This window comes from Arthrobacter sp. ov407, from assembly GCF_900102895.1.
Classification (GTDB): Bacteria; Actinomycetota; Actinomycetes; order Actinomycetales; family Micrococcaceae; genus Arthrobacter.
In genome coordinates this window covers 59,970-116,336 of record NZ_FNGD01000006.1, presented here as the reverse complement: position 1 = coordinate 116,336, position 56,367 = coordinate 59,970, and the positions used below count along the sequence as shown (strand labels likewise).

The window sequence follows — 56,367 nt, the reverse complement described above, 5'->3', positions numbered from 1 at the left end:
TCGCGGTCTGCACCGGAAATATCTGCCGGTCTCCGATGGCCGAACTCATGCTGGCGGAGGCATTCCGCGCCGAGGGCCTCACCGGGGCCGTGGTCGATTCCGCCGGCACCACCGCGTATGAGTCCGGCCGGCCGATCGATCCCCGGGCCGCGCGGAAGCTCACAGCCCACAACATCGCATCGAACCGCCACGTGGCGCGCGAATGGCGGCCGGAATGGTTCGCCAGCCGGGATCTGATCCTGGCCCTCGACGTCGACCACTACGGCTGGCTCCGGCAGGCGGCACCGGACCGGGAATCCCTGGCCAAGATCCGCATGCTCCGCAGCTTCGACCCCGCGGTGGCGGACAAGGACCCGCTGGAGCAGGGCATCGAGGACCCGTGGTACGGCGGCCACACCGATTTCGACACCACCTGGAACCTCATCCGGGCCTCAGTTCCGGGGATTGTGCAGCACGTGCGCACGGAGCTTCTGCGGCAGGACGGACAACGTCACGGCAGCGAAGGTCAGCGGGTACGCTCTATTTCATGAGCCCCGCACCCGTCATCATCGCAATCGACGGACGGTCCGGCTCCGGCAAGACCACCCTGGCCATCGAACTGGCGGCGCGGCTCAGGGAGCACCACAAAGTCTCTCTCTTCCACCTCGAGGACATCTATCCCGGCTGGAACGGGCTTGCGGCCGGAATTGAACGCTACGTCACCACAGTGCTTTCGCCCTTGCGGCGCGGGGAGAACGCGGAGTGGGTCAGCTGGGACTGGGAGCGGCACTACGACGGCGACGCCCGCACCACACGCCCTGCCGAAATCGTCCTGGTGGAGGGCGTCGGCGCCGCCGCAGCGGCAGCATTCCCCCTGTTGGACGCCGTGATCTGGGCCGACTCCTCCGACGCCGATCGTCGGGCCAGGGCGCTGGCCCGGGACGGTGGCACCTACGAACCGTTTTGGGACCAGTGGGCCGCCCAGGAAGCGGAGTGGCTGGCGGCCGACGACGTCCCGGCCCGCGCGGATGTGCATGTGCTCAACCGTGCGGACGGCACCGCCCCCGACGACGTCCTGCAGGCCCTTCAGTACGTCCCAGCCGTCGCCCCCGCCCTGGTGCCCGAACTCGCCGCCCGGCGCGGCCTGCAGTTGCTGGCAGAACGGATCGACGCCCAACCCGAGGCCGAGCAGCTGTTTGCGGCGCTCTTCGGCGGTTCAACCAACGCGGTGTGGCTCGACTCCTCGCTGGACCCGGCAGGCCTCTCCCCGGAGGCCGCGGAGCGCTGCCGCTTCAGCATCCTGGCCGATGACGGCGGCCGCTTCGGCCAGGCCGTCCAGCACAGTTCCGGACGGACCCTTGTCAGTACGGGCCGGGCCACGGTGACCACCGACGGCCCGTTCTTCCGCTGGCTCGACGGCGTTTGGGGGCGCCGGGCGCTCCGTGCGCCCGAGGCCTACCCGTGCGAATTCACCCTGGGCTGGCTCGGGTACCTCGGCTATGAGCTCAAACGCGAAACCGGCGGCAACGACGTGGCCGCAGCCACCCCGGACGCCTGCCTGATCTTCGCCGGCCGCGCTGTAGTCCTTGACCATGCCGAGGGCACAGTCTGGCTGCTGACGCTGGACGCGCCCGACGCCGGGGCCTGGCTCGAGGCGGCCCGCGCCGCCGTCGCCACGGCCACCTCGGCGCCCGGGTCCGCGCCGCGGGCCTTCACTGCCCGGCAACCGGCCGCCCCGCATTTCACCGCAAAGGACACGGAAGCCGGCTACAAGGCAAAGGTCACGGAGGCCCAGCGTGAGATTGCGGAAGGCAACACGTACGAGGTCTGCCTGACCACGGCGCTGACCGCCGCCTCGCCTGCGGGCCCTCGGGGCATGGATCCGTGGCCGACGTACGTGGACCTGCGGCGCCGCAACCCGGCTCCCTTCGCCAGCTATCTGCGCTTCGGCGAGCTCGCCGTGGCGAGCACGTCGCCGGAACGCTTCCTGCAGATTGCCGCGGACGGCAGGATGCGGGCCGAACCGATCAAGGGCACGCGCCGACGGGATACGGAACCGGGCGCGGACGCCGCCCTGCGGGAGGAACTGGCGTCTTCGGCCAAGGACCGCGCGGAAAACATCATGATCGTGGACCTGCTGCGCAATGACCTCAGCCATTTCGCCGTCCCGGGCTCGCTGGCTGTCAGCCGGCTGTGTGCGATCGAGAGCTACGCCACCGTGCACCAAATGGTGAGCACCATCGACGCCCGGCTGCGGCCCGGACTTCCGCGGGCCGAGGCGGTCGCCGCCTGCTTCCCCGCCGGCTCGATGACCGGGGCCCCGAAGGTCAGCACCATGGCCATCCTGGACCGGCTGGAGGCCGCGCCGCGTGGCGTGTACTCCGGGGCGATCGGCTACTTCTCCCTGAACGGGGCTGCCGACCTTTCCGTGGCGATCCGGACCCTCGTGATCAGCCTGGACGACGGCACCGCGAACCTCAGTCTCGGCGTCGGCGGTGCCGTCACCGCCGATTCGTCTCCGCAGGAGGAGTACGAGGAAGTCCGGGCCAAAGCGTTCGGCGTCCTCTCGGCGCTCGGCGCTGAGTTTCCCAAAGGCTGACGTTCCCGACGATTGTCCCGCCGGCGGCCGGGCTACTCCGGGGCTACTGCAGGACTGCCGTCAGCCTCGCGACATTGTCCACGTACTTGACCTTCATGGGCCGTTTCATCCAGTCCTCCAGCAGGAGTTCGTGCGAAATGTCGCGGTAGGTGTCCTCCACGGCACGGATCCGCTGCACGATGTCCTCGCCGAGGAGCATCACGGACACCTCGAGGTTCAGGGAGAAGGAGCGCATGTCCATGTTGCTGGAGCCCAGCACGGCAACCTCGTTGTCGATCGTGAAGTGCTTGGCGTGCAGCACGAACGGCGCCTTGTAAAGGTAGATCCGCACGCCGGCCTCGAGCAGCGCCTTGTAGTACGACTGCTGTGCGTGGTGGACGAGGAACTGGTCGCCCTTTTCCGAGACGAAGAGCTCCACTTCGACGCCGCGCTGCGCCGCCGTGGTCACCGCATAGAGCAGCGAGTCGTCCGGGACGAAGTAGGGGCTGCAGAGGGAGATCCTGTGCTGCGCCGAGTAAATGAGGGTGTTGAACAGCCGCAGGTTGTTCTCGGTGACAAAACCCGGGCCGCTGGGTACCACCTGGGCGGTGACATTGCCGGGGTGGGGCTCGGGCCGATGTTCAAGCTGCCGTTCAAGGGATTCGTCGGTTTCGCTGAGCCAGTCGGTCGCGAAGGCAACGTTCAGAGTGGTGACAATCGGCCCGCGCATGCAGGCCATGAGCTCCACCCATTCGCGGCCCACTTTGCGGTGCCTGGGGTTGTTGTAGGACGGCTCGATCAGGTTCTGGGATCCCGTGAAGGCGATCTCGCCGTCGATCACCATGATCTTGCGGTGGTTGCGCAGATCCGGCCGCCGCCACTGCCCGTGCAACGGGTTCAGCGGCAGCATGGGGCGCCAGCGGATCTTGCTGGCGTTGAGCCGGGCCTTGAGGTTCTTGTAACCCTTGATGCGTAGGCTGCCGAGGTGGTCGAACAGGACGCGGACCTCGACGCCGCGCTCGGCCGCCTCCTCCATGGCGGTCAACAGATCGTCCGTGACGTGGTCCGTACTCATGATGTAGAACTCGGCATTGACGAAGGATTTGGCGCCGCGGACGGCCTCGGCCATCGCCTTAATAGAGTCGGGGTAGCCGGGCAGCAACTCCACGCTGTTGCCGTCCACCATCGGCAGCGACCCCAGCGTTTTGTTCAGTTCAGCGGCGGACGCCACCCATTCGGGTCCGTCGTAACGGCTTTCCATCTCTTCCAGCTCCGACGTCCCGGCCCGGATCCGGGTGTTGACGGCGTCCTGCTGGGCACGGCGTCGGCGGGAGAGCCGGAAGTTGCCGAACAGCACGAACAAGAGCAGGCCCAGGGTGGGCACAATGAAGATGCACAGCAGCCAGGCCATCGCGGTGGTGGGCCGCCTATTCCCGGGGATGATGCCCAGTGCCAGCACGCGGATGGCGAAGTCGAGCAGGGTCAGGATCAGAATCGCCCAGGACGGTAACGTCTCCGCCAGCGGAAATGGCCAAAGCACAGGCGAACCCCTCAAAGTACAAGCCCGCGGAACAGTTCCGGAACGGGCAGTGTGCAAATCCTATCCCGGGACCCCCGAGACTAAGCTGTAACCATGACCCCTCCTGCCTCTGTTCCTGCGCCCGCAACCGTGCTGGTCTTCCTCGACCCGGCGTTCGACGGTGGCCGCGTTGCCGACGCGTCGCAGCCGCAACTGATGGCCACCGACCTTGGCGCCACCCGCGGTGACGACGTTTTCGAATCGCTGCTCGCCGTCGGCGGCCGGCCCCGCAAGATCCAGGCGCACCTGACCCGGCTGGCCGGGTCGGCCCGGCTGCTGGAGCTGGACATTCCGGCCGAGGACGCCTGGCGGCGGGCGGTGGAAACCGCCATCGGCGAGTACAGGCACCAGGATCCCGCCGTGACGGCAGCCGGCGGCACGGCAGAGGACGAGGTTGTGGTGAAGCTGCTCGTCACCCGCGGGCCGGAGGGCGCCTCGGCCCCCACCTGCTGGGTCCAGGCCTCGGGCCCGGCGGCGGCGGGTCGGCGGCAGCGCGAGACCGGAATCGACGTCATCCTGCTGGACCGCGGCTACGACAGCGAAGTCGGCGAGCGCGCCCCTTGGCTGCTGCTCGGCGCCAAGACCCTCTCCTATGCCGTGAACATGGCAGCGCTGCGGTACGCCCACCGGCACGGCGCGGACGACGTCATCTTCACGTCCGCGGACGGCCGGGTCCTGGAGGGCCCGACGTCGACCGTTCTGCTGGCCCACCTGGAAACTTCGGACGACGGCGCCGGCGGCGTACGCACCATCCGACGGCTCATTACGCCCCAGCTGGACAGCGGCATCCTGCCGGGCACTTCACAGGGCGCCCTGTTCACCGCCGCCAAGGCCGCCGGCTGGGAGTTGGGCTACGGCCCGCTGGAGCCGAAGGACCTGCTGGACGCCGACGCCGTCTGGCTGATCTCCAGCATCCGGCTCCTGGCCCCGGTGAACCACATCGACGGGCAGGAAATCGGTACCCCGGAACTGCGACGCCAGCTCACAGCCGAACTCAACGCCCTGTTCGCCACCATCGAATAGTTATGCCGGGCGAATAGTTATGCCGGGCGAATGGTTGTGCGGGCCGGCACCTCACCCCAGGGCGTCCGCGGGAACCGCCGGGCACCGCCGGAAGGAAGCCGGGTTGAACGCCGGGAGCATGAAGGTGGCCAGCACGGCGTCGAGGATTTCCGGGGCCCACGTGCTGTTCTCGCCCAGGGTCGCACAGACGCCCAGCACCACGGGGGTTCCGTCCGCGCGGCGGCGGATCTGGACCTGGACCGGCCCGGTCAGCCCGAGCGTGCGGACGGCGGCCAGGCCCAGCTTCCGCACGTCCCCGGCCTGGCTCGCTGGCACCCGGCGGCTGACTTCGTCGCTGCCGGCGCGTCCATACGGAGTCCTGGTCTTCTCGAGGACCACCGCCACTGGCGCCATCGCGTTGCGTGCCGGGGTGCCAAACACCAAGCACACATAGTCGGCGCCCGGGATAAACTCCTGGACAAGTTGCCCCGCCGGCATGTTCTTCCAGCTAACGGAGTCGGTTCCGGCCAGCACGTGGACACCATGGGAGCCTTTGAAGACCCGCGGCTTGACTACCACGGGGCCGCTGAGGCCGGCGAGGGATGCCGGCGCGGCGGCGAGATCGCCCGGAACCGCGAACCGGGGCACCGGAATTCCGGCTGCATGCAACGCCCAGGTGGTGAACAGGTGATCGTTGGCGACGGCCACTGCGGCAGGGTCACCCACGATGATCCGCACGTCCTGGGCGAATCCGGCACGGGCCGCGGCCAGGACCGGAAGTTCCACAGTCAGGGTCGGAATGATGACGTTGATGGCTTCACGATCCACCAGCCGGCGAAGGTCCAGGATCATGTCCGGGTCCGTCACCGGCAGGAGCGTGACCGCGGCCGCGGCGGGAGCGTCCTGCGCCTGACGGGTGTCGGCGCGGGCGTCGGAGCCGAGATACGGGAGGCCGCGGGCTCCGAGTTGGGCCGCGACAGTCCGGCCGGCGGCGCTTGCAATCCCGGTAACCAGTATGCGCGGACCCACAATTGCTCCATTCCGCCGTCACCGGCCGGGCCGCGGCTGCGGCTCCGACGGTTCCGGCCATCGATTCACAGATAACTTGTTGATGGACAGGCGACTCGATCTACGGACTGCTCGATTCACAAACTGCTCTAATCAGGGACTGCTTGAATCAGCTGCAACTCCGGCCGAGACGTAGGACCTCTCCCCCAGTAGACGGCGAAACGCCCGCGCACACACGAGTGGGCAGTACCTGAAAGTGGAGCCCGCTACTACTTGTCTGAGATGCCCACTTAAGATCCACCAGCCCGCACCGGCCGCTGCGCGTGGCCCCGTTACGGAACATGACGACGGCGGCGGTGCGGGCCGGCGTCGTAGGTGTTACGTTTTTGGGGAGTAATGAGAACCGGTGCCAAGCCCTGACTGGCCGGTCGGCAACCCTCCCTTTTCGCGGCGGGGTGCCTCAGGTGAATACTCGGCAATCGAAAATTCGAGCTGCAAGCGTGAAAGAGGAGATCCGTCGTGCCCCACACGTCAACACCCGCGATACCCGAAAAACTCAGCACCACAGCACCCCTCAGTGCGGCGACCAGTACACCACCCGTCGGCGAGGAAAAGCTGGCCTACCGCCTGTTCACAGGCGCGGATGACCGCGCCTTTTGTGAGCGCGTGTCCGCCGCCCTGGCCGAAGGCTATGTCCTGCACGGAAGCCCCGCCGCCAGCTTCAACGGCAGCACCGTGATCGTGGCGCAGGCGCTGGTCCTGCCGGCCGCGATTGCGAGCGCGGACGCCGCCGTGGCCAATGCCGTTGATGAGCTCGACGCCGACGAGTTTGGCGCTGACGGGGCATTCGAGGGCCACGCATGAGCTACGCCGGAGACCTCAGCCCCAATGAGGCGTGGGCCAAGCTGGAGGCGGGAGCCATTCTGGTGGATGTCCGCACCGAGGGCGAATGGGCCCACATCGGCATCCCGGACACGACGTCCGCGGGCGAACGGCGAAACGATCCGCTCTTCATCCAATGGAACCTCGCCGGCGGCGCGCCGAACCCGCACTTCGTGGAACAGCTAACGCGGCAGGCCCCGGAGGACACAGCCGTCGAACTGGTGTTCCTTTGCCGCTCCGGTGCCCGGTCGATCGCCGCCGCGACCGCCGCGACGCAGGCCGGCTACACCTCGTACAACGTTCTTGAGGGCTTCGAAGGCGAGACCGACCGCTTTGGCGGACGCACCGTCAACGGCTGGAAGAACCGCGGCCTGCCCACCAACCTCGGAAAGATCTAAGTGACTTTCAATCCCGACGCCGCCGGCTGGAGCCCGGACACCCAGGCCGTCCGTGGCGGACTGGACCGCACGGGCTTCCAGGAAACCACCGAGCCGATCTTCCTCAACTCAGGATTCGTCTACGAGTCCGCGGCCGCCGCAGAGCGCGCCTTCACCGGGGAGGACGAGCGCTTCGTCTACTCCCGCTACGGCAACCCCTCCGTCGCGACCTTCCAGGAGCGGCTCCGGCTGCTCGAGGGAACCGAGGCGTGTTTTGCGACGGCGTCCGGCATGTCCGCCGTCTTCACCGCCCTTGGCGCGCTGTTGGCTGCCGGCGACCGCGTGGTCGCGGCCCGCTCGCTGTTCGGCTCGTGCTTTGTGATCCTCAACGAGATCCTGCCGCGCTGGGGTGTCGAGACGGTCTTCGTGGACGGCCCGGATCTGGAGCAGTGGCGGTCTGCGCTCTCGGAACCCACGACGGCGGTCTTCTTCGAGTCGCCGTCGAACCCCATGCAGGAAATCGTGGACATCGCCGCCGTGAGCGAACTGGCGCATGCGGCCGGCGCCACGGTGGTGGTCGACAACGTCTTTGCCACCCCGCTGCTGCAGCGCTGCGGAGACCTCGGCGCCGACGTGATCGTCTACTCCGGCACCAAGCACATCGACGGCCAGGGCCGGGTCCTGGGCGGGGCCATCCTGGGCACCAAGGAATTCATTGACGGGCCCGTCAAGCAACTCATGCGCCACACCGGCCCGGCGCTCTCGGCGTTCAACGCGTGGGTGCTCACCAAGGGCCTGGAGACCATGGCCCTGCGCGTCAACCATTCCTCGGCCTCCGCCCTGCGGCTGGCCGAATGGCTCGAGGCGCAGCCCGCGGTCAGCACGGTTTTGTACCCGCTGCTGCCGTCCCACCCGCAGTACCCACTCGCGGCAAAGCAGATGAAGGCCGGCGGGACTGTACTCACGCTGGAGCTTTCGCCCTCGCCGGGACGCACTGCGAAGCAGGCCGCCTTCGCGCTCCTGGACGCGCTGCGAATCATCGACATCTCCAACAACCTTGGCGATGCCAAGACGCTCATCACGCACCCGGCCACCACCACGCACCGCGCGATGGGCCCGGAAGGCCGCGCGGCGATCGGGCTCAGCGACGGCGTGGTCCGGCTTTCGGTGGGCCTGGAGGACGTCGAGGACCTGATCCGCGACCTCGGCCAAGCGCTCAAGCAGGTCTAGCGCCCAAGCTGGGGCTGCCGGCTCCCAGTCAGGCCCCGCGCACCCTGCCCAGGGGCGAACCGTCGTCGGCCCGTCCCTCGGTGACGGACCCATGAGTCGTCAGTTCGACGGCCCGTTCGACGACGGCGGGCAGCCCGCCCGCCCGGAACGGCCCGCGCTGCAGTTGCGAACCAGTGCCCTCGGCCAGGATCCGTTCGACGCCCTCGCGCACCAGCTCCAGCTCGCCCTGCTCCTCAAGCACCGGGGCCACGAAACCCACCAGCGCCCTGACCACGTCCGCGGCCGGGGCAGGGGTAAAGGTTCCAAAGTCCAGGAGCTCCCCGCGCAGCCCGCAGTTGCTGGCCTGCCAGGCGGCCATCCGCAGCAGCAGCGTGGGCACCGGGGCGGGGTCGACGCCGTCGTTCCACTCCCGCGCCGCCGACTCCACGAGGGCGCGCACCAGCACGGCAATCAGGGCAGAATCCTCGGCCCGCAGGCAGACATCGGCGACCCGGATCTCCACGGTGGGATGCAGCCGGCTCAGCCGCGCGTCGAAATAGACCATCCCCTCATCCATCAGGACGCTGCTTTCCACCAGTCGGGTCACCACCCGGCGGTAGATTGGCAGGCTCCCGAAGATCATCGTGGGACCTGACCCCGGCCAGCGGTTCCACGCCTGGGTGCGGTAGCTTTCGAATCCGGTCTCGGCCCCGTTCCAGTACGGGGAATTCGCGCTGAGGGCTATCAGCACGGCAAGCTTGTCGCGGATCCGGTCCATCACGGCCACGCCCTCCTCCGGGGACTCCACAAAGGTGTGGACGTGGAGGCCGCAGGTCAGTTGGTTCCGGACGGTGAGCCCGAAGCGTTGCTGCATGGTCATATAGCGCGGATTCGGCGTCAGGTGTGTGGCGGAGCCTTGGGGCGACGTGGCCAGGGCTGCGACGCGGCCGCCGTGGGCCCGGGCGGCCTGGTCCGCGCGGCCCCGGCCATGCCTGAGCTGCCGGAGCAGTTCCGTGTACTCAAGGCACGGATGCGTCTGGGTCTCGATCTGTTCGAGCTTGAGCTCGTAGCTGAAGTCGGCGCCCTCGTGGACCGGTTTCCCTGCCGCGGGAACCCTGGTGGCGTCCTGCTGCTTCGGCGGAACCAGGCTGGGCAGCATCAGGTCGGCTAGGGCAAGCAGCATCCCCGATTCGGGGTCCACTATCAGCAGTTCTTCCTCCACGCCGAACGTGCGCATGAATCTATTGTGCGTCAGGATCCGCAGAAACGCCCCTACACCAACGCGGGGTCACTCCGCGCCCACGTCACCCCTTCGGGTGGGCGCGGTCTGCCCCGCGTTGCTTGGGATTAGTCTTGGAAATACTCGATCTTCGCGCCGATGGTGTTGAGCCTTTCGGCCAGATCCTCATAGCCGCGCTCAATGACATAGATGTTCCGCAGCTCCGAGACGCCACGGGCCGCCAGCATGGCCAGCAGCAGGCAGGCGGCGGGACGGAGGGCCGGCGGGCAGCCCACCTCGGCGGCACGCCACTTGGTGGGCCCGTTGACGTAAATACGGTGGGGATCGAGCAGCTGCACCTGGGCGCCCAGTTTGTTGAGCTCGGTCAGGTAGATGGCCCGGTTCTCGTAGACCCAGTCATGGATCATGGTCTGGCCGTGAGCGTTGGCGGCGATCACCGCGAAGAAGGGCAGGTTGTCGATGTTCAGGCCGGGGAAGGGCATGGGGTGGATCTTGTCCTCCGGCGCCCGCAGCTCCGAAGGCTTGGTGGTGACGTCCACCAGGCGGGTGCGGCCGTTGCGGGCAAAGTATTCCCCGGAGACCTCAAGCCGCTGGCCCATCTGCTCGAGCGTCGCGAGTTCGATTTCCATGAACTCGATCGGGACGCGGCGGATGGTGACTTCCGAGTTCGTCACGATGCCGGCGGTGATGAGGCTCATCGCCTCGATCGGGTCCTCGGACGGGAAGTATTCGACGTCGGCGTCGATCGACGGGCGGCCGGTGATCTTCAGCGTGGTGGTGCCAACCCCAGCGATTTCCACGCCGAGCATCTGCAGGTAGAAGCAGAGATCCTGCACCATGTAGTTGGGGCTGGCGTTGCGGATGATGGTGGTGCCACGGCGGTGGGCTGCGGCCATGATGGCGTTCTCGGTGACGGTGTCGCCGCGTTCGCTCAGAACGAAGGAGCGGTCATGACCGTCCGACGGCGGCGCCTGCACCGCGTAGAACCCGGATTTCGCCTCCACACTCAGGCCGAACTGGTGCAGTGCCTGCATGTGCGGCTGCACCGTGCGGGTGCCGAGGTCGCAGCCGCCGGCGTAGGGCAGCCGGTAGGTTTCCGCCTCGTCCAGCAGCGGTCCCAGTAGCATGATCACGCTGCGGGTGCGGCGGGCCGCCTCCACATCCATGGACGCCAGGTCCAGAACCGCGGGGCGGCGGATCTGGAGGTCGTTCGCGTTGAGCCAGGTGCACTCGACGCCGATGCTGGTCAGCACCTCCACGATTCGGTTGACTTCCTCGATCCTGGCCAGCCGGCGCAGGATGGTGGTGCCGCGGTTGATGAGGCTGGCGCACAACAGCGCGACGCCGGCATTCTTGCTGCTGTTGACGTCCACCGCGCCGGCGAGCGTGCGTCCGCCTTCGACACGGAGGTGGGTCATCTGGGGCCGGCCTACCTTGACGATGCTGTGCCCGACGATCGTCTCGAGGCGCTGGATCATCTTCAGGCTCAGGTTCTGCTTGCCCTGTTCCATCCGGGCGATGGCGCTCTGGCTGGTGCCAAGCTCGGCGGCGAGTTGCCCCTGGGTCCAACCCTTCCCCCCGCGGGCTTCGCGGAGCAGGAGGCCTACGTGTTCAGCAGTCGGTTGAGTCATGTCCCGAAAATATCACGGATGATTTATTAACCCCCGGCATTCCGGCCGGAATGCCGTTAATCTCACAGGGATACCCGCACCATGCGATAAATACCGGCCAGCGGCGCGCTGGGGCGCCGTCTACTGGCGCGTGAGGAAGACGAGGTTCCAGGTGCCCGCGCCGAGGGCCGCGGCGACGGCGGCTGCCGCGATGCCGAGTCCGCCCAGCAGCACCCAGGCGTCGATTCCGCTGAACGTGGACGGCCGGGCCCAGGTCCGCGCCGCGCCGCCGAACCCGCGGGCCTCCATGGTCACCGCAAGCCGCGACGCGCTCCGGATCGCCTGCACCAGCAGGCCGAAACTCTGGCCCAGTGTGGCGCGGAACCGCTGATAGGGGTTGCCGCTTGAGCCCACTCCGCGGGCCCGCCGGGCCATGCCAATTGTCTGCCATTGCTCGGCCATGATCCCGACCAGCCGCATAGCGGCCAGGGTGCCCAGGACGAACCGGTGCGGCAGTTTTGCGTTCTGGGCCAGGGCGTCGGCCAGGTCTGTGGGGTCAGTGCAGCTCATCAGCAGCACCGCAGGCAGTGCGATCGCGAGCCCGCGGAGCATGAAGCCGATCCCCAACTGCAGGGAGCCGGCGCTGATGGACCAGATCCCGGCGTCGAGCAGGACGGGGCCGGCGTCGGGGGCCAGGATGGCGGTGCTCCAGCCGCCCAGCGCCGCCGCGAGGATCAGCGGCCAGCCGCGCTGCCACAGCAAGGCCAGGGTCAGGCCGGCCAGCGGCAGGAGCAGCAGTTCGAGGGCCAGCGCCACCGACGCCGAGACCCAGTCAATCGACAGCGCCAGGACCAGCGTGATCAGGGTGACCGCCGTGAACTTGGCGAGCGGGTTGGCGCGGGTCAGCAGCGCATGGTTGCCGCGCAGGCTCAGTGCGTCCCTCATGGTGAGGCCCCCTCCGGCAGTTCAAGGTCCGGGCCGGGAGCATCCGCGGCAGCCGTTTCCAGTGGCCGGAGGCGGAGTTCGGTGCCGCCGAGGACGGCGCTGAATTCGGCGTCGTGCGTCACGGAGACGACGGCGGTGCCGGCGTCGAGGAGTTCGGACAGGAACGACGCGAGTTCTGCCCAGGTATTGGCATCCTGGCCGAAGGTTGGCTCGTCCAGGACCAGCACCTGCGGGTGCGCCGCCAGCACGGTGGCTACCGAAAGGCGGCGCTTCTCGCCGCCGGAGAGCGTGTAGGGGTTGGCGTCCACGAGCTCCGTCAGCCGCAGCCGCTCCAGCAGCTCGTCCACGCGGTCCTCGCCATAGCCGAGGTGGCGGGGGCCGAACATGAGCTCGTCCAGGACCCTGCCGGTGACGAACTGGTGCTCGGGTTCCTGGAACACGGTGCCTATCCGGGCGATCAGCTGCTGGGCCTTCCACCGGTACGGATCGGTTCCGGCGTCCCCGCTTCCGTGTCCTATGGCGCCACCACTGGCGCCACCGCTGAGCGCCGGCGCGGCCGAGACCGTTCCGGCAACGGGCCGCAGGAGACCGGCCAGCGTCAGCGCCAGGGCGGACTTCCCCGCTCCGTTCGGTCCGGTGATGGTCAGGGCCTCGCCTGCGCGGACCTGGACCGAAACCCCGGACTGGACCGGACGCGGCGCGATCGTGCGGAAGCCGTCGCGCAGCCCGGCCCGCCGCGGCCGCTCGCGGGACACCGCGAGGCCGTCGGCCGCGAGCAGGAGCTGCCCTGCGTCCCGTGCCGGCAGCCGCGTCCGGGTCGCCGGGACGTAGCCCGGCACCCAGACTCCCGCGCCGATGAGCATGTCCCGCGCCTCGGCCAGGACCCGGTCCGGCGGCCCGTCGATCAGTACCGCAGAGTTCAATACGGCGGAGTCCGTGGCGGATCCGGGCTGCAGCACCACGATCCTGTCCACCAGGTCTTTCCAGACCCCCACCCGGTGCTCCACGACCACCAGGGTTGCGCCGGTCTTGTCCAGGCAGCGGCCCACGGCGTCACGGACCTCCAGGACGCCCGCGGGGTCGAGGTTGGCGGTCGGCTCGTCGAGCAGCAGCAGCCCGGGCCGCATCGCGAGGATCCCTGCGAGCGCCAGACGCTGCTTTTGTCCGCCGGAGAGGGCCGACGTGGGGTGGTCCAGCGGCAGCCGGCCCAGCCCGACGTCGTCGAGCGCCTCGCGCACGCGCGGCCAGATCTCCGCCGCCGGTACCGCCAGGTTCTCCGCTCCGAAGGCGACGTCGTCGCCGAGGCGGGAAAGCACCACCTGGGTTTCCGGGTCCTGCTGCACAAGCCCGGCGCGGCCGCGCTGCGCCCGTGGCGGGGCACCGTCGATCAGCAGGCTTCCGGTCTCGTCAGTATCTTCCGTGTCGCCGGCGTCGCCGGCTGGCCCCGAGGCGCCGGCCGCGCCGTCGCCCAGCACGCCGGCCAAGGCGTGGAGCAGCGTCGATTTGCCGGCGCCGGAGGGGCCCAGCAGGAGCACGCGCTCCCCCGGCTGGATGTCCAGGTCCAGGCCACTGAGCGCGGGCCGGGGCCTTCCGGCGTGCCGCCAGCCCCAGCCGCGGGCCGTGACGGCGGCCGGCCGGACGCCTGTTGAAGATCTCATGGGTTCTCTGCGGGATTCAGGATAAGAAGGTTCAGGAGAAGACGGGCTCCGTCGCGGCCTTGCGGGAGGCAAAGGAACCCAGCACTCCGGTCTTGGCCAGGCCGCGGGTGGCGAGCCAGGCCAGTCCGCCGGCAATCACCGCGCCGGAGATCGTGGTGAAGACGATGTAGGCGAGCTTGTCGCCGGCTGCGTAGGCGATGTTCCAGCCCCACGGCAGGAAGGAATCGTTGAGGCCGCAGAAGAGGCCCGCGCCGGCTCCGGCCAGCAGGGACACCGGCAGGTTGAACTTCTTGTAGAGGAAGGCCGCGAAGACGAGTTCCGCGCCGAGGCCCTGCAGGACACCGGAGATCAGCACCGTGGTGCCGTACTGCGACCCCATGATGAGCTCGCCCGTGGCCGCGACGGTTTCGCAGAAGAGCGCCGCGCCCGGCTTGCGGATGATGAGCATGCCCAGCACCGCCGGGATCATCCAGCCGCCGGCGTAGAGTCCGGTCAGCGGCGGGTAGAGCGCGTTCAGCGGGACGTAAACAAGGTTCGCGCCCTGGGACCAGGCCCAGAAAATGACGCCGCCGGCAACGGCGATCAACGCGGCCACCACAATGTCCACCACACGCCAGTTGTAGTTGCGCCGGGCCGATGATCGGCTGGCGGAACCATGCTGTGCTGAAATATCTGTCATGTCGTCCTCCTGAGGAACAGGAGGGGAGGGTGCTCCGGCCGGGCTCGGCTTCCGCCGCCCTCCGCGCACCCTGAGAACTCGACTCCCTTGCGCCGGTACTAACCGGATCAGGTTCGAGGGTCTGCGGCTGTCCGCACTCTCAGCGCCCACCAAAGGTGTCCCCGGATTTTCCGGCGATGCCCGACGGCGGCGCTCCCCTGTCGTAAATTGTTTCGCCCTTGTGGGCTGGCTCAGTTTACACCCGGGCGGCCGGGTTTTCAGTGGTGGGCCGTCACAATCCGGGACCGGGCAGAGACGGCCACCGCGGCCGGGAACAGCCCCTTGGTAGAGTCGACGTGTCGGACACCTGGACCCGCCAGCCGGCGGCCTCGTCACCCACCGGAAAGCTGGATTATTTTGACGCACACACCGGCTACACAGGATCCCTCCGGGGAGTACGACCCCGACTCGAGCGAGCCGCAGCCGCAGGGATCCCTGGCGGCGCTCATCGGCCGCGTGCTGGCCGAGATGGATGCGCTCCAGTTCGCGTCGTTCAGCAAGGACGACGCCCTGGACCTCGGACTGCTCCTTGTCGAGCTGGGCAGGCAACGCTCGCTGCCCATTGCCGTCGATATAACCAAAGGCGAGCAGGTGCTCTTCCACGCCGCTCTCGACGGCGCCACACCGGACAACGAGCGCTGGATCAACGCCAAGAAGCGCACCGCCGTGCGGTACGAGGTCCCGTCCCTGCTGGTGGGTCTCCGGGCCCGGGCAGCCGGCGGAAGGGTCGAGGACAACGCTTGGTGGGATCAGATGGAGTTCGCCGCCCACGGCGGGGCGTTCCCCATTTACGTGCGCGGCACAGGCGCCGTCGCCGTCGTCACCGTCTCGGGCCTGCCCCAGAAGGCCGACCACGAACTCGTGGTCGAGGCCCTGCGAATGGTCCTCACCCCGGAACGCTAGGCTAGGGAGAGACCCCGTTCCCGTCCCAAGGAGACCGAAGAATGAACATCCTCATCAAGCTGCTCGGCACCGGCATCAGCCTCCTGGCCGGCTTTGCCGGCACCAAGCTCGTGGACACCATGTGGGAAAAGTCCACGGGCAACAAGCCGCCCAAGGGCCAGGAGGACGACGTCCCCACCACGCTGCGCTCGGCCCTGACGTTCGCCCTGATCTCCGCATCGGTCAGCGCCATCATCCAGGTGCTCGCCAACCGGGGCACCCAGCGCGCGATCACCCGCTTCGCCAAGACCCAGGACATCGTCTGACCGGACTCGACTAGCCGCGGCGCCGGTCGAGGCGCCGGTCGCCGGGCAGTGCACCTAACGCGCTCAGCGGCCGGCTTCGTCGTCGTCCACTCCGTGCTTGGCCGCCTGCTGGCCCGCTGCCTGTTGAACTACGGCCTCGAGCTCGTCGGAGCTCAGCAGCTCCGGATGCAGGTGCTTGGTCCGGTAGCCGGCCCGGCCCACCATGTGGGCCGACACTGGGACGGTGAGCAGCTGGAAGAGCCAGGCCACCACCAGGACGGGCCACACCCACCAGGTGCGCATCTGCAGGCCAAGGGCCGCCAGCAGCAGGAACAGGCCGAGGACCTGCGGTTTGGTGGCGGCGTGCATCCTGCTCATGAGGTCCGGGAACCGCAACAGCCCGACGGCGGCGGCGAGGGACATGAGCGCGCCCGTCACCATGAACACGGCGGAGACGGCGTCGATCACTGTTTCAGGATTCACGGACGCTCTCCCTCCGCTCAGCCACGAACCGGGCCACGGTGACCGAGCCGACGAAGCCGATGAGGGAAATCGCAACGAGCAGCATCAGGTTGTTGAGGTGCCGGTTCACGGCCATGTCGATGCAGAGGGCCGCACCGAAAATGGCCAGCAGCACGTCGGCGGCGAGAACCCGGTCCAGCAGCGAGGGGCCCCGCCCGATCCGGACGATCGCTCCCGCGGCGGCCAGGGAAAGTACGACGGCGGTCACCGTCAGGACGGTCTGCATCATGCGGCGATCTCCTGTGTCAGGGCGGACAGTTCGTCTTTGGTCCCCATGATTCTGATCAGCCCGGCCTCGGTGTCCCGGACCTCCTTGCGCAGCTTGGCCGCGTCCTCTGGATTGCGGACGTTGATGCCGTGGATGTAGAGCGTGGACGTTGACCTGTCCACCTCCACCACGAGGGATCCCGGAATCAGCGAGATCACATGCCCGGTGGCCGTGACCAGGAGGTCGGAATGGCTCCGGAGCGGCACGGCGACAATTGCACTGACCACGCTGGGCCCGCGGACCACGGCGAGGTACAGGACCTGGAAGCTTGCCGCGACGACTTTTCCGAGGAAGCTGAGGGCGAAGGGCACGGCACGGAGCACGTTGAAGCGGCCGCCGAGCTCCACCGGGGGCAGATAGAAAATGCGCGCCACGAGCACCGCGATGATGGCCCCGAACAGGAGGTTGCCTGCGCTGAAGTTCTGCCACAACGCGCCCCAGACAAAAACGAGCCACACCAACAGCGGCAGTTCCTGACGCAGCGAGATCCTTTTCCGGTTCATTTGCCGCCGCCCTGCGGCTGGCCCTGCGGCTGGCCCTGCTGCTGGCGCGGCCCGGTCTGGGCCGCTGGCGGTACCGGCGGCACCGGCACGTCCTCGCCAAGCACGGCGTGGATGTAGGGGGACCTGTCCAGCATCTCCTCGGCGGACTGGTCAGCCACCCTGAACAGCGGCCCGGCGAAGACCGTCAGGGCCACGCCGAAGACCACCAGGCCCAGGGTGGAGCCCACCATGGTGCGGGGCAGCAGGGTCACGTTCGTCCTCCCGGCCCGGTCCCCGGTGGCGGAGTCCTCCGGTGCCGCCAGGAGCACCGGATCGGGGTGCTCAGCGTCCTCGGGCTTGCGCCAGAACGCCCGGTTCCAGACCCTCGCGATCGCCAGCAGGGTCAGCAGGCTGGTCAGCACTCCGCCGATCACCAGGGCGTAGGCCAGCGGCGTGCCCAGTTCTACACCTGCCTGAAGCAGCCCCAGCTTGCCCAGGAAACCCGAGAACGGCGGGATTCCGGCCAGGTTCATGGCGGGAACGAAGAACAGGACCCCCAAAACCGGGGAGAGTTTGGCCAGCCCGGCCACGCGGTCCATGGACGAGCTGCCGCCGCGGCGCTCAATCAGGCCGGTCACCAGGAACAGGCTGGTCTGGATGGTGATGTGGTGGGCCACGTAGAACACCGCGGCGCCCAGGCCGGCCACCGTGGACATGGCCAGGCCGAACACCATGTAGCCAATGTGGCTGACCAGGGTGAAGGACAAGAGCCTCTTGATGTCGCTTTGGGCCAGGGCGCCGAGGATGCCCACCACCATGGTCAGCAGCGCCGCGACCATGAGAGGGGCGTTGAGCGCATCCCCCGGGAAGAGCAGCGTCTCCGTGCGGACCATCGCATAGACGCCCACCTTGGTCAGCAGGCCGGCAAACACCGCGGTGACCGGGGCCGGTGCAGTGGGGTAGGAGTCAGGGAGCCAGAAGGACAGCGGGAAGACGGCGGCCTTGATGCCGAAGGCCACCAGCAGCATGACGTGCAACAGCGTCCGGGTGCCCTGGTCAAGGTCCCCGAGCTTGATGGCGAGGTCCGCCATGTTGATGGTTCCGGTGGCGCCGTAGATCATGGCGATCGCGATCAGGAACAGCACCGAGGACACGACGGAAACCACCACGTAGGTCACGCCGGCCCGGATGCGCGGGCCAGTCCCGCCGAGGGTGATGAGCACGTAGCTGGCCGTCAGCAGGATCTCGAAGCCGACGTAGAGGTTGAAGAGGTCTCCGGAGAGGAACGCGTTGGACACCCCGGCAACCAGGATTAGGTAGGTCGGGTGGAAGATCGAGACCGGCGCGTCGCGGTCGCCGTCGGCCATGCCCTGTCCCGTTGCGTAGATCAGCACCGCAAGGCTCACGGCCGAGGACACCACGAGCATGAGCGAGGAGAACTGATCCACTACCAGCACGATGCCCCAGGGCGGCAGCCAGCCGCCGATGTCCACCGCGGCCGTCCCGCCTTCCCAGACGGAGGCCAACAGCCAGCATTCCAGCAGCAGGGTCAGGGTCAGGACGGCGATGCTGATCGCGCGCTGGGCCCGGGGGTAATGGATGAGCAGGAACGTCAGGGCGGCGCCCAGGATGGGGAGTACGACGGCGAGCGGGGCAAAGCTGGTGATGTTCACTTTCCGCCTCCTTCCTTTCTGGGGTCAACGTTCAGGGAACCGGGCTGTTCTTCAGAGGCGGCCTTGTCGGCCCGCACGGGGCGGCCACCGGACATGACCGCGGCTGTGCCTGTGGGTACGGGGCCGTCGGAGCCGACCATGGCCAGCGGGAACTCTGAAGTCTCGACCGGTATCACGGAGTCGTCCTCGGCATCGAAGCTCGGCGTTTCTGCGACGCGGCGGTCCTCTGCGTCGTCCTGGATTTCATCCTGGCGGGCCAGGACCCAGGTGCGGTAGATGATGCCAAGCATGAACGCCGTGACGGCGAAGGAGATCACGATCGAGGTCAGGATCAGGGCCTGCGGCAGGGGGTCGTTGTAGTCCACCGCCGGGGTGTCCTTGTCAAAGATCGGCGCCAGCCCGGCGTAGCCGCCGGTGGCGAGGATCAGCAGGTTAGTGGCGTTGGCCAGCAGCATCAGGCCCAGCAGGACCCGGGTGAGGCTGCGCTCAAGGATCAGGTAGATGCCACAGGCGTAAAGGGCGCCCATGACCGTCAGCAGGGTCAGGTTGACGCTCATGTTCTCCCCTTGGAAGTGGTTTCCGCGTCGGCGGCCTCGACGGGGGCCTCGGCTGGGGCTCCGCCACTCTCCTCGTCTTCCGGGGGTTCGGCGGGCTCTTCGAAGTGCTCGTCGATTTCCGCACCGAGGCTGCGCAGCACGTCCAGTGCCAGTCCGACCACCACGATGTACACACCGATGTCGAAGATGGTCGAGGTGACGAACTTGATGTCGCCGAAGACCGGCAGCCACAGCTCCACGATGGCGCTCTGGAACACCTCGCCGCCCAGCAGCAGCGGCGTCATTCCGGCGGCCGCCGCCGTGGCCAGGCCGATCCCCAGCAGGGTGCCGGCGCCGACGGGTGTGGCTTCGCGGAGTTCGAAGCGGCCACCGGCCAGGTAGCGGATGGTCAGGGCGAGGCCGGCGGTGAGGCCACCGGCGAAGCCTCCACCGGGCAGATTGTGGCCGGCGAGGAGCAGATAGAGGGAGAACACGATGATCGAGTGGAAGATCAGGCGGGTGACCACCTCGAAGATGATCGAGCGGCGTTCCGGCGCAAGGGTCCGGCCGGCCACCAGCCAGGCGTCGCGCGTGGCGGCAGCGAACCGACGGTTCATCGCCAGGGCGGCATCATCCCTGGTGCTGCCCCTGGCCCCGGTCCGCCGGCCCACGGTCCCTTCCGCGACAGTCGCGGACGTCCGGATGCGGTCGCCGCGGCCCCGGACGAAGATGAGGCTGGCCACGCCGGTGGCGGCCAGGGCCAGGACGGAAATCTCGCCAAAGGTGTCCCAGGCCCGGATGTCCACCAGGGTCACGTTGACGACGTTGAGGCCGCCGCCGCCCTCATAGGCCAGTTGCGGGAACTGCAGGGAGACCGGCGGTGCCACCCGGGCGCCGAGGGCGTAGATGGCCACGAAAATCATCGTGACGCCGAAGGCCAGCCCGATCACCACGCGGATGACCCGGTATTTGCCGCCGGTGCGGTCCCGCAGCCCCGGCGGAAGGCTCCGCATGGCCAGCACGAACGCCACCAGGATGATGGTTTCGACCAGCATCTGGGTCAGGGCAAGGTCGGGGGCCCCCTGCAGCGCGAACATGAGGGCAATCCCGTAACCGGTGACGGACACCATCAGGACGGCCAGGAACCGTTTATTGGCGCGCACCGCGGCCAGCGCCCCGATCACGATCCCGGCGCCGGCCACCAGTTGCAGCGGCGCACCGGGATCTATGAAGTAAAGACCCTCCGGCAGCGGCTTGTTGGCCAGCAGCAGCGCCGTCAGCGGCAGGACGAACGCAACGGTCAGGATGACGGAGAGGTAGAAGAACAGCGAGCCTCGCTGGGTCCGGCCGGTAATCCAGACGGCGGTGTCGTCCAGGGCGCCGATCGTGTACTGGTAGGCGCGGTCGCTGTCGATCCAGCCCGGCACCAGTGCCTGAAGCCGGGCCACGGCGTTGCGGCCGTAGAACATGGCCAGGCCCAGGACGAACGTCACCGCGGTCAGCCCCAGGGCCGGGGTAATGCCGTGCCACAGTGTCAGGTGCCCGGGCGAGGACTCGGGGCCGTCCACAAAGAGCTCCGCATACGGCTGGATCCAGCCGTCAACGGGGGCGGGCCATAGTCCGTAAAGGACCGTGAGGAGGCTCAGGATCGCCGGCGCGGCAAGGAAGGCGGGTTTGACCGGCTTGAAGGCGGTGGGCTCCACGCCGGGCTTGACGGCGAAGGCGCCCCACATGAAGCGGGCGCTGTAGGCGAAGGTCAGGACGGAGCCGAGGACCACGCCTCCCAGCAGCCAGGGCCCGGTCCCGGACTCCGAGCTGTACTGGATGAAGGCCTCGAACACCGATTCCTTGGCGACGTAGCCGGCCAGCGGCGGTACGCCTGCCATCGAGGCCGCGCCGATCGCCGCTACGATCGCCAGTGCCCGGGCCGAGCCGTAGACGCCGGAGAGCTCGCGGATGTCCCGGGTCCCGGCCTGGTGGTCAATGATGCCCACCACCAGGAAGAGCGTGGCCTTGAACAGTCCGTGCGCCAGGAGGAAGGCTAGTCCGGCGAGCGCCGCCTCGGGGGTGCCCAGGCCCACCACCATGGTCATGAAGCCCAACTGGCTCACGGTGCCGTAGGCGAGGATGAGCTTGATGTCGGTCTGCCGCAGGGCCCGGTAGCCGCCCACCAGCATGGTGGCCAGGCCCAGGCCGAGCACGATCGGCAGCCACGGCGCGGTTTCCGCGAATCCGGGGGCCAGCCGGGCCACCAGGTAGATCCCTGCCTTCACCATGGCCGCGGCGTGCAGGTAGGCGCTCACGGGTGTGGGGGCAGCCATCGCGCCGGGGAGCCAGAAGTGGAACGGCACCAGAGCGGATTTGGTGATCGCACCGACCAGGATCAGGACGACGGCGGCACTCACGGCCCCGCCCGCGGGACCGGCAATCAGGGCGGGGGCCAGCTCCACGATGGCCTGGATCCGGTAGGTTCCGGCCGTCGAACCGAGGATGATGAGCCCCACAAGCATGGCCAGCCCGCCGGCGGTGGTCACCACCAGCGCCTGCAGCGCCGAGCGACGCGCGGACAGCCGGGTGCGGGCGTAGCCGATCAGCAGGTAGGACAGCACCGTAGTCAGTTCCCAGAAGATGAACATCAGCAGGAGGTCATCAGCGGTAACGAGGCCGAACATCGCACCGGCGAAGGCCAGGAGCTGCGCGCCGAAACCGCCGAGGTAGTCGTCCTTGTTCTCGAAGTAGCGGGCGCAATAAACCAGCACCAGCGCACCGACCCCCAGCACCAGCAGGGACATGACCCAGGCCAGGGCATCCATTCGGAACGCGAGGTCGAGCTGCAGCCCGGGAATCCAGGGCACCACTTCGGTGATCGCCCCGGACGAATAGACTGCGTCGTGCTGCAGCAGCAGCCAGATAAACGAGGCCGCGGGGACCGCGGCCAGTGCGAAGAACGAATTCCTGCCAAACTTTCGGAACAGCAGCGGGGCCACAGCAGCCACCGCAAAGTGCACGGCAAGGACTGTGATCACTGGTGTCTCCGCAACGTCAGAAAGTCGATTGTCAGCAAGTTGGAGCAGGCGGGTCATTTGTTAGGTTCGGTGCCGACAGTTTACCAAGCGTGTACAAATTCTTTTGGCGGGGACGCCGGCCGCTGCGCATTTCGACGCCAAAGCAACGCCGGAGTTAGACCATGCCCGGCAAAACCCGCCGGAGACTCCGTACGCTCACCTCGGAGAACACCCTGGGCGGCTACCATTCAGGCTATGAACACTGCCGCCGCCCCCGAGGCCATGCGCCCCTCGGAACTGGAATCGGGACGTCCCGTCACGCACAGGGGCCGGGTCCTCGCCTGGGCCGCGTGGGACTGGGGTTCGGCAGCCTTCAACGCCGTCATGACAACATTTGTTTTCACCGTCTACCTGACCTCCAAGGCATTCGGCGGGGAAGACCAGGCCTCGGCGGTCCTGGGCGCCGCGCTGGCCGTCGCTGGCCTGGCCGTCGCCCTCCTGGCCCCGGTCACCGGGCAGCGCTCGGACGCCGGCGGCAGGCGCAAGCTGTGGCTGGGGGTCAACACGGCCGCCGTCGCACTCCTGACCGGGCTGTGCTTCTTCGTCTTCCCGCGGCCGGACTTCCTGATCCTCGGCGTCACGCTGATAGCACTGGGCAACGTCTTCTTCGAATTTGCCGGGGTCAACTACAACGCCATGCTCACCCAGATCTCCACCCCGCGGAACATCGGCAAGGTCAGCGGCTTCGGCTGGGGAATGGGGTATCTCGGCGGCATCGTGGCCCTGCTGATTGTGCTCCAGCTCTTTGTCCAGCCCGGCTTTGACTGGTTCGGCGCCACCACCGTGGACAGCCTGAACATCCGGCTGGTGGCAGTGTTCTCGGCCCTGTGGTTCTTCATCTTTGCCTTGCCCGTGCTGTTCGCGGTGCCGGAGCTGCCACGCTCCGAGCGGGACGCGGGGATTGGGTTCCTCGCGTCCTACGGCCTGCTCGTCCGGCGTATCAAGGCGATCTACCGGACCAGCCCGCACACCATCTACTTCCTCCTCGCGAGCGCCATCTTCCGGGACGGGCTGGCCGCAGTTTTCACCTTTGGCGGGGTGATCGCGGCCGGCACCTTTGGCTTCGAACTCAAGGACGTCATCTTCTTCGCGATCTTCGGAAATGTCGTGGCCGCCGTCGGCGCCATCCTCGGCGGCTTCCTGGATGACAAGATCGGGCCGAAGGCCGTGATCATCACGTCCCTCGCCGGCCTGCTGGTTGCGGGCACCGCAATCCTGGTCCTCGGCAACGGAAGCTACGAGTTCTTCGGCATGGCCTGGGCCGGGACCACCACATTCTGGATTTTCGGCCTGCTGCTGTGCCTCTTCGTGGGACCGGCCCAGTCGTCCTCCCGCGCCTACCTCGCCCGGCTCGCCCCGCACGGCGAATCCGGCGAGCTCTTCGGCCTCTACGCCACCACGGGCCGGGCCGTGAGCTTCCTCGCCCCCGCCCTTTTCACCCTGTGCATCACCGTCGCCACCCCCTTCGTGGCGACCGGTGAGGCCCAGCGCTGGGGCATCCTCGGCATCATGGTGGTGCTGCTCGTGGGCCTGCTCGTGCTCCTGCCGGTCAAGGCCCCCGACCAGACAGCAATCGCGGTGGTCCCGGAGGCCTGAGACGGCCCAAAAGCCGGTTCGCGCACTAGGCTGATGATATGAACGTGGATGAGACGGACCTCCCCGGCCTCGGCCGGCGCAAGGACTTCATGACTGCCTCCGGACGCCGGATCGGCGTAGTCGAATACCGGGAGGGCCAGACGGAACTCATCGTCTCGACCTGGGACGATCCTGACACCTGCCAGGCCTCCATCCCGCTGACCGCGGACGAGGCCGCCACTCTGGGCAACCTCCTGGGCGGCCAGCGCCTTGCCATGAAACTCTCGGAAGCCCACCGGGAAATTCCCGGCATCGTCACGCGCCAGTTTTCGATCAGCGCCGAGTCCCCCTTCCAGAACCAGCCGATGGGCAAGGCGTGCATCCGGACCCGCAGCGGGGTCTCGATCGTGGCCATCATGCGCGAAGGCGAGGTCGTGCCCTCCCCGGGACCCGACGTCGTCCTTCACCCCGGTGACCTCCTGGTTGCGGTGGGAACGCAAGAAGGCCTGGACACGGCGGCCGGCATCCTGCGCAACGGATAAGCGGCATGGATCCGCTCGCCCTGACCCTGATCGAGCTGGGGGCCGTCGTCTTCTGTCTCGGCCTGCTGGCCCGGCTGGCCGGGCGGATCGGCATGTCCCCCATCCCGCTCTATCTGGTGGGCGGGCTGTTCTTCGGGGCTGGCGGCCTCGTCAAACTCGAAGGCATGCACGAGTTTGCCCATCTTTCCGCCGAGATCGGCGTGATCCTCCTCCTGCTTATGCTCGGACTGGAATATACGGCGGCCGAGCTCGTCACCGGGCTGCGCAGGTCTTGGCAAGCCGGCATCCTGGATCTGCTGCTCAATTTCCTGCCCGGCGCAGGGCTCGCGGTGATGCTGGGATGGGGCGTCGTGGGGGCGATGGTGATGGGCGGCGTCACCTATATTTCTTCCTCCGGGATCGCGGCCAAGGTGATCACCGATCTCGGCCGGATCGGCAACCGGGAAACCCCGGTGGTCCTTTCCATCCTGGTCTTCGAGGACCTGGCCATGGCCGTGTACCTGCCGGTCCTGACCGCCACCCTGGCCGGCGTCAGCCTGCTGATGGGCCTGCAGACCGTGGGCATCTCCCTGGCCGTCGTCACCCTGGTCCTGGTGGTAGCCCTGCGGCACGGCCACCACGTGTCCAAGGCCGTGCACAGCGAGAACTCCGAAGTCTTCCTGCTGAACCTGCTGGGCGCGGCGCTTCTTGTGGCCGGGCTCGCCGCCGCCATGCAGGTTTCTGCGGCCGTTGGAGCGTTCATGCTCGGCATCGCGATTTCCGGCGCCACGGCCCACAGCGCCACCCGCGTCCTGGAACCGCTCCGCGACCTCTTCGCGGCGATCTTCTTCGTTGTTTTTGGCCTCAACACCGACCCCCGGTCCATCCCTCCGGTCCTTGGCTGGGCCCTGTTGCTGGCCGTTGTGACGGCAGCCACCAAGATGATCACCGGGTTCTGGGCGGCCAAACGGGCCGGGATTGGCATTCCCGGCCGTTACCGTGCGGGGGCCGCCCTGATCGCGCGCGGCGAGTTCTCGATTGTCATCGCCGGCCTCGCCGTTGCCTCCGGCGTGGTGCCCTCGGAGCTGGCAGCCCTCGCCACCGCCTATGTTCTGATCATGGCGATCGCGGGGCCACTGGCCGCCCGCTTCGTGGAGCCGATCGTCCGGCTCCTGCGCCGTCCCGTGAGAGGGCCCGCTTTCCGGACCTCCGGCCCGGCGTAAGGCTGCCGCCGGTACGAGAATCGCGGCGCCAGATGTCTGCGCTAGCTATCCGGGCTAGATGTCGGTGAGGTGGAAATTCAGGTGGCTGCGGCTGGCAGTGGGGCCGCGCTGGCCCTGGTAGCGGTTGCCGTACTCCCCCGAACCGTAGGGGTGCTCCGCGGCCGAGGACAGCCGGAAGAAGCACAGCTGGCCGATCTTCATGCCGGGCCACAGCTTGATGGGCAGCGTGGCCATGTTGGAAAGTTCCAGCGTGACGTGGCCGGAGAATCCGGGATCGATGAAGCCCGCCGTCGAGTGCGTCAGCAGGCCGAGCCGGCCAAGTGAGGACTTGCCCTCAAGGCGGGCCGCGATGTCATCCGGCAGCGTCACTGTCTCGTAGGTGGAGCCAAGAACAAACTCCCCCGGGTGCAGGATAAACGGTTCGCCGGACTCCACTTCCACCAGGCGGGTCAGCTCGGGCTGCTCCTCGGCCGGGTCAATGTGGGCGTATTTGTGGTTGTCGAACAGCCGAAAGAACTTGTCGATCCTGACGTCCACGGAGGACGGCTGGACCATGGCGGGATCGAACGGTTCCAGGACAATCCGCTCGGAGTCGATTTCGGTTCGAATGTCGCGGTCAGAGATCAGCACAGGTTCAAAAGTACCCCACAGCGCCCTGCCGGGCTGCACGGACGGGCGCAGCCACCGAGTGTGACTTCACTCGGCCGTCCATTCCGCGGCGAGCATATCTTCGTGGATCTCTTCCCCCGTCCGGGCTTAGATGTCTTCGAAGTCCGCGGCCACGGGGCGTCGAGACAGCGGGGCCCGCCCCGCGCTGCTGCGGGACGGGCCTTTGCCGAAGAGGTATGGGCCTCTCCGAGGTGTGTGCTGCTCCGTGGCTACTTCGCAGGGGCTATTTCGGTCAGCTTCGGCACCGAGAACACTACGATCGCCCCGATCACGGCGAAGGCCGCGAACATGTAGAAGTTGAGCTGCCAGCCGAAGGCCATTCCGGCAATCAGCCCGCCGATCAGCGGCCCGCAGATGGCGCCGATGCGTCCGATTCCCAGAGACCAGCTCAGTGCGGTGGCACTCAGGGACTGCGGGTAGTGGGTGGCACAGTAGCCGCCCACGAGGATCTGGGTGCCCACCGAGCCGAGGCCGGCGAACGCGACAATCACGAGCAGCATCGCCAGCGGCAGCTGGAGGCTCAGCATGAGGATCGCCACGAAGGCCAGGATGAAGGACCCGGTGACCACCTTGCGGATGCCGATCTTGTCCGCCAGCACGGAGGCGCTGATGGAGCCGACTATCGCGCCGGCGTTGAGGACCAGCAGGAACGTCAGGGCATCCCCGAGCTGGAACCCGGCCTGGCGCATGATCTGCGGGAGCCAGGTGTTCAGCCCGTAGACCAGCAGCAGTCCGCAGAAGTTCGCGAGCGCAAACAGGACGGTGGAGCGGACCCACTTGCGGGTGAACAGGGTCTTCATGGCCGATTTCGGCGCCTCGGCGCCAGTCTTGACGTCCTCGGCAGTGACGATGTCCGAGTAGACCAGGCCGTAGCGGTCCGCGGTGGCCTTCGCTTCTTCGATCCGCTGTTTGCGGGCCAGGTACGCCACCGATTCGGGCAGGACCTTCCAGGCGATGGGGAGCAGTGTGACCAGAGGCAGGGCGCCGATGGCGTACATCCAGCGGAAGTCGATGTGCTGCAGGAGGTTGATGGCGAGCAGCGCGGCGCCGACGCCGCCCACCGAGTACCCGCTGAACATCACGGCGTTGGCGATCTGGCGGCGCTCCTTGCGGGCGTATTCGACCGTCAGCGCAATGCAGGTCGGCACGATGCCACCCAGGCCGAGGCCTGTCAGGAACCGCAGGAAGCCGAAGACCTCGGCGGACGGCGCGAAGGCCGTGAGCAGCATGCAGATGGAGAACCACGCGATGCAGGCGAGCATGATGCGGCGGCGACCCAGCTTGTCTGTCAGGATGCCGACCGAGAGCGTGCCGACCAGCATGCCGACCAGGGCGAGGCTGCCGATCAGGCCGGCCTGCGCGGGAGTGACACCCCATTCCTGGAATTTCAGGATCGTGGGGACGGTGGATCCGTAGACCACCAGGTCGTAGCCATCAAAGACGATGGCCAGGAAACACAGGATGAGGACGGCGTGGCCCTTCCAGTGGGTTGTGGCCTCGTTGCGCAACTCAGTCGACATTGACTGCGTCATGGATGTACCTCTCGTTGAGATTTCGTAGGAGATTTGTGCGGTGGCTCACATGCTGTGCCCACTGTGTCACGCTTATATTCCGACAGTAAACAAATCAGCATATATCGTTTGCGTAACGATCGTCAGGCATTGTACGGACGGTGTCAGTGTCCCTTGAACGCCTCGGCGAGCCACCAGGCGCCGCCGTCGGACGCGATCTTGGCATCGATGACCAGCGGGCGGGAGGGCCGCTCGCGCACCCAGGTGCGGACCCCCTCAAGATCCGCCACGCTGCGGACCGTCACTGCGTCGGCGCCGAAGCCCCGGGCGATCGCGGCGATGTCCGTATCCGGGAAGGTAACGGTACTGAGATCAACGGCGGGGTCGACGGCGGGACCGGCGCCGTCCGCAGCTCCCGCGCCGAAGTGGTGGACTTCCGCCCCGTAGCCGGCGTCGTTGTAGATGATGCAGACGAGCGGCAGCTCCAGCCGGACAGCGGTCTCCAGTTCGCTGATGCCCATCAGGAAGCCGCCGTCCCCGGCGCCGAGCACGGGCAGCCGGTCCGGCCGGGCCAGCGCAGCCCCGATCGCAGTGGAGAGCCCGAGGCCGATCGACTGGAAGGCCTGAGTGAAGCAGAAGCCGAACTCGTCCGGGACCTTCAAATAGGTGCTGGGATAGCCCATGAAGTTGCCGGAGTCGATCGAGACGATTCTCTCCGGCGGCAGGATGGCGTCCAGTTCGCGGCTCAGCACCCGCGGATCGATCCGTCCGCCACCGGAGAGGTCCGGCGTTTCGACGTCGTTCCAGCGCGAGCGTTCTGCGATGGCCGTCGCGTTCCGCGCGGTGCGGTACCTTTGGGCGGGGGCCGGCTGGAGCGTCCGCAGCTCGGTGAGGACATCCGATGCCGTCAGCGCGGCATCCCCCACCACGCCCAGGCCGATAGGCCGGTTGGCACCAAGCGCGGAGTCCTCGACATCGACCTGGACCACGGCGGTCCCGTCCGAGATCAGGCGGCCGTGGCGCATGGTCCACATGTTCAGGGCGCAGCCCCAGCCGACGATCAGGTCGGCGCCCTGGATCAGCTCGGCGCTGAGTGGTGACGAGAATCCGCCCGAGATCCCGAGGGCGAACTCTTCGTCATGGAACAACCCGCTCGCCACCGCGGAGGTGGCCACGAGGGCACCGGCGTGGGCGGCAAGACTGAGCAGTTCCTCCCGCGCATGCCTGGCCCCGCGGCCTGCCACAAAGACGGGGCGCTCCGCGGCGTTGATCAGGTGTGCCAGGCGCCGGACGCTGGGGGCGGCGGGGCGGACCGGCTGGGCTTCGGCGACAGCGGCCGGGTGCGCGGCCGCAGCCTGTGCGGTTGCAGGGGCCGGGGCGGACTGGACGTCGAGGGGGAGGCTCAGCACCACGGTGCGGCGTTCGTTCCGGGCCGTGCGGAAGGCCCGGAGGGTGTCCGCGACAGCAGTGGCCGGCGAATGGATCCGTTCGCTCACGGCTCCGACGCTGCGGGCGAGCGCATCCTGGTCGATTTTGAAGTTGGAGCGGACCGCGGAGGCCTGGGTGTCGGCCGTCAGCACGATCAACGGCGTGCGGCTCTTGGCGGCTTCCCCGATCCCGGTGACGGCATTGCTCAGCCCGCAGCCCTGGTGTGTGCTCACGACGCCCACCCGGCCGGACATCCGGGCGTAGGCGTCGGCCATTGTGGCAGCGCCGCCCTCGTGCCGGGCGGCGGTGAAGGGCACCCCGGCCAGGCGCAGGGCGTTGGTCACCTCGAAATTGCCGCTGCCGACGACGCCGAAGACATGCCCGACGCCGAGCTCCGCCAGGGTCCGGCCGACCAGCTGGGCTACTGTTCCGGCCGCTTGCTGCGGGTCATCGAGCGGCTGCGCAAGCGTGCCGGGCGAATCTTGTGAAGCTACTAGCATGGACTTACCTCCCCCTAAGTAATGCACTCTTCCAGTTCTTCGAACTTCCAGGCGGCCTCCATGAACCCCACCCAGTCCCTTCCCTGCACGGCCACGACGGCGACTCTGGAACGGACCATTGAATGGGTGGATACGGACGCCGCGGGGCACCAGCACAATTCGGCCGTGCTCCGCTTTGTTGAGGCCTGCGAGGCCAAGTTGTTCCGGGACCTGGATCTGCCGGAGTATTTCCCGACGGCCCCGCGGGTTCGCCACGAGCTCAACTACCGGGCGAAGTTGTACTTCGGCCAGCCGGTCACCACCACCGTCGTGGTGGAGAAAATCGGCCGCACGTCCATGACATTCAGCTTTGAGGTGTGGGGCGAGGAGTTCCGCGGCGAACCCCGCGCCCTAGCCGCCTACGGATCCTTTGTCACCGCTCATGTGGCCCAGGGCGGCACGGCCGCCACCCCGTGGCCGGCGGAGCTGACGGCCAAGGTCACCGGCCGCGAGGGCGCCGGGCGGGTCTAGCCCCGCCCGGCACCGCGCCGTCCAGCGCTAGACCGACGCCGGTACTTTGGCCGGCGTCCAGCGCAGGTGCGTCGGCAGTTCGGCGGCCTCCGGCTCCCGCACGAGCGCCAGCCGGGGCCGGACCGCGTCGGTGCGGGCCGCCGGCGGCTTCCGGCTGCCGGCCCGGAACTGCTGCGGCCAGTCGGCGCCGGGCCCCCGGTAGTCCTGCTCGATCGCCGCATGCAGGGTCCACTGCGGATCAAACAGGTGCGTGCGGCCGAGGGCGCAGAGGTCCGCGCGGCCTGCCAGCAGGATTGAGTTGACGTCGTCGTAGGAGGACACCGCCCCCACCGCGATTACGGCGACGCCTGCCTTGTGCGCCACTTCCTGCCGGATCCGGTCCGCGAACGGCGTCTGGTAGCTGCGGCCGTAGGCTGGCGTCTCCTCCTTGACCACCTGGCCGGAGGAGACGTCCACCCCGTCGGCGCCGTGCTCCACGAAGGCCCGGGCAATCGCGACGGCGTCGTGCTCGTCGTTGCCTCCCGGGGCCCAGTCCGTCGCCGAAAGCCGCACGGTCAGTGGCTTGTCCGCCGGCCAGGCGGCGCGGACGGCGTCGAACACCTCCAGCGGGTAGCGCAGCCGGCTCTCCAGTGATCCGCCGTATTCGTCGCTGCGCCGGTTGGCCAGCGGCGAGAGGAAGGAGGAGAGCAGGTAGCCGTGCGCGCAGTGCAGCTCCAAGAGGTCGAAGCCCGAAGCGGCCGCACGGACTGTCGCGGCGACGAACTCGTCCCGGACCTGGTCCATTTCAGCGCGGCCAATTTCTCGCGGCGCCGGGTTGCCGGAGCCGTACGGGATGGCCGAGGGGCCCACCGGCTCCCAGCCGCCCTCGGGGAGCGGCTCGTCGATGCCTTCCCACATGAGTTTGGTGGAGCCCTTACGGCCGGAATGGCCAAGCTGGACGCCGATGGCCGCCGTCGAGCGGTGGTGCACGAACTCGACGATCGCGCGCCAGCTCTCCTGCTGGGCCTCGTTGTAGAGGCCGCTGCAACCGGGCGTGATGCGGCCGGTCTCGGAGACGCAGACCATCTCGGTCATGACCAGGCCGGCGCCGCCGAGGGCCTTGCCGCCGAGGTGGACCAAGTGGAAGTTGCCCGGGACGCCGTCTGTCGCGGAGTACATGTCCATCGGTGAAACGACGATCCGGTTCTTCAGCTCCAGCCCGCCGATCCGGTACGGCTGGAACATGGCAGGGGCACTGCCCGCGATGCCCTGCGTGCGGGCGAATTCCTCGTCCACCCGGGCCGCGAACTCGGGATCGCGCAGCTTGAGGTTGTCGTAGGTGATCCGGCGGCTGCGGGTGAGCAGGTTAAAGCAGAACTGTACCGGGTTCTGGTCCTTGTACATGCCGATGTTCTCGAACCATTCCAGCGACGCCTGGGCGGCGCGCTGGGTGGATTCGACCACGGGGCGGCGCTCGGTTTCGTAGGCTTCCAGGGCGGCCCCGAGCTCGGCGTGCTCGTGCAGGCAGGCCGCCAGGGCGAGGGAGTCCTCCATGGCCAGTTTGGTGCCGGAGCCGATGGAGAAGTGCGCTGTGTGGGCGGCATCGCCGAGGAGCACGATGTTGCCGTGCCGCCAGGACTCGTTGCGGACCGTGGTGAAGTTAATCCACTTGGAGTTGTTGACCAAGACTTCATGGCCCTCAAGCTCCTCGGCGAAGATGGCACGGATCGCCTCTACCGCCGCCTCGTCGCTTTCGCCGGGCCGGAAGGCCTGGTCCTCAGTGGCGTCGAATCCGGCGTTGCGCCAGACGTCCTCGTGCATTTCGACGATGAAGGTGCTGCCCTCGTCCGAGTACGGGTAGCCGTGGATCTGCATGACGCCGTGCTCGGTGTCCTTGACGAAGAACTTGAACGCCTCAAAGACGAGGTCGGTGCCCAGCCACATGTACTTGGACTGGCGGACGTCCAGGCTGGGCCGGAACACCTCGGCGAAACGGGAGCGGACGGCGGAGTTCAGGCCGTCCGCGGCGAGGACCAGGTCGTAGTCCCGGCTGAGTTCCTCAACATCCGGCGCCAGCGTGCTGAAGCGCAGGTCGACGCCGAGTTCGGCGCAGCGGCGCTGCAGCAGCTCGAGCAGCTCTTTCCGGCTCATGGCGGCGAAGCCCTGCCCGCCGACAGTGTGCTGCCCACCCTTGAAGTGGATGTCGATGTCGGTCCAGCGGGCGAAGCGCTCGGACATGTACTCCGCGATCACGGTGTCCGCGTTGCCGATTCCGCCGAGCGTCTCGTCGCTGAAGACGACGCCGAAGCCGAACGTGTCGCTCGCGGCGTTGCGTTCCCAGACGGTGACCTCGTGTTTCTGGTCCAGCTGTTTCATGAGGGCGGCGAAGTACAGTCCGCCCGGGCCGCCGCCGATGATTGCGATTTTCATGTGGTGCCTCTCAAGCGTTCTGGTGTTCGGGGGTGGCGGTGTCAGCGGCCAGCTGCTCGCGCAGCCGGAAGTGCTGGAGTTTGCCGCTGGGATTGCGGGGCAGGCCGTCAACGAAGTGCACCTGGCGCGGGTACTTGTACGGGGCGATGGTCCGCTTGACGAAGTCCTGGATTTCCTTGCGCTTCGCGTCATCGGCCCCGACGCCCTCGCGCAGCACGATGAAGGCGCAGACAACGCTGCCCCGGTCCGGGTCGGGCTTGCCGACGACGGCGTTTTCCATCACGTCCGGGTGCTGGTCAATCGCGGCTTCGACCTCCGGGGCGCCGATGTTGTAGCCGGAGGACACGATCATGTTGTCGGAGCGGGCCTGGTAGTAGAAGTAGCCGTCGTCGTCACGGCGGAAGGTGTCGCCGGTGACGTTCCAGCCGTTGACGACGTAGTCCAGCTGGCGCGAATCGTTGAGGTAGCGGCAGCCGGTGGGGCCGATGACGGCAAGGCGTCCGACGGCGTTCGGGCCGAGTTCCCGGCCGTCATCGTCCAGGATCGTGGCGCGGTAACCGGGGACGGCCGTGCCGGTGGCGCCGGCGCGGATGTCCTCCCCCGCCGCGGAGATGAAGACGTGCAGCATTTCGGTGGCACCGATGCCGTTGACCAGCTTCAGGCCGGTGCGTTCATGGACCGCGCGCCAGGTTTCGGCCGGCAGGTGCTCGCCGGCCGAGACGGCCGTGCGCAGCGTGGCGAGGAGCCCTTCGGCGCCTTCCTTGAGGATCGCCTTGTAGGCCGTGGGTGCGGTGAACAGGATGGTGGCCTTCGCTGCGTGCACGGCCTGCGCCAGTTCGAGCGGCGTGGCGCGTTCGGTCAGCAGCGCGGCGGCCCCGAAACGCAACGGGAAGACCACAAGGCCGCCCAGCCCGAAGGTGAAGGCCAGCGGCGGGGACCCCGCGAAGACGTCTTCCGGCGTCGGCTGGAGGATGTGCCGGGCGAAGGTGTCCGCGTTGGCGAGAATGTCGCGGTGGAAGTGCATTGTGATCTTCGGCGTCCCGGTGGTGCCCGACGTCGGGCCGAGCAGCGCGACGTCGTCCGCCGCCGTCGGGACGGCGCTGAACTCGCCGCTCTTGGCAGCACAGCGGGCCACGAGGTCCGTGCCGGTGCTGCCCCCCATGGCCAGCACCGGCACGTCGTTTCCGGCTGCCTCGGCCAGGTCGTCCAGGAACCGGCTGTCGCACAGGGCGGCGGCCGGTCGGGTCAGCTCCAGCAGGGCCCGGATCTCGTTGGCGCGCAGTGCCGGCATGATCGTGACCACCACGGCGCCGGCCTTGAGCACGCCGAGCCACGCCGCGACGAGCCACGGGTTGTTCGGCGAGCGCAGCATCACGCGGTTCCCGGGGACCACCCCCAAGTCCTCGACCAAGACCTGGGCCACCTGGTTGGCGTGGCGCTGCAGCTCACCGTAGCTCCAGGCGTTGCCGTCCGGGGTGAGCAGGGCCGGCCGCTCGGCACCAAAGCTGCGGACGGCGTCGTCAATCAGCACGGTGGCGGCGTTGAGCTGCTGCGGGTACTGCAGTTCCGGGAGGATGAACTCCAGCGCGGGCCACTGCTCCGCCGGCGGCAGATTGTCACGCGCAAAGGTGTCCTGGTGCGCCGAGGGCGTCAGTTCCATTGCAAACCTTTCGTATCGTCCTTGATAAGAGGTCACTGGTAAGAGGTCATTCATAAGAGGTGGAACGGCTCATCGATTGCTCCGTAACGGCCGTTATGGCGACGCTAAAGGGCAGTTATGGAGCAGTCGACATCCGGATCATGCCTTCCTGGACCACGGTGGCCAGGAGCCGGCCCTGCCGGTCGTAGAAGTGACCCTGCGCCAGGCCGCGGCTGGCCTGGGCGGAGACAGCTTCCTGGACGTACAGCAACCAGTCGTCCACCCGGCCTTCACGGTGGAACCACATGGCGTGGTCCAGGCTGGCCGTGACCAGGCCCGGGTCGCCCCAGGCGTAGCCGTGCACCCGGAGCACCGGTTCCAGGATGGTGTAGTCGCAGACGTAGGCCAGCGCCGCCCGTTGCAGGTCCGGGTCATCCGGCAGCCGGTCGAAGGCCTTCACCCAGACTGCCTGGTGCGGCACCTGCTCCCCCTCAACACTGAGGTAGACGGCGCCCGGCACATGCCGCATGTCGAAGCTGCGGCCGCCGGACCAGTAGGCCGCGGCATCGCCCTCGACGCCGTCAAGCACGTCGGCGGAGGACGGCAGCGACTCCGGATCCGGGATCGCCGCCGGCATGGCACGGGCGAATTCCTCGCCGGATTCCTCCGCGTGGAAGGAGGCCATGGCCACGTAGACGGTCTTGCCGCCCTGGTAGGCGCGGACCTGCCTGGTGGAGTAGCCCCTTCCGTCGCGGAGCCGCTCCACCTCATAGCGGACCTCGGCGCCGATGTCCGCCGGCCGCATGAAGTAGCTGTGCATCGAGTGCAGCGAGCGGTCATCCCCCACCGAGCGCATTGCTGCGGCCGCGGCCTGGGCCACCATGTCGCCGCCGTAAGCCTTGGGCCACGGCACGTACTGCGTCGTGGCGGTGTAGGCCTCGTCGAGGAAGTCCGGCTCCACAGGCGTCAGCTCGAGGGCGGACAGCAGGATCTCCGACGTCGGGGTCATGCCCGGCGGTACCCAGCGAGGACGGAATCGTCGACGTCGTCGAGGTTCACCACAATGTTCTCCGGGGTGCGCGCCGTGAGCCAGACGAGTTCCTCGGTGATGCTCATGTTGGCTTCCACGTGCGGCATGTACGGCGGGACAAAAACCCAGTCGCCCTCGGTCATGTCGATGAACTCCTTGTAGTCCTCGCCGAAGTAGATCCGGCCGTGGCCGCGCAGCACGTAGCCGCCGGTCTCGGCCTCGCCGTGGTGGTGCGGGAAGGAGCGGTAGCCGGGTTCGTTGCTGACCTGGCCGTACCAAATCTTCGTAGCAGGGGTGTGCTGCGGGCTGACGCCGGAGATCCGGACGGCTCCGCCGGACTGGCCGGTGTCGCGGTGCTCAGCACCCTTGCGGGTCACGACGGGGACAACCTGCTCTGTCAGCTGATCGGCAATCTGTTCGGTCATGGTGTTTCCTCTCTGTCGGCGGCAGCCTGGGTTGCCGCCGCGGGGTGGTGTTGGGTGGGAGCCGGAGGCGTCAGAGACGGACCGTGTTGGTGAGCGTGCCGATGCCCTCGACCTCGGTGCTGACGACGTCGCCGTCGCGCAGGAAGCGCGGCGGAATGGCGCCCATGCCGACGCCGCCGGGGGTGCCGGTGAGGACGACGTCGCCGGGGCTCAGCCTGGTGAAGGTGGAGATATAGGACAGCAGGGCGGCCGCGGTGAAGACGAGTGTCTTGGTGCTGCCGTTCTGGACCTCCTCGCCGTTGACCAGGCAACGGACCCGAACGCCGGCTTCGGGGTCACATTCGTCCGGAGTCACAAGCACGGGTCCCAGCGGGGTGGTGCGGTCGAAGGCCTTGCCCTGGAACCACTGCAGGGTGCGGCTCTGCCAGTCGCGCATGGAGATATCGTTCGCCACGGTGTAGCCGGCGATCGCGGCGGAGGCTTCCTCCGGCGAGGCATTCTTGAGCTGGGCGCCAACGACGACCGCCAGTTCCGCCTCCCAGTCCAGCCGGGCGCCGTGCCCCGCGGCGTCGATGACGTCGCCGTCGCCGATCAGGGTGTCCGCGTACTTGGCGAACAGGGTGGGGTATTCGGGCAGCTCCCGGCCCATTTCCGCAATGTGGTCCGCGTAGTTCAGGCCACAGCAGATGACCTTGGACGGGCGCGGCAGCACGGTGCCGAACCGGGCGGCGTCTACGGGGATGGAGTCGCCCGGGATGCCGCCAGCGGTTTCCGCGGCGGCAACGGCAGCGGCTGCCTCCTCCCGCCAGCCGGCGCTTCCCAGCAGTTCGCTGAGGTCCTGTGCGGCCAGCAGCACAAACCGGTCCCCCGACTGCACGGCGGCGCGGGTGGCAGGACCGCCCTTGGCGTCGCGGACTGCCGTAATAACGGTCGCAAGGCGCATGTTTCTTCACTTCCGGTTCGACGGCGAAACCGGCGCCTTTGCCGATTCCGGTGACGTGTCCAGTGCGCCATCCCCCAGCGGGTATGTCGACATTTTTACGGTCGTCACATATGCTCAAGTTAACACGGATTCACCGGTTTGGGTAGACCCGGCCGCTGCTCCGAATCCGGCCACCGGCCCGACGCCCGTCCGACGCCGACCGGCCCGCAGTTACGCTCGCATTCACCAAAGCACCGCCGACTCAATGAGGAGCCACCATGAACCACAAGGTCATCAACCCCGCAGCCCTGGCCAAGCCCTCCGGCTTCGCCCACGGCATCCTGGCCGGCAACACCGTGTACTTGGGCGGCCAGACGGCCATGGACAGCAACGGCAAGATTGTTCCCGGCGGCATCGTGGAGCAGTTCCGCCAGTGCTTCTCCAACGTCCTCACCACGCTGGCCGAGGCCGGGGGCATGCCCTCGGACCTGGTCAACGTCACCATCTACCTGACCGACGTCGAGGACTACCAGAAGAACGGCCGCGAAATCGGGCGGATCTGGCGCGAGATGGCGGGCACCGACTATCCCGCGATGGCCGGCGTCGGCGTCACACGGCTCTGGCAGGACGAGGCGCTGATCGAGATCCAGGCCATCGCCGTCGTGTCGGGCCAGGGCTAGGACTACTGGGCAGTCCCGGAACTCCCGGAGGTCCCCAGCAGCCGCTCGGAATGCTGCCGGGCCGGGCCGTTCAGGAGACGGTGCAGTTCCGCGAAGATCCGCTCCGCGGTCAACCCGTGCCAGCCTGGCGGCAGGAACTCCTCGGGCAGGCCGGGATCCAGATAGGGCAGCCGGCGCCACTGGGTGAGGAGCTGGACGTAGTCCGCGAAGGCCGCCCGGTCGGCGTCGGGCCCGGACGCCGACGCGGCCGCGGATTCCCAGCGTTCCAGCACCGGAGCGAAGCGTTCGATGAATTCCGCGTAAAGCGATTCCAGGGCCGGCAGGTCCCACCATCGGGAAACTTTGTCCTTGACGTCCTCGGCGGTCAGGTGCTCCGCCTTGAAGAACTCCACGTATTCCGTCAGCCCTGTCCGCTCGAGCTGGTGCCTGATGTCCTCATAGGTGTTGCCCGGGGCAATCCAGAGCCCCGGGGTCACAGAACCGAAGCCCATACGGGTCAGCATGCTGCGCAGCTGGTGGCGAAGGTGGCGCTGCGATTCCGGGACGGAGAAGGCGATGAGGAGCCAGCGGTCCGCCGCCGTCGCACGCCGGGGCGAAAAGATGCGGCGGTCGCCCTCCTGGAAGACATCCTCCAGGTTGGGGGCCAGCCGGTAGGCGGCCACGCCGCCCAGCTTGACACTCTCCAGCACACCGCGGCGCTTGAGCCGGGACACGGAAGAGCGCACCCCGGAAGACTCGACGCCAAGGTCATCCAGCATGGAAATAAGCACCGAGACGGGCAGGGCGCCGCCGTTGGAGCGCCCGTACAGGCCGTAGATCGTGACGATTAGCTGCTGGTGCCGCGGGGTCAACCGGGGAACGGCGCTTCCGGTGGCAGGCTCGGCATCCAGCTCGGCGTCGAGTGGCGGCGCTGGGTCTTCTACCACCGTCGGCCTTCCCTGGGGAGAACAGTCATGGATCTAGGCTATAGAGGTCTGCGCGCCCCGACGGCCATGACGCTCCGCGAACTGTTGCCGTGCCGCGTCCGGCCGCGGGCGTTCCAGACCTTGGGCTGGTCCGGGCTACAAGCTCAGGCCGTAACGGAGACCGACCGGAACTCCACCGCGTCCTCGCCGTCATAGGCCTTGCACAGCATCAGGTAGCCACCCCTGTAGGTGTTGTCGGCGGCCGATAGGGATTGTCCTCCGCTGTCCAGACGCGAGCACCGAATCTCCTCCGGGGTCACGGTCACGGAAAACTTGAGCCATTGCCCTCCCTGGGGTGCGGCTGTGTTCAATGCGGCGACCACCTCTGAGGTGGCGCCGTTCGCGCTGCGCCGGTATAGCTCAAGCTTTCCGGCGTCGTTGATCAGCAGGTGATAGCCACCCGATGTCCCGGGAACATTGGGGCGGTACGGCCGGTCGTCGTGAAGGCCGAAGGCGATGCCTGCTTGTGCTTCACCCGGCGGGACACGGCCCGGCCACCGCACATCGAAGGTGATTGAATAGTTGTCCGAGGGAACCGGACAAAGCGACCCCATGGAATAGCTGAAGTCCGATCCGTCATCCAGCTCGATGGACCCGGCGCCTGCCAGCAGCTTTGGCTGTAAGTCCCAGCCAATGGTCCAAGGCAGGTCACCGGCGCTCCGGTTGCCGGAGGCAAAGGTGTCAGAGGTAAGTAGCGCCACGTCGTTAGTGACGTACGGAACGTTTGAACACATAAGTCCCCGGACGCCCAAGGCCTGCAGCCGGTCTCGCATCCACCGTGTGTGGACTTCCCAGGCAATGACTGGCTTTCCGTACACCATCAATGCGGTCACTTCGGCGTCGGTCGCCGCTTGATACACGCCTAGGAAATCGAGATTCGGCGCGTATTTGTCGTAGGTGGCGCTGCTTCCGTCCATGAAATATCCCCATGTCTTGTACCCGCGGGCGGCGGCCTCCACACGAGTTTTGGACGAGGCTGGCTGTTTCCAGACAAAATGATTTTTGGAATCCGGGTAGCTATCCATAAGGTCTAGCAACGCCTTGGTATTGGTCGCCTGTTTGTCCTCGATGAAAATAACATGCGTGGCAGCATGAGCATCAAGGACATCCTTCAGCCGAGGAATAGGCTGCGGCTGTGAGGCCGGTCCCAGCCACTGCCTGGCGTCATTGCGGAGTCCTGAGAGCGTCGCATACGTCTGCTTCGAAATTTCCAGATCGTGCCCGGTCAACTCCAGAGTGTTGGTGTCATGATGGCAGACCAGAACGCCGTCCGCCGTCGCGCACACCGAAATTTCGATGGCCTTGACACCGAAGGCAATCGCCGACGAATATGCCAGGGCGGTATGTTCTGGCCAGTTATCTCCGGATCCGCGATGCGCAATGTAAAAAGGAGTGGTTCCAAGCAGGCTCTCAATAGTGTATTTCCTGATGGGAGCAGGGCTGGGCGGTTGTTCGCTGCAGGCAGTAAGCGCGAGGGACGCTGTCGACAAAAGCAGGAATTCCCGGCGTGAAGCAGCTGCGAATCTACCTGTCATGGGCATGCGGCGGGCTGGACTCTTGGCCAACACATCACCTCTCGATTGTTATCTGCCATGTAATCAACCGCTTCGGCCGCTACCATTCGGGCGTGCCGGTCAAACGTGTTCGCCGGCTCTGGGATGCGAGGCTGAAGTTGTATAGGGTGTATCGTACTCGCCCCCCCGCTAAGGCATCGGGTGTTACGGCATATCAATTCCCGACGATCGGAGTACGGGTGAATTCCGCTTTCCTCACCGCGTTCGGAGCGCGCCGGGCACAGGAGTCATCTGCGGGCCGCCGCGTCCGCAGCGTTTTGGTGGCCCACCCGAGTCCTGAACTCTACGGTTCAGACCGAGTCTTACTCGAAAGTGTCAAAGCGCTTGTGGCCGGCGGAATCGTAGTGACGGTGGCATTACCCTCGGCTGGCCCGCTGATGCAGAAGATCGAAGCGAGCGGGGCCACCGTGGCCATCTGCCCAACCCCTGTTCTGCGCAAAAGCATCTTGAAGCCAAGGGGCTTCGCCTTGTTCGTCGTCCAGAGTGCCAAGGGAATGTCGGCCGGCCTGCGCTTGATGAGAAGCTGCAACCCTGACGTCGTCTACGTCAACACCGTTACGATTCCACTATGGTCCGTCCTCGCGAGGCTGTCCGGGAAGCCGGTTCTCACTCATGTGCATGAAGCGGAAGGCTCTGCGCCCAGGGCCCTCAAGTTTCTGCTGGCGGCGCCCCTCCTACTTTCCACATCGATCATTGCCAACAGCAAATACAGTGCCTCGGTACTGACGTCTGCTGTTCGTCGGCTGTCTGTTCGTACCGCGGTGGTATACAACGGGGTCCCGGGACCACCCTGCCCTGATACGCCGCGCACAGAACTCACGCAGCCTGTTCGGCTTCTCTACGTGGGACGACTTTCGTGGCGCAAGGGAGTGGACGTGGCTATCAGCGCCCTGAGTGTTGTCAACAGGCAAAGTGTGAAGGCTTCCCTCAGTATCGTTGGGGGTGTTTTTCCTGGCTATGAGTGGTACGAGAGCGAATTACGCCAACACGTGGAAGACCTTGGCCTAGAAGAGGCCGTGACCTTCCATGGATTCGCGCCTGACATCTGGCCCTGCATCGCGCGGGCCGACATTGTCCTCGTGCCATCCAGACTCGATGAACCATTTGGAAATACTGCCGTTGAAGCCCTGCTCGCCGCCCGGCCGGTCATTGTCAGTGACACGTCCGGTCTTCGCGAAGCGGCCGGCAACTACCCGAGCGCCCAGATGGTTCCCCCCGGCGACGCAGCGGCGCTGGCCGGGGCCATTGAGCGCGTAATCGACGACTGGGCGAGCTACCGGGATCATGCGCAGTCCGACGCAGTTAAAGCCTTCGACCGGCACAGTTCGGAAAGCTACGGCGCGCGCATTCGAGCCGAGTTGAGGTCCGTCGTTCGGTAAACCGGGCTACTTTGGCAGGTTTCCGTCCATGGACAGCACGAAACCCCGGGACGCGGCTGCGGAACCACCGCTGACGGGGCGGCCCTGGGCCTCTGACCTTCTCGACAGAATGAGGCCGACCGCCAGTGCCATGGTCGGCACGGATGGGTACATCGGGCTGAAACACATATTCCATAGAGTAAAGATGGCCAGAAATAGCACGAGGCCGCTGGCCTGCCTCCGTGCTACCGATGTCCCTATCCAACGGATCACCAGGGTTAGAATCACCAGCGCCAAGATCGCGCCACCGATGCCAAAGAGCACCCACATGTCCCCTATGACCGAATGCAATTCAAAGAACTTTCCAAACATGTACTTTTCCACATACCCGTTGTTGGGCTCATAGTGGAGCCCCGCCATGCCCGTCTTCGCCACCATAATATCGTCCAGCGATGGCGTGATTCCCAAACCGAAACCCCACGGCTGGGACTGAAACAATGCGGCGGTCGCAGCCATTTCAGGTCGCGCTCCCAGCAAGAGCGAGCCTGTCAACGAGATCTGTTCGATAGAGCGGTCTTTAGCGTTGGCGCCAAGGTAACCCTCTACCAATAAGCTCGTTCCCAGGTTGTATACCACAAGGATCATGCTGGCAAAAAGCAGCAAAGTCTTGGCCGCTCCGCGCCGGAGAGTCTTGCCCCGCGGAATCAGCTGCCAAATGACTGTCACTAACGTCAGCATCAGCATGCCAAATAAAGAGCGTGCGTCATTCAGACCAGACAAGAGCGCCAGACCTAGAAGCGCACTCATTTCCATGAAGCGCTGGCCCCGATCCCATCTGCGGCTGGCATAACTTACCAATGACAGCACGAGGATGATCGAAGGGATGGCATAACCGAACTTCCAGAGGTTCTCCGCTGCCCGCCCAGTTCCGGAAACTCCGAGAAACAATCCCGCCCCGAACCCGAGTCCCACCAGCCAATCAGGCATCAACGTTCGAGCCCAAAGTACCGCCCCAATGGAAAGCAAAAGAAAGCAGAGGGTGACCGCGTTATTGAAGTAGCTAACTCGGTCGAGTTGATGGTCCAGGGCGCTGAAACCGGACAAAAATACGCCCATGACGAGTGCGATCGCGCCCAGCGCTATGACGCTCCTCGCCCGCCGGTAGAATCGCAGGCTGAACAACCAGACCGGGCAGAGTGCGAGGGCGGCAACGTCACCAAGGGTCAATAACTGGTTAATCTCCTGCCGCATGCCCAATAAGACCAGCAGAACGAAAGCTACAACGGACGTTGCCCGCTTCCAGCGCAAAGCCGTTTCCTTCTCCGGAAGTTGCGCCGAGTCAATAGCACTGCGGAACGGGCCGCGTGCTCGGATATCCGCCATTTTGTGGCTACGACCCTGTCGCCACGCCCGCGGGGTCGCTATGGCCCTCGGGAAGGTGCATGCCTGCGGAGCTGGCAGGGGCCATTTGCCCTTCGCGTGCAACCGCCCGTCGACCGCCCGGGACGTAGCCGTAAGAATGGTCGTTGCGGGGCGCCTTTACACCGTTGAGCACCATTCCCAGCACGTGGCCGTTGACCCCCTCGATCGCGTCCAAGGCCGAGCCCAGCAAACCCCGCCTAGTGGCGTATGCCCGGGTCACAAGCACAGCGCCATCGGTGATCCGGGAGAGCGGCAGCGTGTCCGTTACCGGAAGCAGCGGGGCAGAGTCGATAACGACTATGTCGTATTCCGCCGTGCAGGTCCGAATAAGTGCGGCCATGGCCTCGGAGCTAATCAGTTGGTTAGGGTTTGGCGGCACCGTGCCGGACGGCAGGATGTCGATCCCGCTCCAGGTCACAATGACGTCCCTCAGTTCGGCGGTGCCAGCCAATACCTTGCTGAGGCCCGCGGCCCCCTCAATCTGACAGTAGTGGGCAATCCGCGGCTGCCGCAGATCGGCATCTACGAGTAGAACACGGTCAAACTTCTCGCTCAAGGCGAGGGCCAAGTTAACCGCAGTCAAGCTCTTCCCTTCTCCCTCGACGGCGGATGTCACCACAACCGAATGCACGGTCGCATCCGGATTGATGTATTCAAGATTCGCCGCCACCCTTCTGTAGGCTTCCGCCGAGCGTCCGTGCGGGGCAATTCTCATAATGATCGCGTCGGGACTGGAGCGACGCGGGCGGGTCGGTATTGTGCCGAGAAGGGGAAGGTCGGTTACCCGCCTGAGGTCTTTCAACGATTTAATTCGCGTGTCCAACAGTTCGCCGCCCAGGGCGTAGATAGCCGCGAGCACCAATCCTATGACTGCCCCGGTCAGGGTCAGGAGCTTGGTATTAGGGGCGAACGGGAACTTGGGCGCCTGAGCCTCAGCGACTTGCTGCATGGCGACCGCTGGTGTGCCCGCAGCAGTTTTCGGTGAAATTCCCTGGACTGTGGATGCCAGGGAATCAGTAACGGCATTGGCGATTAGGGCCGCCTGCTCTGGTGACGAATCCGTAACAGTAATTTCGATCAAGACTGTATTCAGCGGGGCGCTAGCCGCAACGGAATCGGCCAACAGCTCCGGGGTAGTGGTCAGCCGCAGGCGGAGAATGACAGGTTCCAGCACAGAGGGCAACCTTGCAAGTTCCGCATACGACTGGATGAGATTTTGAGTGTAGGTCGATCCCTGCACCAATTCCGACGGCGTCGCACCTCGCTGCGTGGAAACAAAAATACTACTACTTGCCTTGTACATCGGAGGCGTGCTTCGGGCATACCCGAATCCAGCGGCGCCACCCAAGAGTGTCAGTACGAACAAGAGCACCCAACACCGCTTCAGCGCTCCCAAGTACTCCGAAAAATCCATCCGCCCCCCAGCCTCTCCTTGGGTACCCATGGCCAACAGTATCCGCGACGCTGCCGTATTTGCATACATTTCGCGAAACGGGCACGCAGATGACTTTTCGTCCTGCATTTGGTGACCGACCAGACGCGTTACCGAGCCGTAGCGCAACTTGGGTAAAGGCAACGCGACTGCTCCAGGTCGACTCACCGGTTGGTGGAAGCCGTCTTTCGGCCTATCTTGGAATCCAGTCATGGTTCATTGCTATCCGGGAAGCGGGGTCAAATGTCCACAATCCTCGTTGTGTGTACCGGAAACGTATGCCGGTCACCTTTGGCCGAAGCTATTCTCCGAGGACATCCGGGCCTCGACGGTCTAATCGTCCAGAGCGCGGGCACCGGGGCCATTCCTGACCACTCAATGTGCGAACACGCCTCGGCTATGACAGGCCGCGGAGGCGCCCCGGGCGCTCACCGTGCGCAGGTCCTTACTGCCGAGCTGGTCGACGACTCGGACCTTATCCTTGTAGCCGCCTACGGGCACCGGGCCGCCGTCGCTCAGTTGCGTCCGATGGCCAGGCAGAAAACCTTCACACTAAAGGAGGCCAGCGCCTTCATACGGAGCGTGGTTGCCGCGGGGGTGCCGAGCCCCCAGGGCGGACCGGGAGCCGTGGAGAAGGCCGTGGGTTCGATTGTCCGGCAAATGAATGACATGCGAGGAGCCGGCAAGCTGGTCGCCCCTAAGCCATCCTTCGCCATTTTCCCGCGCCGGCATTCAGATTTCACCGCCCATGCGGAAATAGCGGACGGTCATTGGGGAAATGAGCGCGCGCACCGGAAGACACTGGAGGAAGTGGCCCTCGCGAGTCAAGCTATCGGTTCGAGCCTAGCGGGACTTTTGGGCGTCCCGCATTAACCGGAGGCCGTCCCACGTTCCCATAGCGGCTGCGCGTAACGGCGGCAGCGGCCGGAGGAACTGCCGTCGACCCCCACGCAGGAGAATGTCGCGGGCCGCGCGGACCGCCGTGCGCTTCCACGCACGTTGGACGTCAGGTCCGAGGTTCAGGCCCGCAAACAGCAACCTATTGCGGGCGTTGTAGTAGTAGTAGATAGCCGACTTGGCCCGGTTTGCAGGGTTTGCCGCCGCATCCGGGTGGGTGCCCCCTTCGTCGTGCACGGCCGGTGCGCCGTGCACGACCCGGATTTGGGCGCCAGCGGCCAGAACCCGGTATGAGAGGTCCACGTCTTCCCAATACAAGAAATATCGTTCATCGAAGCCGCCCACTTTTTGCCACAATTCGTGGCTGATCATCAGGCAGGCACCTGTAAGCCAGGGAACATTCCGTTCCTGCGCGGCCGCGGAGTTCTTTCGGCTCGCCCTGGTTGAGCCATCGTTCAGGTCCAGGTCGGAGCCATCAAACCAGATCGCACCGTCGGGTCGGAAAATCTTCGGCGCCAGCAGCGTCATGGGCTCCGCGTTTGCTTCGACCCGCAGCGAGCGAAAACTCTCCGCGTTGAGCGCGGCATCCGGATTCAACAGCAGAAAGAACCGGGCACCTGCCTGATAGGCCTTGGCTACGCCCAGGTTCATACCTCCGCCAAAACCCACGTTTGTAGAAGGCAGCACGGTCAACCACCCGCGACGCTCCGCCAATCTCACGACTGCTTCCCGCTCCGGGACGTCCGAGAAGCTATCCACGATGACGACTCTTGCATCTGGTGAGTGCTCGGAAACAGGTACGAGATTTCTTTCCAGGAGCTCATGGGAGCCATAGTTCACCACCACAATTGCCACCGGCGGAAGTTCGGAAGGCGTCATAGGGGAAGACTATCCTTTGGCCCAGAAGTGGCCTAGTAATTCAAGGTCGTTGTGAGAGGATACGTCCAAGCCCCATGCGTAATGGATTTCAATGCTGCTCATTCGACGAGGTGTTGACTATTGAACAGTTCACTGGCTGTCTTGCAGTCTTTCCCTGTGCCGCGTTCCACGACCAACCCCTACCTCGTTCAACTGGCCCGCGGGCTGCGGAAGCTGCCCGGCGTGACCGTGGTGAATTTCAGTTGGCGCGTGGCGCTCCTCGGAAAATACGACGTCTTCCACGTTCACTGGCCCGAGATTTTGGTCAGTGGACACAGTCCGCTGAAGAAACTCGTTCGGCAGGTGCTCACCCTGGCTCTGCTGTGCCGGCTCGCTCTGACCAAGACCCCCATCGTGCGGACCATTCACAACATCGAACTGCCGAAGGACATCTCCGTCCTTGAAGTATTGCTGTTGCGTCTGGTCGACCGCCGAACCACGCTTTATATTCGACTGAACTCAGAAACGCCTCTGCCCACGGACCGGCCCAGCACCATAATTCCTCATGGCCACTATCGTGACTGGTTCCACGACTTTCCGAAGACGGAAAAGATACCCGGCCGAATCGGATACGTCGGCCTGATCCGGCGGTACAAGGGCGTTGAGGACCTGATCCAGGCCTTTCGAGAGACGACGAAAGCCCACCCCGAGCTATCACTTCGGTTGGGAGGCAATCCCTCTACACCGGAACTCGGGGAAAAGATAGCGGCCTTGTCGCGGGGCGACGCCCGGATTCGCCTGAATTTGGATTATGTCTCCGATGCAGAACTCGTTGACACCATTACCAGTTCAGAGCTCGTGGTCCTCCCCTACCGATTCATGCATAATTCGGGGGGAGCGCTGGCCGCCCTGTCGTTGGATCGACCTGTCCTGGTTCCCGCCAATGAAGTCAACCAGGCGCTGTCCGAGGAGGTAGGTCCGGGCTGGGTATTTCAGTACACCGGCGCGCTGACGCCTGAGAGCATCCTCCGAACCCTAGCCTCCCTTGCAGCGCAGGGCCCACGCACTCGTCCGGACCTTCGCAGGCGCGACTGGCACGAGGGTTCGTTGGCACACAAAGAAGCCTATGAACAGGCACTGGCTCCTGACGCTGGGCACGCCACTGTGCTCGAGAAGGCGGTGCGCCCATGAAGCCGCAGACGCTTCTCGTTGCAGTGCTGACGTACCGGCGGCCCACCACGCTCAAGCGAGGCCTGGCAACCATGCTCGAGCACGTGACGGAACTCGCCCAGGACACAAACAGGTCAATTTCGCCCAGTATCGTTGTTATTGACAATGATCCCGCGGAAAGCGCCAAGGACACTGTTCTTGCCTTCAATTCGGAATTGATCCGATACGTGGCCGAACCAATGCCCGGCATATCAGCTGGCCGAAATCGGGCATTGGACGAAGCTGCACACCATGATTTGCTTGCCTTCATCGATGACGACGAGGAGCCGCAAGAACTTTGGCTCGAGCCGCTGTTGGACACGTGGCGAAAATCCCGCCCGGCCGCCGTCATGGGACGGGTGGTCTCGCAGTTTGAAGCTGACCTTGACCCGTGGATCGCCGCTGGTTCCTTCTTCCGTCGGCGGAGGATGCCCACGGGGACGGTGATACCCGCGGCAGCCGCAGGTAATCTGCTCCTCGACATGCACCAGGTCCGGAAGGCCGGTGTACGTTTCAACAACAGTTTCGGCCTCACGGGCGGCGAGGACACTCTTTTCAGTCGGCTGCTCGTGCAGGCGGGCGGAACGATCCTTTGGTGCGACGAATCCGTGGCCACTGATTTTGTCCCCGCGGACCGCACCACCCGTGAATGGGTGCTCCGGAGAGCGTGGAGTCACGGAAATTCAGCCGCATTGGTCGACATCCATTCGGCGCAGAGGGCCATGCAGAAAGGGACGGCCCGCCTGAGATCGGTTTTGCGCGGCGTGCTGCGCATGTGCGGCGGTTCGCTGCGCTTCGGGTTCGGGATGATCGCCGATTCCCCCCGCCATCAGGCCCGGGGGTTGCGCACCGCTTATCGCGGGGCCGGCATGCTGGCCGGAGGGGTCGGGGTCGCCTATCGTGAGTACGCTCGCGAAGCACGTCTGCACTCCTGGTGGAAGCGGCGAGCTGTCCAGCGGACGTGGGGTAGCAGATGAAGCAGGTGCGGCGAGTCCTGGGCCGGGTGGTTAAGCCCGTAATCCGATCCCATTCCGGTTTTGTCGGCTCCGTAGTGGCCGTCGACACGGCGGTTCCGAGGATTGTCCTGACGTATGACGACGGCCCGGAGCCTGGCGGGACGGACAACATCCTGAAGGTACTCGATGACAGGCAACTTACCGCTACTTTTTTCGTCCTGCTCAGCCGAGCGCGGCGTCATCCCGGCCTGCTGGCCGAGGTCGCCGCCGCCGGTCACGAAATCGCACTCCACGGACTTGATCATCAACGGCTCACCGGCTTTTCCTCCCGCGAGGTCGAGCAAAGGACCAAGGATGGGCGGGCGGAACTCGAAGACCTGACCGGGTCGCAGGTCGACTGGATCCGTCCCCCCTATGGTCGCCAGACACTGGCCACATGGTGCGCCGTAAAGTCCGCTGGGCTTATGCCCGTCATGTGGGGAACGACCAGCTGGGATTCCAGGGTGGCCTCGCAGGCGGATCGTGTCCGCCAGGCCATGGCCGGGGCGCGTCCAGGAGCCATCCTGCTCGCCCACGACGGCCACGCCGGTCCGGCGGACGGCGTCGACGACGGCCCCTCTCCGTCGGTGGACAGGGGAGACCTTACGGCCCGCATTCTCGATGCCTGCGCTGACGCCGGCCTGGGCGCGTGGGCGCTGAAGGAAGCCCTGAAACACGGAACTCCTGTGCTCGCGGCGTGGTTCAAACGGTAAACCAGGAAAGTGGAGGTGGGTTGAAGCTATGGCCATGACACGGATGAAACTAAGACGCGCCCGCCTTTACGAGTCCATCCGCACCGCGCACCTTGAACGGGCCCACCAGCTGGCACCGGCGGCGATACTATATCGCGGGCGACGCTATGACTTTGATGCGGATCTTGCACACGGGCTGGAGCTTATCGAGGCCGGCCCCCTTAAGGCGGCAGTAATCCTGGCCCGCTCCAGACTGACTGCTTTGGAGATCAATGAGCCGCTGATGCTGTCCAGTCTGCCGGCCACGGCGATCGCGCTGCTGGCGCTGGCCGTCCGGAGGCTGCTCGGAGGCAAACGAGTCCTAGTCGTCAGTTATGCGATCGGAAACACCGATCCGTATGCACACCGGCGTAACCCCACGTGGAAGTCAACACTGCGCAAGAAAATCGAGCGTGGCCTCGCGGCCATGGTCTGGAAACGGGTGGATCGGATGGCGTTCGGCACGGCGGCGGCCCGGGAAACCTACCGCGCGCTGTTGCCGTCGTCGACCCGCCGGAAAGAGGTTGTCATCCCGGCCCTTCCCGCAGCCTGTTCCTGTCAGCATGGAGTGGTCGGGGACCGCCATCGCGTGCTCTTTCTGGGGGACCTTTCCGAACGCAAGGGATTTCCCTTGCTGCTGGCAGCCTGGCCGGCAGTTCGCCGCGAGAATCCCACTGCCCGCCTGACAATTATCGGCAAAGGCGCTCTGGCCCAGGAGGCACAGGCCAGCGCTGCCGCGGACAGGACCATCGATGTCGTCATCGACCCTCCTAGGGACGAAATCCACCGCCAGTTGCGGCGGGCTCAGGTCCTGGTTCTCCCCTCGCAGTCCACGCCGATCTGGCGGGAGCAGGTGGGGCTCCCCATCGTCGAAGGCTTGGCACACGGCTGTTCCATAGTCACCACCACCGAGACAGGGCTGGCGTCGTGGCTGGCAGGGCACCGCCATTCCGTGTTGGCACCGGGATGTTCCGCGGTCGAGTTGGCCGAAGCGATTAGGCACCAATTAGACATGGCCACCCCGCGAAGCCAGGTCACCGCCACCCTCCCCGAGCAGGACGGACGCCTCGCGGCCGATTCATGGCTCTTCGAGACGGATGCGGTCGCCATTGCTAAATGACCGGAAGACCAAAAAGACCGGTTCAGGGGAGCGAAGAGGCCCGCCAAGGACGTCGACCGTTGTGGGCGGGGCAGCTCTCGCCAAGATAGTGGTCATGGGATCCTCGGGCTTACTGGCAGTGCTGACAAGCCGCCTCATCATCGCCCAATTCGGCACGGAGGCGTATGCCCAGTACGGCCTCCTGGCCTCCTTTCCGTCCCTCCTGCCGTTCGCGGACCTCGGGATCGCGGCGGTAGTCATCAACGCCGTGGCGGGTTCAAAGGAGGTCCGCAGGGATGAAGAAGTTGGCCGGACGCTGGTCACCGCTGTGCGCATTCTGTCTGTTTCCGGACTGACCATTATCGCCTTGGCCGGCCTCGTCACACTTCTTGACGGCTGGCCGACATTGCTGGGCAACGGTCTGGCCGTACCGGAGGGAAGCACGGCAGCCTTTATCTGCCTTGGGATTTTTGGGGCCTTCATGCCACTGGTGGTGGGTCAACGCATCTTGGTGGGCCTGGGGCGCACGACCAGCCAAGTCGCGGCCCAGGCGGTGGTTGCGCCCTTCATGCTGTTGAGCGTGCTAGCCGTATCGGCACTGTCGCTGCCGGCCGGGAACTTCTTGGCTGTCTTCTCCTTCTTGGGTAACAGCCTGGTTTCAGCAGTGTGCCTCGTACTGGCTAGCCGGCATGTGCGGCCGCAACTTGGACTCGCCTTCCGCCGGGTCCTGAAGCCCCGGGTTTACCCGGGCGTACCGGCCTTCGGCCTGGCGTGGCCCGTGATCATTCAGATGACGGCGTTGCCCATCGCCATGCAGACTGATCGGCTGCTTTTGAGCCATCTCACCACAGGCGACGAACTTGCCCAGTACAACCTCGCCTCGCAGCTCTTCGGCTTGGTCCTGCAGACTATTGCCGCGGCTGGAGTGGCGCTGTGGCCAATCTACGCCCGGGCGAGAGCGGAGGGCAGGGTCGAGTCGCCGGCGCTGCCCACAGTCTGGTTCGTTATCGGCGGCCTATGCCTCGCCGGAGGACTCGCTGCCTTGTCGCCCTGGCTCGCCGCCTTCATCTCCGAGGGACAAATCGCCTTGGACCCGTGGCTGGTTGCCGGGTTCGTGCTTTTTGTCACCCTTCAGGCAGCGAAGTATCCCATCGGTATGTACATGACCGACCAGCGCGGGCTGTGGTTCCAAGTCGTTCCGATTCTCATTCTGGTACCGCTGAACCTCGGGATTTCCTGGTTCCTCATCGGCCTGCTGGGCGCCGGGGGCCCGGTGATCGGCTCAGCAATCTCCGTCGCCCTCTGCCAGGTGATCCCCAACTTTTGGTACGTGCGACGGGATCTGAAGCGGCAACGACAGCCCTCGGAGACGCAACTGGAAGGGGTCAATAAATGAAAAAGAGCATCTCTGTCCTGTACCCACCAGAGCGCGACCTCAAGGCTTGGGCGCAACGGAACCAACAACTGGAAGTCCCCAGTCGTTGGCCGTATGGACTCGAGGCGCTGTCCAAGCCTCCTGCGGACGTCGAGGCGAGAAATTTGCGGGTCGCCACTTTGCCCCAGAAGCTCGCGGCCCGGGCCCTTCCGGTGCGGCTGCGCGCCCAGCGGGCCGTGGCTGGAGACATTGGTGTCACATGGGACGAAAATGCGGCCCGGTTGATGGTGGCCGCCGAGCCGCGCCGGCACATGTACTCGGGTGTGATCTGGCTTCCCGATTCCGTCATTGCCGACCCTCACGGCCCCCACCAAAGAATCTGTGCCGCCCTCCGGCAGATGAGGAAACTGTGGGTTCTAAGCCGCGCGCAGCTTGAGCCACTCCGGCGGGTCCTGGGGAAGGGCTGCCCGCCTATCGAGTTCGTGAAGTTTGGAGTAGACAAGGAGTTCTTTGCCGCCCAGCCATATCCGGAGCGCCCATTGGTGCTCAGCATCGGTGGCGACCGGCACCGTGATCCGGCTACGCTCTTCCGCGCACTCCAAGGGGTTCACGAGCGGTTTCCTTTCGCCGAGATCATTGTGCAGAGCGCCTCCCCGCTTCCCGCTCCCCCCGGGGTGGAGAAGGTCAAACATGTGAGCCACCGTCAGCTGCGGGAACTTTATGCCCGTGCGAGCGTCGTTGCCGTCGCCACGGCCAACAACCTGCACGCCTCCGGAATGACAGTCAGCCTGGAAGCCATGGCCACCGGCCGTCCGATCGTAATGACCCGCACGCCGGGCATCGAGGATTACATCAACGACGGCGTGTCAGGATTCCTGACGCCGCAGGGGGACCATAAGGCCCTGGCCGCGGCGGTAGCCCGGCTTTTGGAGCAGCCGCAGCTTGCGCACCAGATGGGACTCGCAGGACAACGGGAGGTCGCGGACGGCATGACCACCGCCCATTTAGCCCGCCGCATCTCCGAGATCATCGACCTCTAGGTGCAGCCGTGCCAGCCGGGGCAGGCTTTAACGCACGGCCTGCCCCGGCACTGAAGAAAAGCTACGGACGAGATGCCGCAGAGCGAGATGCTTGAGTGCCCGGCGACAACTCCATCCGGTCAGAACCGGCCGACGACCATGCTGCCAGCTGGCTTACCGATGGCCTTGGCAACGTCCTGCGGAAGCGGAACGGCGATGGACGCCGATTTCGACGCCAGGGCGGCCATTTGACCGATCGGAAGGCTGCCGTCCGTTATGGCGTTCTTCCACCCGGTCCCCTTAGCCGCGGCTAGAGCGCTAGGCGTCTCGTACCGCACGAGCGTGCTCCCATCATTACCACCCCAGGCAACCATGCACGGGTCCGTGAGGGCAACACGTTTGTTGAAGAGGTTGCCTGTAATGGAAACATTCATATTGTCCACGGGAATCCTAGTCGCTTTGTCCAGCGCGTAGAACTGAAATCTCCCGCCATTACCGAACACATTGTTAGAAATTGCGATATTGCGTGTCAGCCAAGGAACCGTCGGATCAACCGCGGGCTGCCGAGGATCCTGTCCGGCGAAACTCGCTATTGCCTGCCGGCGCTCATCCTGACTCAAGCTGATGCCAAACAGGCTGTTTCCACCCACGTTGTTGTTGAAAATCTTGACGTTTCCGGTGTCGAAAATCAGTATGCCGGTTTCCTGACCGTTGGTTTCGTTGTTCGCAACGATGGCCGTGTCTGAGAGCTCCAACTGGATTCCTGTATATCCGTTTGAGGAGGAAATATTGTTGGATACGTTGGCGTTATACACGGACTCATCCAGCCAAATCCCGCTACTCTTCTGGTTGTTACTCGTATCGTTATTCACAATCGTGACGCCACGCGAGCGGGTTACCTTTATACCACCGGCTACCGGCGCGGGCTTGAACCCCGCCGTATTATTGAACGTGACAATCGAGTCTCGGATCACTAATCCGTAGGCTGCATTGACGCCCATGCCCAACATGCCGTTGCGCTGCACGGTAACCCGTTCGGCGACGCTGTCATTGTTGTGGATCGCGAGGCCCGTCATGGCGTTGTCGACCACCACGAGGTCTCGGGCGGCGGCGGATGCTGCGGCCAAGACAACGGTGGCGCTTCCGGGCGCGTCGTAGGACGTGGCATAGCGCCGGACGCCGATGCCTTGCAGCGTCGTCTTGGTGGCAGGTGAGTAGACGGCCTGACCAAGATTACTGGCCCGCACTTCGTGGCCGGCCGGATCGCTGCCTAGCCTGATCGTGTTGGCTGCATTGTCGACAAAGAATGTTCCTGCCACAACCTGTGCAGCAGACCCGACCTGTTTGAGCTGAACGCCGTCCAGGAAGACCTGGTCCGGCCGGGCTGCCATGGGCTCGGCGGGATTCACAAACCTGGGGTTGTTAGCCACTCCATCCATAGAGCTTGAAAATTCGTGCGTCCATCCCGAGGTGACCCAGGATGAGCCGGATTTCTGCCAAGAAGTCACGGGCACCGATCCATCCAACCAGACGGCTTCTTTCGGGTACGACTGAATGGTCAATGACTTTTGGAACGGTACGTTGATCGACTCGTTGTAGGTGCCCTGACGCAACACAATGGTCTGTCCGGATTTAGCTTTGGCAACGGCGCCGTTGAGCGTCTTCAATGGGGCACCCTGGGTGCCGGCAGAACTGTCCGAGCCCTTGGCGACGTCGACATAGAGTGCATCCGCAGGCGCCGCATATGCGGTCGATCCGACGGCTGCTGCTCCACGGGCCGGCGCCGGAGCGGGCGCAGGTGCCGGAGCGGGCGCAGGTGCCGGAGCGGGCGCAGGTGCCGGAGCGGGCGCGGGCGCGGGCGCAGGTGCCGGAGCGGGCGCAGGTGCCGGAGCGGGCGCAGGTGCCGGAGCGGGCGCGGGCGCAGGTGCCGGTGCCGGTGCCGGTGCCGGAGCGGGCGCAGGCGCAGGAGCGGGGTTTGCGACAGCGCTGAAATCATCCATGACTGTGGTGACAGGCGAGGAGTTGCCGCTGGACATATATTCCCAAATGCCGACGGATCCGGCGCCGGCGATCCGGGCCGCGGAGGAGTCCGTGACAGAGAGTTGCCACGCCGGGGCGGTGCTGCCTGCAACCCACGCACGTCCCTGAATCGCGACCGGCGATGTTCCAGTGGCCCTATATTGGATGTTGATCTTCTGATTGGCGCTCATTACGTTAGGCAACTGCACTTTGCCCAATCCAACGTCCGCACCGTTGGCCTCCCTGGAGACGGCAAGGAATAGCTTGCCCCCGCTCATCACTTCCAAGCGCCCGCGGTATGCGGCACCAGATGCTTGCCGTCGGAATGAGAGGGCGTGGTAGAGGCCGAATTGGCTCGATGGAACGACAGGTAGGCTCAACGTCCCCTGGACGTCGACATCGGCAGCCGAGACATAGGGAAGGGCGGCAGCCATTGATTGCCCAGGTGGCAGCCCGTTTACCCTCGCGGCACCGTTCGTGGTGGTGAGGCTGACTTTGGAGGGATTGTAAACCTCGTAGGCGCCTCCGACCTCGGAGATACCCCATCCTGCCAGTGAGGTCCGAGCATAGGAGTCGCGGACAACCACGGAAGAGGGGCCCGCGGCGCTTGCTGCCGGCGCGATGCCGGCCACGGCCATAACAAGTGTTGCGGCTCCTGTCGCTGGAGCAAGAAATTTCCTTCGCCAGCTAAAACCGGGTGGATTTTCTGTGTTTTTGCACATCAAAGAGGGGCTCCTCTGGGTAGTGGCAGCCATGGCGAGTTTGTTTTTTTGTTTCACGGACTCGCGGGCTTTTTGTATTTTCAATACGCGAGACGCATTTTCGAGTCGCCTTCAGACGAGTCCCCCCAGCAGGACCCAGTGACACAGCTCCGAGACGAATTTGCGGATACGTGAAAATGGACTTCTGATGCAAAACGATAGGCTACATGCTGAAGCACTCTCGATCAATGCTGCTGCCCAGCAGAAACTCACCGCCAAGCCCGCCACGGAGCCGAAAATTGGTGTGAAAACGACAACGGCTGGTCCGGGCACCCTTGGGTACCCGGACCAGCCGTCCGCTACGAGCGGCTAAGCCGGTGCATCACTCTGGCCGCCTGGTCACCCATTCCTTGAGGGTGAGCGTGACCGGACCATTTGTTGCCGAAGCAGAAAGGTACGTTATTAGCCCTACTGATCCAGCGGTTTGCAGTGCCGGGGTGGCGTCCGTCGCCGTGACTTGCCAGGCTGTGGGCTCCGAGTCGACGGCTTTCCATACCTTGGACTGGAGGACAGTCGGCGAGGTTCCGGACACCTGCAGCCGCACTTGTAGTTCCATACCCGCGGTGTACACCAGGTTGGGAACGAGAACGTTTCTGAGGCTGGTCTCGGTGCTTCCGACAGCCGACTTCAGCTCCAACGTCATCGCTCCCGACTTCGTAATCCAGACCTTGCTGAAATAACTCCCGACGCCGGCGACTCGGCGGCCGATCACTGTCGTAAAGAAACCGCCTCCGTCCGCTTGTTTGTCCAGCGAGATCCTGAACTGGGTATCGGATGACGTGGACGAGACAGATCCGAGGATGGCCGAGAGCTGGACGCTTTTCCCTGTGACCAGCTTGGCGCTCCCATTGCTCACCGCGAAGCTAGTGTTGCCTCCCGCGAGGGTCCAGCTGCCACCAATGTCAGCGTTGCCCAACCCGTTGGCTACAGTCCGGTTAAAACCATCCTGTGCCAGCGGAGCAGCCGTCGCCGTGACCGTCACCGGCTTCGTCACCGAACCCGTGCCGCCCTGGTTATCCGTCACCGTCAGCTTCACCTGGAACGTGCCCGCCGCAGCATACGTGTGCGAAGGAGCCACACCCGAACCCGCCGC

General features: G+C 65.8%; 50 protein-coding genes, 1 pseudogene and 2 riboswitches (1 of these 53 cut by a window edge). Of the genes and pseudogenes, 22 read left to right on the top strand and 29 right to left on the bottom strand.

Annotated elements, in window-relative coordinates:
- A protein-coding gene (locus tag BLS42_RS09420) for a low molecular weight protein-tyrosine-phosphatase (protein ID WP_090579978.1) crosses the window boundary here: on the top strand, positions 1 to 530 show its 3' portion. Its footprint begins 31 nt before the window's first position; 530 of the gene's 561 nt are visible here — the last part of the coding sequence; its start codon lies beyond the left edge, outside the window; its stop codon occupies positions 528 to 530.
- Entirely contained in the window at positions 527 to 2,578 is a 2,052-nt protein-coding gene (gene pabB / locus BLS42_RS09415) for an aminodeoxychorismate synthase component I (protein WP_090579975.1), read from the top strand. The genes BLS42_RS09420 and pabB overlap by 4 nt, the downstream gene beginning before the upstream one ends.
- Positions 2,579 to 2,621: 43 nt before the next feature.
- On the opposite strand, the gene cls is transcribed toward pabB, so the two are convergent.
- Positions 2,622 to 4,097 (bottom strand): cardiolipin synthase, encoded by a 1,476-nt coding sequence (cls, locus tag BLS42_RS09410; protein WP_090579967.1) that lies wholly within the window; start codon positions 4,095 to 4,097, stop codon positions 2,622 to 2,624.
- A gap of 93 nt (positions 4,098 to 4,190) precedes the next feature.
- On the opposite strand from cls, the gene BLS42_RS09405 reads away from it, so the two are divergent.
- Positions 4,191 to 5,159, top strand: coding sequence for an aminodeoxychorismate lyase (locus tag BLS42_RS09405; protein ID WP_090579964.1), 969 nt, complete (start codon positions 4,191 to 4,193; stop codon positions 5,157 to 5,159).
- Positions 5,160 to 5,210: 51 nt separating this feature from the next.
- Here BLS42_RS09405 and BLS42_RS09400 read toward each other — a convergent pair whose 3' ends face one another.
- Entirely contained in the window at positions 5,211 to 6,167 is a 957-nt protein-coding gene (locus tag BLS42_RS09400; RefSeq protein ID WP_090579961.1) for an ATP-grasp domain-containing protein, read from the bottom strand.
- 371 nt (positions 6,168 to 6,538) lie between these two features.
- A riboswitch (SAM riboswitch) is annotated at positions 6,539 to 6,653 on the top strand.
- A 108-nt stretch (positions 6,654 to 6,761) separates the two neighbouring features.
- On the opposite strand from BLS42_RS09400, the gene BLS42_RS09395 reads away from it, so the two are divergent.
- From BLS42_RS09395 to BLS42_RS09385, 3 genes are read left to right on the top strand one after another with little or no spacing between them, the layout of a single operon-like run.
- Positions 6,762 to 7,010: a DUF1737 domain-containing protein gene (locus BLS42_RS09395; RefSeq protein WP_090580394.1), complete on the top strand. Its 249-nt coding sequence runs from the start codon at positions 6,762 to 6,764 to the stop codon at positions 7,008 to 7,010.
- On the top strand, positions 7,007 to 7,426 hold the full coding sequence (locus tag BLS42_RS09390) for a rhodanese-like domain-containing protein (RefSeq protein ID WP_090579958.1): 420 nt from the start codon (positions 7,007 to 7,009) through the stop codon (positions 7,424 to 7,426). Before BLS42_RS09395 ends, BLS42_RS09390 begins: the two co-directional genes overlap by 4 nt.
- Positions 7,427 to 8,635, top strand: coding sequence for an O-succinylhomoserine sulfhydrylase (locus BLS42_RS09385; RefSeq protein ID WP_090579955.1), 1,209 nt, complete (start codon positions 7,427 to 7,429; stop codon positions 8,633 to 8,635).
- Positions 8,636 to 8,663: 28 nt separating this feature from the next.
- Here the strand turns inward: BLS42_RS09385 and BLS42_RS09380 are convergent, their stop codons facing one another.
- The 5 genes from BLS42_RS09380 to BLS42_RS09360 form a co-directional block, all read right to left on the bottom strand.
- Positions 8,664 to 9,851 carry a glutamate--cysteine ligase 2 gene (locus tag BLS42_RS09380; RefSeq protein ID WP_090579952.1) on the bottom strand — a complete coding sequence of 396 codons (1,188 nt, stop codon included), beginning with the start codon at positions 9,849 to 9,851 and terminating at the stop codon, positions 8,664 to 8,666.
- A 110-nt stretch (positions 9,852 to 9,961) separates the two neighbouring features.
- Complete coding sequence (locus BLS42_RS09375; RefSeq protein WP_090579949.1) at positions 9,962 to 11,485, bottom strand: UDP-N-acetylglucosamine 1-carboxyvinyltransferase; 1,524 nt, start codon at positions 11,483 to 11,485, stop codon at positions 9,962 to 9,964.
- A gap of 120 nt (positions 11,486 to 11,605) precedes the next feature.
- The gene (locus BLS42_RS09370; RefSeq protein WP_090579946.1) at positions 11,606 to 12,409 is read right to left on the bottom strand and encodes an energy-coupling factor transporter transmembrane component T family protein; all 804 of its coding nucleotides are present in this window, start codon (positions 12,407 to 12,409) and stop codon (positions 11,606 to 11,608) included.
- Positions 12,406 to 14,067, bottom strand: coding sequence for an ABC transporter ATP-binding protein (locus BLS42_RS09365; protein ID WP_090579944.1), 1,662 nt, complete (start codon positions 14,065 to 14,067; stop codon positions 12,406 to 12,408). Before BLS42_RS09365 ends, BLS42_RS09370 begins: the two co-directional genes overlap by 4 nt.
- 31 nt (positions 14,068 to 14,098) lie before the next feature.
- The gene (locus BLS42_RS09360) at positions 14,099 to 14,746 is read right to left on the bottom strand and encodes an ECF transporter S component (protein WP_090579942.1); all 648 of its coding nucleotides are present in this window, start codon (positions 14,744 to 14,746) and stop codon (positions 14,099 to 14,101) included.
- Between the two features lie 66 nt (positions 14,747 to 14,812).
- Positions 14,813 to 14,955, bottom strand: a riboswitch (TPP riboswitch).
- A gap of 187 nt (positions 14,956 to 15,142) precedes the next feature.
- Here BLS42_RS09360 and BLS42_RS09355 point away from each other — a divergent pair.
- On the top strand, positions 15,143 to 15,688 hold the full coding sequence (locus BLS42_RS09355) for a heme-degrading domain-containing protein (RefSeq protein WP_090579938.1): 546 nt from the start codon (positions 15,143 to 15,145) through the stop codon (positions 15,686 to 15,688).
- Positions 15,689 to 15,729: 41 nt separating this feature from the next.
- Positions 15,730 to 15,993, top strand: a complete 264-nt coding sequence (locus tag BLS42_RS09350; protein WP_090579936.1) for a DUF4235 domain-containing protein — start codon at positions 15,730 to 15,732, stop codon at positions 15,991 to 15,993.
- A 63-nt stretch (positions 15,994 to 16,056) separates the two neighbouring features.
- On the opposite strand, the gene mnhG is transcribed toward BLS42_RS09350, so the two are convergent.
- The 6 genes from mnhG to BLS42_RS09320 are packed head-to-tail and all read right to left on the bottom strand — an operon-like array spanning position 16,057 to position 22,479.
- Positions 16,057 to 16,455 carry a monovalent cation/H(+) antiporter subunit G gene (mnhG, locus tag BLS42_RS09345; RefSeq protein ID WP_256336363.1) on the bottom strand — a complete coding sequence of 133 codons (399 nt, stop codon included), beginning with the start codon at positions 16,453 to 16,455 and terminating at the stop codon, positions 16,057 to 16,059.
- Positions 16,445 to 16,723 (bottom strand): MrpF/PhaF family protein, encoded by a 279-nt coding sequence (locus tag BLS42_RS09340; protein ID WP_090579929.1) that lies wholly within the window; start codon positions 16,721 to 16,723, stop codon positions 16,445 to 16,447. The genes mnhG and BLS42_RS09340 overlap by 11 nt, the downstream gene beginning before the upstream one ends.
- Entirely contained in the window at positions 16,720 to 17,265 is a 546-nt protein-coding gene (locus tag BLS42_RS09335) for a Na+/H+ antiporter subunit E (RefSeq protein WP_090579926.1), read from the bottom strand. The genes BLS42_RS09340 and BLS42_RS09335 overlap by 4 nt, the downstream gene beginning before the upstream one ends.
- Complete coding sequence (locus BLS42_RS09330; RefSeq protein WP_090579923.1) at positions 17,262 to 18,917, bottom strand: Na+/H+ antiporter subunit D; 1,656 nt, start codon at positions 18,915 to 18,917, stop codon at positions 17,262 to 17,264. Before BLS42_RS09330 ends, BLS42_RS09335 begins: the two co-directional genes overlap by 4 nt.
- A complete protein-coding gene (locus BLS42_RS09325; RefSeq protein ID WP_090579920.1) occupies positions 18,914 to 19,474 on the bottom strand; it encodes a Na(+)/H(+) antiporter subunit C in 561 nt (186 codons plus the stop codon). Before BLS42_RS09325 ends, BLS42_RS09330 begins: the two co-directional genes overlap by 4 nt.
- A complete protein-coding gene (locus tag BLS42_RS09320; RefSeq protein WP_090579917.1) occupies positions 19,471 to 22,479 on the bottom strand; it encodes a Na+/H+ antiporter subunit A in 3,009 nt (1,002 codons plus the stop codon). Before BLS42_RS09320 ends, BLS42_RS09325 begins: the two co-directional genes overlap by 4 nt.
- A gap of 234 nt (positions 22,480 to 22,713) precedes the next feature.
- Here BLS42_RS09320 and BLS42_RS09315 point away from each other — a divergent pair, with 234 nt between their 5' ends.
- The 3 genes from BLS42_RS09315 to BLS42_RS09305 are packed head-to-tail and all read left to right on the top strand — an operon-like array spanning position 22,714 to position 25,837.
- Entirely contained in the window at positions 22,714 to 24,114 is a 1,401-nt protein-coding gene (locus tag BLS42_RS09315; protein ID WP_090579914.1) for an MFS transporter, read from the top strand.
- Between the two features lie 38 nt (positions 24,115 to 24,152).
- On the top strand, positions 24,153 to 24,635 hold the full coding sequence (locus BLS42_RS09310) for a cation:proton antiporter regulatory subunit (protein ID WP_090579911.1): 483 nt from the start codon (positions 24,153 to 24,155) through the stop codon (positions 24,633 to 24,635).
- Positions 24,636 to 24,640: 5 nt separating this feature from the next.
- Entirely contained in the window at positions 24,641 to 25,837 is a 1,197-nt protein-coding gene (locus BLS42_RS09305) for a cation:proton antiporter (protein WP_090579908.1), read from the top strand.
- 54 nt (positions 25,838 to 25,891) lie between these two features.
- On the opposite strand, the gene dcd is transcribed toward BLS42_RS09305, so the two are convergent.
- From dcd to BLS42_RS09290, 3 genes are all read right to left on the bottom strand, one after another.
- Positions 25,892 to 26,467, bottom strand: a complete 576-nt coding sequence (dcd, locus tag BLS42_RS09300; protein WP_090579904.1) for a dCTP deaminase — start codon at positions 26,465 to 26,467, stop codon at positions 25,892 to 25,894.
- 248 nt (positions 26,468 to 26,715) lie between these two features.
- Positions 26,716 to 28,038, bottom strand: a complete 1,323-nt coding sequence (locus BLS42_RS09295; protein ID WP_218122091.1) for an MFS transporter — start codon at positions 28,036 to 28,038, stop codon at positions 26,716 to 26,718.
- Between the two features lie 143 nt (positions 28,039 to 28,181).
- Positions 28,182 to 29,945, bottom strand: coding sequence for a thiamine pyrophosphate-binding protein (locus tag BLS42_RS09290; RefSeq protein WP_090579898.1), 1,764 nt, complete (start codon positions 29,943 to 29,945; stop codon positions 28,182 to 28,184).
- A 60-nt stretch (positions 29,946 to 30,005) separates the two neighbouring features.
- Between BLS42_RS09290 and BLS42_RS09285 the strand changes: the two genes are divergently transcribed.
- Positions 30,006 to 30,455, top strand: coding sequence for an acyl-CoA thioesterase (locus tag BLS42_RS09285; RefSeq protein ID WP_090580392.1), 450 nt, complete (start codon positions 30,006 to 30,008; stop codon positions 30,453 to 30,455).
- 27 nt (positions 30,456 to 30,482) lie between these two features.
- On the opposite strand, the gene BLS42_RS09280 is transcribed toward BLS42_RS09285, so the two are convergent.
- The 5 genes from BLS42_RS09280 to BLS42_RS09260 form a co-directional block, all read right to left on the bottom strand.
- Positions 30,483 to 32,864, bottom strand: coding sequence for a bifunctional salicylyl-CoA 5-hydroxylase/oxidoreductase (locus BLS42_RS09280; protein ID WP_090579895.1), 2,382 nt, complete (start codon positions 32,862 to 32,864; stop codon positions 30,483 to 30,485).
- A gap of 10 nt (positions 32,865 to 32,874) precedes the next feature.
- Positions 32,875 to 34,524, bottom strand: a complete 1,650-nt coding sequence (locus BLS42_RS09275) for an AMP-binding protein (RefSeq protein ID WP_090579887.1) — start codon at positions 34,522 to 34,524, stop codon at positions 32,875 to 32,877.
- Positions 34,525 to 34,639: 115 nt separating this feature from the next.
- On the bottom strand, positions 34,640 to 35,512 hold the full coding sequence (locus BLS42_RS09270; protein ID WP_090579884.1) for an acyl-CoA thioesterase: 873 nt from the start codon (positions 35,510 to 35,512) through the stop codon (positions 34,640 to 34,642).
- Positions 35,509 to 35,958: a cupin domain-containing protein gene (locus tag BLS42_RS09265; RefSeq protein WP_090579880.1), complete on the bottom strand. Its 450-nt coding sequence runs from the start codon at positions 35,956 to 35,958 to the stop codon at positions 35,509 to 35,511. Before BLS42_RS09265 ends, BLS42_RS09270 begins: the two co-directional genes overlap by 4 nt.
- 70 nt (positions 35,959 to 36,028) lie before the next feature.
- Entirely contained in the window at positions 36,029 to 36,901 is an 873-nt protein-coding gene (locus BLS42_RS09260; RefSeq protein WP_090579877.1) for a fumarylacetoacetate hydrolase family protein, read from the bottom strand.
- Between the two features lie 257 nt (positions 36,902 to 37,158).
- On the opposite strand from BLS42_RS09260, the gene BLS42_RS09255 reads away from it, so the two are divergent.
- On the top strand, positions 37,159 to 37,560 hold the full coding sequence (locus tag BLS42_RS09255; RefSeq protein ID WP_090579874.1) for a RidA family protein: 402 nt from the start codon (positions 37,159 to 37,161) through the stop codon (positions 37,558 to 37,560).
- A 2-nt stretch (positions 37,561 to 37,562) separates the two neighbouring features.
- Here the strand turns inward: BLS42_RS09255 and BLS42_RS09250 are convergent, their stop codons facing one another.
- Together BLS42_RS09250 and BLS42_RS09245 are read right to left on the bottom strand one after the other, a co-directional pair.
- Positions 37,563 to 38,486 carry a PaaX family transcriptional regulator gene (locus tag BLS42_RS09250; RefSeq protein ID WP_256336361.1) on the bottom strand — a complete coding sequence of 308 codons (924 nt, stop codon included), beginning with the start codon at positions 38,484 to 38,486 and terminating at the stop codon, positions 37,563 to 37,565.
- A 143-nt stretch (positions 38,487 to 38,629) separates the two neighbouring features.
- Positions 38,630 to 40,066, bottom strand: coding sequence for a glycerophosphodiester phosphodiesterase (locus BLS42_RS09245; RefSeq protein WP_090579871.1), 1,437 nt, complete (start codon positions 40,064 to 40,066; stop codon positions 38,630 to 38,632).
- 212 nt (positions 40,067 to 40,278) lie between these two features.
- Here BLS42_RS09245 and BLS42_RS09240 point away from each other — a divergent pair, with 212 nt between their 5' ends.
- Positions 40,279 to 41,478: a glycosyltransferase family 4 protein gene (locus BLS42_RS09240; protein ID WP_090579865.1), complete on the top strand. Its 1,200-nt coding sequence runs from the start codon at positions 40,279 to 40,281 to the stop codon at positions 41,476 to 41,478.
- A 6-nt stretch (positions 41,479 to 41,484) separates the two neighbouring features.
- Here the strand turns inward: BLS42_RS09240 and BLS42_RS09235 are convergent, their stop codons facing one another.
- Together BLS42_RS09235 and BLS42_RS09230 are read right to left on the bottom strand one after the other, a co-directional pair.
- Complete coding sequence (locus tag BLS42_RS09235; protein ID WP_143019169.1) at positions 41,485 to 42,840, bottom strand: hypothetical protein; 1,356 nt, start codon at positions 42,838 to 42,840, stop codon at positions 41,485 to 41,487.
- 7 nt (positions 42,841 to 42,847) lie between these two features.
- Positions 42,848 to 44,524, bottom strand: a complete 1,677-nt coding sequence (locus tag BLS42_RS09230) for a tyrosine-protein kinase domain-containing protein (RefSeq protein WP_090579859.1) — start codon at positions 44,522 to 44,524, stop codon at positions 42,848 to 42,850.
- Between the two features lie 30 nt (positions 44,525 to 44,554).
- Here BLS42_RS09230 and BLS42_RS09225 point away from each other — a divergent pair, with 30 nt between their 5' ends.
- Complete coding sequence (locus BLS42_RS09225) at positions 44,555 to 45,184, top strand: arsenate reductase/protein-tyrosine-phosphatase family protein (protein ID WP_090579856.1); 630 nt, start codon at positions 44,555 to 44,557, stop codon at positions 45,182 to 45,184.
- On the opposite strand, the gene BLS42_RS09220 is transcribed toward BLS42_RS09225, so the two are convergent.
- On the bottom strand, positions 45,155 to 46,087 hold the full coding sequence (locus BLS42_RS09220) for a glycosyltransferase family 2 protein (RefSeq protein WP_090579852.1): 933 nt from the start codon (positions 46,085 to 46,087) through the stop codon (positions 45,155 to 45,157). The two genes, BLS42_RS09225 and BLS42_RS09220, sit on opposite strands and share 30 nt — an antisense overlap.
- Positions 46,088 to 46,207: 120 nt before the next feature.
- Between BLS42_RS09220 and BLS42_RS09215 the strand changes: the two genes are divergently transcribed.
- From BLS42_RS09215 to BLS42_RS09190, 6 genes are all read left to right on the top strand, one after another.
- Entirely contained in the window at positions 46,208 to 47,257 is a 1,050-nt protein-coding gene (locus BLS42_RS09215; RefSeq protein ID WP_143019168.1) for a glycosyltransferase, read from the top strand.
- Positions 47,254 to 48,252 carry a glycosyltransferase family 2 protein gene (locus BLS42_RS09210; RefSeq protein WP_090579847.1) on the top strand — a complete coding sequence of 333 codons (999 nt, stop codon included), beginning with the start codon at positions 47,254 to 47,256 and terminating at the stop codon, positions 48,250 to 48,252. The genes BLS42_RS09215 and BLS42_RS09210 overlap by 4 nt, the downstream gene beginning before the upstream one ends.
- On the top strand, positions 48,249 to 48,983 hold the full coding sequence (locus tag BLS42_RS09205) for a polysaccharide deacetylase family protein (RefSeq protein ID WP_090579844.1): 735 nt from the start codon (positions 48,249 to 48,251) through the stop codon (positions 48,981 to 48,983). Before BLS42_RS09210 ends, BLS42_RS09205 begins: the two co-directional genes overlap by 4 nt.
- A 34-nt stretch (positions 48,984 to 49,017) precedes the next feature.
- On the top strand, positions 49,018 to 50,121 hold the full coding sequence (locus BLS42_RS09200; RefSeq protein WP_256336358.1) for a glycosyltransferase family 4 protein: 1,104 nt from the start codon (positions 49,018 to 49,020) through the stop codon (positions 50,119 to 50,121).
- A 61-nt stretch (positions 50,122 to 50,182) separates the two neighbouring features.
- On the top strand, positions 50,183 to 51,496 hold the full coding sequence (locus tag BLS42_RS09195; RefSeq protein ID WP_090579840.1) for a lipopolysaccharide biosynthesis protein: 1,314 nt from the start codon (positions 50,183 to 50,185) through the stop codon (positions 51,494 to 51,496).
- Positions 51,493 to 52,515: a glycosyltransferase family 4 protein gene (locus tag BLS42_RS09190; RefSeq protein WP_090579837.1), complete on the top strand. Its 1,023-nt coding sequence runs from the start codon at positions 51,493 to 51,495 to the stop codon at positions 52,513 to 52,515. The genes BLS42_RS09195 and BLS42_RS09190 overlap by 4 nt, the downstream gene beginning before the upstream one ends.
- Positions 52,516 to 52,634: 119 nt before the next feature.
- Here the strand turns inward: BLS42_RS09190 and BLS42_RS20570 are convergent, their stop codons facing one another.
- Positions 52,635 to 53,885, bottom strand: coding sequence for a right-handed parallel beta-helix repeat-containing protein (locus tag BLS42_RS20570; RefSeq protein ID WP_371129552.1), 1,251 nt, complete (start codon positions 53,883 to 53,885; stop codon positions 52,635 to 52,637).
- Positions 53,886 to 54,086: 201 nt separating this feature from the next.
- Positions 54,087 to 54,188 (bottom strand): annotated as a pseudogene (locus BLS42_RS20565) (DUF1565 domain-containing protein); the annotation flags it as partial.
- 50 nt (positions 54,189 to 54,238) lie between these two features.
- Between BLS42_RS20565 and BLS42_RS20200 the strand changes: the two are divergent.
- Complete coding sequence (locus BLS42_RS20200) at positions 54,239 to 54,484, top strand: hypothetical protein (RefSeq protein WP_176803310.1); 246 nt, start codon at positions 54,239 to 54,241, stop codon at positions 54,482 to 54,484.
- A 1,112-nt stretch (positions 54,485 to 55,596) separates the two neighbouring features.
- On the opposite strand, the gene BLS42_RS09175 is transcribed toward BLS42_RS20200, so the two are convergent.
- On the bottom strand, positions 55,597 to 56,367 hold a 771-nt coding region (locus tag BLS42_RS09175; RefSeq protein WP_256336357.1), incomplete at its 5' end, for a PKD domain-containing protein.

Excerpts from the sequence above, each read along its gene's own strand:
- BLS42_RS09340 (WP_090579929.1), bottom strand. The coding sequence starts at position 16,723 with ATGATGCAGACCGTCCTGACGGTGACCGCCGTCGTACTTTCCCTGGCC.
- BLS42_RS09265 (WP_090579880.1), bottom strand. The coding sequence starts at position 35,958 with ATGACCGAACAGATTGCCGATCAGCTGACAGAGCAGGTTGTCCCCGTC.
- BLS42_RS09360 (WP_090579942.1), bottom strand. The coding sequence starts at position 14,746 with ATGACAGATATTTCAGCACAGCATGGTTCCGCCAGCCGATCATCGGCC.
- BLS42_RS09405 (WP_090579964.1), top strand. The coding sequence starts at position 4,191 with ATGACCCCTCCTGCCTCTGTTCCTGCGCCCGCAACCGTGCTGGTCTTC.
- BLS42_RS09255 (WP_090579874.1), top strand. The coding sequence starts at position 37,159 with ATGAACCACAAGGTCATCAACCCCGCAGCCCTGGCCAAGCCCTCCGGC.
- BLS42_RS09220 (WP_090579852.1), bottom strand. The coding sequence starts at position 46,087 with ATGACGCCTTCCGAACTTCCGCCGGTGGCAATTGTGGTGGTGAACTAT.
- BLS42_RS09365 (WP_090579944.1), bottom strand. The coding sequence starts at position 14,067 with ATGAGATCTTCAACAGGCGTCCGGCCGGCCGCCGTCACGGCCCGCGGC.
- BLS42_RS09200 (WP_256336358.1), top strand. The coding sequence starts at position 49,018 with ATGACACGGATGAAACTAAGACGCGCCCGCCTTTACGAGTCCATCCGC.
- BLS42_RS09270 (WP_090579884.1), bottom strand. The coding sequence starts at position 35,512 with ATGACCCCGACGTCGGAGATCCTGCTGTCCGCCCTCGAGCTGACGCCT.
- BLS42_RS09275 (WP_090579887.1), bottom strand. The coding sequence starts at position 34,524 with ATGGAACTGACGCCCTCGGCGCACCAGGACACCTTTGCGCGTGACAAT.
- BLS42_RS09235 (WP_143019169.1), bottom strand. The coding sequence starts at position 42,840 with ATGGCGGATATCCGAGCACGCGGCCCGTTCCGCAGTGCTATTGACTCG.
- BLS42_RS09295 (WP_218122091.1), bottom strand. The coding sequence starts at position 28,038 with ATGACGCAGTCAATGTCGACTGAGTTGCGCAACGAGGCCACAACCCAC.
- BLS42_RS09310 (WP_090579911.1), top strand. The coding sequence starts at position 24,153 with ATGAACGTGGATGAGACGGACCTCCCCGGCCTCGGCCGGCGCAAGGAC.
- BLS42_RS09325 (WP_090579920.1), bottom strand. The coding sequence starts at position 19,474 with ATGAGCGTCAACCTGACCCTGCTGACGGTCATGGGCGCCCTTTACGCC.
- BLS42_RS09260 (WP_090579877.1), bottom strand. The coding sequence starts at position 36,901 with ATGCGCCTTGCGACCGTTATTACGGCAGTCCGCGACGCCAAGGGCGGT.
- BLS42_RS09375 (WP_090579949.1), bottom strand. The coding sequence starts at position 11,485 with ATGACTCAACCGACTGCTGAACACGTAGGCCTCCTGCTCCGCGAAGCC.
- BLS42_RS20570 (WP_371129552.1), bottom strand. The coding sequence starts at position 53,885 with ATGGCAGCCCGGCCGGACCAGGTCTTCCTGGACGGCGTTCAGCTCAAA.
- BLS42_RS09380 (WP_090579952.1), bottom strand. The coding sequence starts at position 9,851 with ATGCGCACGTTCGGCGTGGAGGAAGAACTGCTGATAGTGGACCCCGAA.
- BLS42_RS09390 (WP_090579958.1), top strand. The coding sequence starts at position 7,007 with ATGAGCTACGCCGGAGACCTCAGCCCCAATGAGGCGTGGGCCAAGCTG.
- BLS42_RS09285 (WP_090580392.1), top strand. The coding sequence starts at position 30,006 with ATGAACCCCACCCAGTCCCTTCCCTGCACGGCCACGACGGCGACTCTG.
- BLS42_RS09290 (WP_090579898.1), bottom strand. The coding sequence starts at position 29,945 with ATGCTAGTAGCTTCACAAGATTCGCCCGGCACGCTTGCGCAGCCGCTC.
- BLS42_RS09335 (WP_090579926.1), bottom strand. The coding sequence starts at position 17,265 with ATGAACCGGAAAAGGATCTCGCTGCGTCAGGAACTGCCGCTGTTGGTG.
- BLS42_RS09230 (WP_090579859.1), bottom strand. The coding sequence starts at position 44,524 with ATGACTGGATTCCAAGATAGGCCGAAAGACGGCTTCCACCAACCGGTG.
- BLS42_RS09315 (WP_090579914.1), top strand. The coding sequence starts at position 22,714 with ATGAACACTGCCGCCGCCCCCGAGGCCATGCGCCCCTCGGAACTGGAA.
- BLS42_RS09245 (WP_090579871.1), bottom strand. The coding sequence starts at position 40,066 with ATGCCCATGACAGGTAGATTCGCAGCTGCTTCACGCCGGGAATTCCTG.
- BLS42_RS09225 (WP_090579856.1), top strand. The coding sequence starts at position 44,555 with ATGTCCACAATCCTCGTTGTGTGTACCGGAAACGTATGCCGGTCACCT.
- BLS42_RS09210 (WP_090579847.1), top strand. The coding sequence starts at position 47,254 with ATGAAGCCGCAGACGCTTCTCGTTGCAGTGCTGACGTACCGGCGGCCC.
- BLS42_RS09280 (WP_090579895.1), bottom strand. The coding sequence starts at position 32,864 with ATGAAAATCGCAATCATCGGCGGCGGCCCGGGCGGACTGTACTTCGCC.
- BLS42_RS09350 (WP_090579936.1), top strand. The coding sequence starts at position 15,730 with ATGAACATCCTCATCAAGCTGCTCGGCACCGGCATCAGCCTCCTGGCC.
- BLS42_RS20200 (WP_176803310.1), top strand. The coding sequence starts at position 54,239 with ATGCGGTCGATCCGACGGCTGCTGCTCCACGGGCCGGCGCCGGAGCGG.
- BLS42_RS09205 (WP_090579844.1), top strand. The coding sequence starts at position 48,249 with ATGAAGCAGGTGCGGCGAGTCCTGGGCCGGGTGGTTAAGCCCGTAATC.
- pabB (WP_090579975.1), top strand. The coding sequence starts at position 527 with ATGAGCCCCGCACCCGTCATCATCGCAATCGACGGACGGTCCGGCTCC.
- BLS42_RS09305 (WP_090579908.1), top strand. The coding sequence starts at position 24,641 with ATGGATCCGCTCGCCCTGACCCTGATCGAGCTGGGGGCCGTCGTCTTC.
- BLS42_RS09190 (WP_090579837.1), top strand. The coding sequence starts at position 51,493 with ATGAAAAAGAGCATCTCTGTCCTGTACCCACCAGAGCGCGACCTCAAG.
- BLS42_RS09370 (WP_090579946.1), bottom strand. The coding sequence starts at position 12,409 with ATGAGGGACGCACTGAGCCTGCGCGGCAACCATGCGCTGCTGACCCGC.